Below are 56,137 nucleotides of genomic sequence, written 5' to 3'. Positions count from 1 at the left end.
CGAGACGACCATGAACGGCACGTTGTGCTGTGCGGCCACACCGGCCACCAGAGCCTGCGTGCCGTCGCCGCCGGCGACTCCCAGGAGATCGGCGCCGTCGGCCACGGCCTCGCGAGCCAGTACGGAGACATCCTGGTGATGAGCCGGATCGAGCACCACGACATCGGCCCCGAGCCGCCGGGCCTTGTCGACGAGGTCGAATCTGCCGACCTTCCCGCCGCCCGAGAGCGGGTTCATGATCAGGAAGGGCCGCTTCGGAGGCAGTGTGGAGTGCTCCACCGCACGGATCGGCCGGGCGTCCATGCCCAGCGTGGCTCTCGCGGCGACCGCCGCGCCCGCCCACAGCACCACGGACAGCGTCACGGGCCAGAGCAGACCGATCAGGGCGTAGTGCACCAGCAGGGCGACCGGAACCGCCGAGGCCAGCACGACGGCGAGCGCCCGCAGCAGGCCCCGGTGGGCCAGGGCCCACCACACCGCCGCCGCCGTGACGGCGAGCCCGGCCATCCCGAGAGCCAGCACGGCGATGCCCCTGAGCCCGGCGGCCACCAGCAGATTCAGCACCGCCGCGGCCGCGGTCACCAGGGCCAGACGAGCCGTCCAGTGCACGGAGCGGTCGGGATCCCGGGACGCCGACGTCGTGTTCTTCGCGCCTCGCATGGGTTCATCCCATCGCCGGGGCCCCGGCTCCGCATCACCTGTTCCAGGTGATGCCGCCCGGGTGGCGTCCGAGCCGTCCCTGCGCTCGTGGTGGAGCGTTCGCCGGGGCGGTGCGTCAGTCCTTCGGTCCCGCCGACGCCTTGGCGCAGAGGTAGGGACGCGCCAGCAGCAGCCCGGTGCCGGTCATGGCGATGCCGAAGTAGACCGGCGCGAGGTGGATGAAGTCCGTGTAGTGGATCACGCCGTGCACCACGACAGCCGGCAGAAACCCGGCGGCCGCCGCCGTGGCCAGGGTCCAGAACACCCAGGCCTCACCCCGCCGCCAGCCCCACGCGCTGAGCAGAGTGATCGCCACCGCGGCGGCCATCAGGGCACCGCCGAACCCCGCGCGATCGTGGGCGACGAACGGCACGAGCCGGGGGTTCGCGGCTTCCAGGGTCTGCGCGCCGGCGTCCAGGAAGGCCAGGTCGGCCGGCACGAACACACCGGTCAGGCCGACCACGGAGATCACGGCTCCACCGACGAACAGCCCCGCTCCCGTGACGATCAGCAGCAGCTGGCCGGTCAGAGCCCGTCGGCGCTCCCGCTCGGGTCCCTCGGGCGCCGGCTGCCACCTCGGCGTGTGCGGAGCCCGGCGGACCGCGGCCACGAACATCGGGAACAGCACGATGGCGGTGGCCGTGTGCAGGGGTTCCACAAAGCCGGTGACCAGGAAGTAGAACAAGGTGGGGAAGCCGATCGCCCCGGAGAGCAGATACACCTCGCGGGCCCAGGGCCGGCCGCGTCTGATCCCGCCCACGGCGAGGCCGGTGTAGAGGGCGCCGATCGCCACCATCGTGCCGGCCATGGTGATCCGGTCGTGCTGGAGGAAGTGCACGAGGTGGTGGTTGACAGCATGCAGCTTGTGCAGCGTCATGCCGAGGTAGTCGCGGTCGTACCAGAGCAGCACCGGCCCGAGCGTGATCGCCGCGGCGCCGAGTCCGGCGCCCGTCATACCGAGCCCGACGAGCAGGCCCCACCACCAGGCGGGCCAGCGGCGGGGGTCGCGGCCGACGTCCCGCAGCCCCGGAGCGGGCGCGGTGGGCGTGGCTGCCTCGGTGACCCGTGCGAACCAGCCGGGCCCGGCCTCGACGAGCACCCCGGGCCGGGCGAGCACGACGGTGCCCGGCTCCTCCAGCGCGTCGGCCGCTGCGATGACCGACGGCTCGGACAGATGGAGCACGTGCGGGTCGTCGGTGCTGGTGAACCCGTCGACGTACGGCTTGAGGGCGGACTCGGCCTCCGGGTCGCAGGCGCGGACAACCAGCGGGAGCGAGCGGCCGACAGCGGCCTCGCGCACGGTCTCCACGTCATCCGCCGACACCGGCGCCACCTCGACGACACCGGCCCCGAGCGGGGGCATGGCGCGTACCGCCTCGCGGGCGAGTGACGGCGGGACGGTTATGCCGAGGCGGACGGTCAAGGGCACGCCGGTGATCTCGCCGCCGAGCCGCTCGGGCGGATGGCGGTGGCCGAATCCCCGGGCGATCAGCCGGGCACCGGCGGGACGGGAGCCGATCGTGGCCAGCAGCCGCAGTGCGGTCAGCTGCGAACGGCGCCGGCCGAGGACGGCAGCGGCAGCCCCGCGCAGCGGGTGATATGTCCAGTCCGGCATCAGCGGCCCTCGCTCTCCGTCGCTGTCACCGGGACACCGGGCGCTGTCCAGCCGAGCACCGGCGTCATGGAACGCAGCGTCGCCCGCGTCGGCGTCAGCCGGGCGGTGATGTCGCGCATCAGCACCGCGGGCGGCCACGACAGCTGGCCGACTGCGCCGAGCCGGGCAGAGCGGCGCGTGATGGCCTGGGTCCTCGGGCGGCGCAGCAGGTCGTACGAGCGGAGCGCGGCGGCCACGTCCGGGGTGCCGTCGAGGCAGTGGGCGAGGGTGACCGCGTCCTCCAGCGCCTGGCACGCGCCCTGGCCCAGATTCGGGGTCATGGCATGGGCCGCGTCGCCGAGCAGCGCGACCCGGCCGCGGACGAACGAGGGCAGCGGCGGCAGGTCGTACAAGTCGTGTCTGAGCACCGCGTCCGCGGGGACGGCGGCCAGCAGGGCGGGGATGGGATCCGGCCAGGACCCGAACCGGCGCAGCAGTTGGGCGTACTCGGACGCGTCGGAGGCAGCTCCCGCCGGCAGCGACGCGGTCGCGAAACAGTACGTACGCCCGCCCGGCAGCGCCGTGTAGCCGAACCGCGATCCGCGGCCCCAGGTCGCCGCGCCCGCCGCGGGCGGCTCGGCGAGGGGCTCGGTGACCATGCGCCAGGCGGTGTAACCGGCGTACCGGGGGCCGGCCGCGCCGGGCCACAGGGCGCGGCGGACCGTACTGCGCAGCCCGTCGGCGCCGACGACGAGGTCGGGCCGGGACTCGCCCCCGCGGTGACCGACGACCAGACGGTCTCCGCCGTCGCGGACCGCGGACACCTCGCTGCCCGACCGCAGGCTCTCCGCGGGCAGCGCCTCGGTGAGCGCCCGCAACAGGTCCGCGCGGTGCAGGACCACCAGGGGGTGGCCGAAGCGGCGCGCCAACTCCGCATTGTCCGTACGGGACAGCCAGCGGCCCCGGCGGTCGCGTACGCCGCCTGTGGCCTCGACGGCGCCGAGTGCCCGGACGGCGCCGGCCAGGCCGAGCACCTCGAGCGCGTGCAGTGCGTTCGGCCACAGGGAGATGCCCGTGCCGATCTCGGTGAACTCGGGGGCCCGTTCCAGCACCTCGACGCGCCAGCCCCGGCGGTGCAGCGCGACGGCAGCCGCAAGGCCGCCGATCCCGCCGCCGACGACGGTCGCGGCGCGCTGCGGCATGGGACCTCGCTCTGGGTTTCGGGGGGCGCGGCGCAGGTCCGGCTGAACGGCGCCTCATACCAACATCTCGACAGATCCCTGTCAACGTGCCGAGGGGGCCTGATCAATCTCCGTGGACAGTCGCTCCATGGCTGGAATGTTCCACGAGCCAGGCCAGGGCGGCCGCGCCCCCGCTGAGGACGGAGATGTGCCCATCGGCCGGACTCAGTCGCAGTTCTGCCGACGCGGTGACCTGCCGTCGGGTTCATGCGCGCCGGTGTCGTAGACGTGCAGCCACCCGCGAGATCGTTTCGACCCGTGAGTACGGCAGCGCTCACCTGCCCAGCCGCACCGGAATCTCCTGCCAGCCGAAGGCGATGAACGACGGCACCTGTTGCAGCTTGTCCTCGTCAACGGCCAGTTCCAGCTCGGGGAAGCGGGCGAAGACCGCGGGCAGCGCGGTGAGGGACTCCATACGGGCGAGCGGGGCACCGATGCACCGGTGCACCCCGATCCCGAACGCCAGATGGTCGTCGGCTCCGCGCCCGGCATCGAAGGCGTCGGCGTCAGGACCGTAGTGCGCGGGATCGAGACCGGCGGCGGCGTACGTCGTGATGATGGCGTCCCCGGCCGGGATGGTGACGTCGCCGACGGTGAGGTCCGTGACGGCGAACCGCAGGGGCAGTGAGGCGATCGACGGATGGACCCGCAGTGTCTCCTCGACGACCGCCTCCCAGCCGAGCTTCCCGGACCGTACGTCGGCCAGCTGCTCGGGATGCGTCAGCAGGGCGACGACCGCGTTGCCGATGAGGTTGACGGTCGTCTCGAAGCCGGCGCCGATGACCAGCAGCAGCGTGTAGAGCAGTTCCTCGTCGCTGAGCCGGTCGCCGTCCTCGTCCCGGACCCGGATCAGTTCCGTGGTGAGGTCGTCCCCGGGGTGCCCGGTGCGGTGGGCGATCAGCGCGGGGAGCACCGTGCCGATCTGCCGCTGAACGAAGGCGGCATGTTCAGGGCTCGGGTCGGAGGTGTCCATGATGGCCGCGATCATCGTTGCGGTGTCGTCCCGCAACTCGTCCGGGACACCGAACAGTTCGCAGATCATCCGCATCGGCAGCGGATGCGCCAGCCCCGCCTTCAGATCGACCACGGAACCGTCCGCACCCGCCGCCGCAAGGCCGTCGAGCAGCTCCGCGGTGATCGCCTCCACCCGTGAGCGCATCGCCTCGGTGCGCCGGTGCGTGAAGCTCGGCGCCACCAGCTTGCGCAGCCGCGCGTGGTCGGGGCCGTACGTGGAGAGCATGTTGACCACGCCGACCCAGCCCAGGACCCAGCCCCAGGAGGGGTGTTCGCCGATCTCCGGCCACAACTTCCAGTGCAGCCGGGGATCCTTGCTGACCCGAGGGTCGAGGATCAACTCCTTGAGCGTGTCGTAACCGGTGGGCGCCCAGGCGGGAATGGCGCCCGGCAGCTCCACGGGCACGATCGGGCCGAGCGCGCGCAGCCGGGCGCTCTCGGCGGCGATGTCGGCGCCAAAGGGGTCGAGTGCGATGCGGTCGGTCACGGTCACGACGGGTCTCCTGGCTGGTCGGGGGAGCGGGGGCTGAAGCGGACGGGCAACGACGTCAGCGAGCGGTGGAAGGGACCGGGCCGCCAGCTCAGGCGTTCGCGCGGCAGTGCCGGCTCCAGATCGGGCAGCCACTGGGTGAGCCGCTCGATCGCCTCGGTGGCGATGAGCAGCGTGTGCTGCTTGACCGGGCAGGCGTGCGGGCCCGCCGACCAGGACAGGTGCGAGGCGTCCTTGGGGTGGCGGCCGCTGGGGACCTCCTCCTCGGCGAAGTACGCGAGCGCCCCGTACGAGATCACCACCGGCACCGCGGCCCTGATCCACACTCCGTGGAAGGTGACGGGCCTGCGGGCGTAGTGGATGCCGTAATTGGCCAGGGGCGTCTCGTGGTGCAGCACTTCCACCACCGCGTCCGTCACGGGGCGGGCGCCGCTGGTGAGGGTCGAGTAGTAGAGCGGGTTGCCGAGGATCCGGGACAGTGCGTTGGACACCAGGTTCGCCGTCGGTTCGTGTCCGGCGCCGAGGGTGAGGAACACCTGCCAGGTGACCTCCTCCGGGGTCAGCCCGGCGGGATGGTCGAGGAGCCTGCTCGGCAGGTCGTCGCCGCGCTGCTCGGCCTTGGTGGCGATCAGTTCGAGGACGTACCCGCCGAACTCCGCCTCGCCCTCGGCCGCCTCGGCGCCGCCCTCCATCATCTTGCCCAGCGCCGCGTTCAGCCGGTCGCTCTGGCTGTCCGGCAGTCCGAAGAGGCTGTTGAACACCAGCGCCATCAGCGGCCGCGCGAACTCGCCGACGAGATCGGCCTCGCCCTTCGGCCCGATCCGGCTCACCAGCACATGCACCGCGCGGTGCACCCGCGCCCGCAGGTCGTGCGGTTCGACACTGTCGAAGGTGTCGATCAGCGTGGTGCGGTAGCGGACATGCGCGGCACCGTCCGCGAACAGGGAGTTGGGCCGCCAGCGCATCATGCCGAGCACCGGCGAGTCGTCGGCGACGGTGGACTCCCACGGCCGCGGGTCGTGCGAGAAGGTGTCGGTGTCATGCAGCAGCGCCAGCGCGGCCCGCCGGTCCGTGACGACGTACGCCGGTACACCCGGGGCGAGTTCGGCCCAGCCGACCGGACCCTGGGCGCGCAGCGCGTCGTAGTAGCCGTACGGATCCAGCGCGAAGCCGTCCTCCCACAGCCGTACCGGCGCGGAGAGGGAGAAGGCCTGCCGGCCAAGGGGATAGGTGGTCACCTGTGCTCCGGGGGGTGGTCGATCAGGTGCTGGACCAGCGCGAGCAGCGCGTCGATCGAGGAGTTCGCGTCCCGTGCGTCGCACGTGATCATCGGAGTCGTCGGCTCCAGGTCGAGGGCGGCGCGCAGCTGTTCGTCGGTGTAGTGGCGGGGCCTGTCGGGGAAGGCGTTGAAGGCGACCGCGTACGGCAGTCCGCTCTCCTCGACCAGACCCAGCACGGCGAACGACGCGTCGATCCGGCGGCTGTCCACCAGGACGAGCGCGCCGAGCGCCCCGTACGCGATGTCGTCCCACAGCGAACGGAACCGCTCCTGCCCGGGCGTGCCGAACAGGTACAGCACGATGCCGTCCGGCAGGCTGATCCGCCCGAAGTCGACGGCGACGGTCGTGGTCGACTTCTCCCGCACCCCGGCGAGATCGTCCACCTGCGCGGACGCCTCGCTGAGCTGCTCCTCGGTGTGCAGCGACCGGATCTCGGAGACGGAGTCGATCAGGGTCGTCTTGCCCACCCCGAAGGGCCCGGCGACGAGGACCTTCACCAAGTCGCGGGCGGTGTCGGGCAGGTGGATGCGGCTAGTCGTGCTTGAGGGCGCGGAGGCCATCGGCCACTCTCCTCAGCAGGTCGGGGGCGAACCCTTCGGCGGGCGGGATCGGCGCGCGGGCCAGCACCAGGCCCCGGTCGACGAGATCGGCGGCCAGCACCCGCAGCGCGGACACCGGCAGTTCCAGCAGGGCCGCGGCCTCCACCACCGTCAGCGACCCGCCGTCCAGGGCGTCCAGCAGGGCCAGTTGAGCGGCAGGCAGTCCCACGGGCAGTGGCGCTCCGCTGCCGCTGAGCACCGACAGCCGCTCCAGTTGGGGGCGGCTCGGGCGGGCCACACCGCCGGTCGACAGGTACGCGGGTACGAGCGGACGGCCGGCGCGGCGGCCTCTCATGCCGGTGCGTTGCCGTTGGTTTCCCGGGGCGCGGTCGCCATCGCCTTCTCGCCCAGCCGCGCCACCTGCGAGTGGACGCGGTGCGCGAGCAGGTCCAGACGCACCTCGCCGTCCCCGTACGCGGCCACGCATGTGCCGTGGTCCGTCGGGACGATCAGGACGTAGCCGTGGTCGGACTCGATGACGACCTGCCGTACGTCCGCCTGCTCCCGGTCGGCGAACGCGGCCGCCGCCGTCCGGGACGCCCCCTGCACGGCGCTGGTGATGGCGGCCACCCGCTCGGCCGACGGCTGGGCCAGCGCGTCCGTGTACCCCTTCACCAGCCCGTCGCGCGTGAGCAGGACGGCGGCCACGACATGCGGTACCTGGAGGATCGGTTCCAGCACCCATGCCGTCTCGCCTGCGTCGCGGCTCGTCATCGCGCCGCTCCCCCCTCGTAGTCGGTCTGTTCGCTGTCGTGCGCCGCAGCGGGTACGGCGTCTTCGTCCCGCGCGCGTGCGGCGGCCGTGCCGGATTGCAGTGCGCCGAGCGCGGCGGCGGCCTCCTCCGGGCGGCGCGCGGGAGGCCGCGTCGCGGTTTCGGCCGGTGCGGTGGCCGGGGTGCGGCGTCTGCGCTGCGGCAGGCCCTTGGCGTCCCGCGGCCGGTGATGCCCGGATCCGGCAGGGGCGGCGCCCTCGACCTGTTCGCTCCCGTAGCTGTGGACCGCTGCGGGCACGCTCTTGCGCGTCGAGCGCGGGGCGCTGGCCGCCGGCGGCTGTTCGGCGGGGTCGATTCGGGTGAGCAGATGGCCGTCGACGAGCAGCACCGCCCGTACGCCGCCGTACGGGGAGGGCGAGGAGAGGTCCACGCTCAGATCGAACTGCCGGGTGAGCCTGCCGATCGCGGCGAGCCCCATGCGCGGCGGGTCACCGAGGTCGGTGAGCAGGATCGGCTCGGTACCGGCCACCATCCGCTGGGCGTGGGCCCGTTCGTCCTGGGTCATACCGAGGCCCGCGTCGTCGATGGTGACGCAGACGCCGTGGTGGACCTGCTCCAGGTTGACTGTGACGTCGGTGTCGGGCGAGGAGTGCCGCAGGGCGTTGTCGAGGAGTTCGGCGACGATGATGGCGACCGGCTCGACCGCGTGGGACACCAGGGCGGTGCCCGTTTCGAGGTGGTTGTGGACTCGGGCCCGGTGGTAGCCCGCCAGCCGGGCCTGGCCGCCGGTCACCGCATCCACCAGATGCGATTCCTTGCGGGCCAGCCCGACCCAGGCGCCGCACACGACCGCGGCGACCTGCGCGCGCCGCAGCGACTGCTCGTTCTCGTGGTCGAGTTGGAACAGTGTCTGCGCCAACTCCGGGTCGTCGTACTGTTCCTGAAGCCTCCGCAACGCGTCCTGGAGTCGGTACAGGGCGGCCTGGATCTCCCGCGTGGCGCCACGCATCCCGGCCTGCGCGGCCGCGTCGATCCGGGTGCGCTGCGCGGCCAGCTCCGTGCGCATCCCCTTCAGTACGTGGTCCAGCGCGACACCGAGGGGCGTACCGGCGTTCCGCGGATTCAGCGGACCCGGCACCATGACGTGGGGATGCGCCAGTTGCCGCGCGGCGGCGGGCACGCGGCGTGCCGCGAGATGCTCGACCTCGGTGGTGAACGCCAGGGGAGCGCCGTCGAGTTGGGCGCGCAATCGGGCGATCTCCTCACGCTGCACAGCCTGTTGGCGCCGGGACCGCAGTAGCCCGCCGCCGAGCGCGGCGAGCGCGGACAGTGCGCCGGCGGCGAGACCGCCGGCAACCAGGTCCGGAAATTCGATCATCGAATCGGTTCCCATGCGAAGTCGGGCAGGGCAGGGTCCGAGGCCCACGCGCGAGGGGCTCGCTGCACAGTACACACCGTCATCGACCGATCTCGCACGGTCGATAGAAACATCGATCCGAAACGGTCCGGTTTCTGTTCGTATCTGGGTCGACGTTCTGAATTGCCGTGTGCGGGACGTGAGTTGAGCCGACTTTCCGCGGCTGTGGTGCTGGTCGGATGAGCGGATGGCTCTACGCCGGCCTCGTCGCGGAGTGGCGGGCCGCGGGGCGTACGGTGCCCTCGCGTCCGGATGTGCAGTGGGCGTCGTTCGCCGACCTCACGGACCGGGGTCCGCGCTCCTGACGCGCTATTCGCCGCGCAGGGGCGCGAGCACGGCGAGCGTTCCGTTGGCCTGACGCAGCGCCATTTCGAGCGTCAAAGGCCCGTGCAGTGCGCCGGTGCCGTCGGGCGGGACGAGCCATTCCAGGAAGCGGGCGGCCCGGTACGGCGGGGGCGCGGCGACCCAGGAGCCCTTGCCCGCGTACCGCAGCCCGTCGCCGATCCACCTGCTTCCCGGGTCGGGCGGCAGGAGGAAACCGATCCGGTGAGCCGCGGTGTCCACGAGCGTCGGACCCGGGGCGGGCAGCGACGGCTGCCACAGCAGATCCAGGGTGAGCAGGCCGAGCCGGTCGGGAACGCTGAGAAGGTCCCAGAAACGGCCCGCCTCCAGGAGCGCGATGCCCTCGTCCCGGTCCCACGCCCGCTTGCAGGCCCGGGGGTCGGGAGAGGCGGCGGCGAGCCACTCCACACCGTGCGTCCACATCGTGTCGTTCATGTCGCGCTCCGGGAGCTGTCCGCTCGGCCCTGCGCTGCGCGGGGGCCGCGCCGGTCGGCAGCCGTCGGCGGCACACCAACCGGGCATATGCATGCTCGTAGATATTTCTATGCGGCGGAAGGGGTGGCGCGGTATGGCATTTCCCGAACTTTTCTGCGAACCGATCCAATCGTCCGGTCCTAAAGGCGTGGTGCTCCGGTCACCGACATCATCAGTGAGTACAGCGAGGTGGTGGCCGTGATGAACAGGCGGTTGTTCTTCGGGCCGCCGAAGGCGATGTTGGAGACGGGTTCGGGTACGCGCAGCCGGCCGATGAGGGTGCCGTCGGGGTCGTAGCAGTGGATCCCGTCGTCCAGGGCCGCGGCCCACAGGCGGCCCTCGTCGTCGAAGCGGATGTTGTCGAAGTGGACGTCGCCCCGGGCCTCGGTGAAGACCTTCCCGTCGGAGAGCGTGCCGTCCTCGCGGACGTCGAACCTGTGGATCCTGGCGGCCCGCGAGTCGGAGACGTACAGCCGCTTCTCGTCGGGGGACAGGATGACGCCGTTGGGTCCCTCGAACCCGTCGGCGGCGAGTTGTACGTCACCTGTCGTGGGGTCGATCCGGTACACGTTGCACGCGCCGATCTCGGACTCGGCGCGGTGGCCCTCGTAGTCGCTGGTGATGCCGAAGTCCGGGTCGGAGAACCAGATCGTGCCGTCGGAGCGTACGACGGAGTCGTTCGGGCTGTTGAGCCGCTGGCCGGCGTACTGGTCGGCGAGGACGGTCACCGTCCCGTCGGGCTCGGTGCGCGTGACACGGCGGTTGCCCTGCTCGCAGGTGACCAGACGGCCCTGCCGGTCGAGGGTGTTGCCGTTGCTGTGGCCGGCCGGGGTGCGGAAGACGCCGACCGCACCGGTGGCCTCGTCCCAGCGCAGGATGCGGTCGTTGGGGATGTCGCTCCAGATCAACTGGCGCCAGGCGGGAACGTACAGCGGGCCCTCGGCCCAGCGGCAGCCGTCGTGCAGGACCTCCAGCCTGCTGTCGCCGTTCGCGCAACGTCCGGTGCGGAAGCGGTCGTCCAGGATCTCGTACAGGCCGTCGACGGACATGGGAGCGTCCTCTCGCATGCGTTGATCAGAATGTGATTCACCGTAGCACCAGCATTGCCGAACTAGGTATGGTCATCATATGAAGCCAGTGGATGACATCGACCGGCGTCTGATCGCGCTGCTCCAGCAGGACGCCGGCCGCTCCTACGCCGAACTGGGCAAGGGCGTCGGCCTGTCGGCGGGTGCCGCGCACGAACGCGTGCGCAAGCTGCGCGAACAGGGGGTCATCCGGGCCACGACGGTCGACGTCGACCCCGCGGCGCTCGACCGCGGGGTCCTCGCCTTCGTGCTGGTCGACTCGACGGAGTGGATGGGCGACCGCGCGGAGGACTTCGCCGCCGTGCCGGAGATCCAGGAGGCGCACGTCATCGCGGGCAGCGCGGCCGTCCTGGTGAAGGTGCGCACCGCGACGACCGAGCGGCTCCAGGACGTGTTGCGCCGTCTGTACGAGATCGACGGGGTCAGCGGGACGCAGGCGACGGTGGTTCTGGAGACCTTCTTCGAACGGCCGTTGGACGCCGGATAGGTCCGGACCGGCCCAACTCCTCGCGAAATCGGGTGGCTTACGAGGAGAATCGGCTGGATGAGGACGAATCGAATCGGGCGCAGCGCGGTCGAGGTCACGGAGTTGGGTTTCGGCGGTGGGCCGCTCGGCGGGCTCTTCGCGCCGCTCGACGACGACACCGCGGCGCGGACACTGGCGGCGGCCTGGGACAGCGGCATCCGCTACTTCGACACCTCCCCGCACTACGGCATCGGCCACTCCGAGCGCCGCACCGGTGAGTTCCTCCGCCGGTTGCCGCGACGAGCGTTCACCCTCTCGACCAAGGTCGGCCGGCTCCTCGACGCGCAGGACCAGGCCGGGCGCAGGGACGAGAGTTTCGATGTGCCCGCGACACACCGCCGGGTGTGGGACTTCTCCCGCGACGGCGTACTGCGCAGTGTCGAGGACTCCCTCACCCGCATGGGCGTCGACCGCATCGACATGCTGTACCTCCACGACGCGGAGAACCATTTCGACGCCGCCCTGCGCGACGGCTACCCCGCGCTGGCCGAGTTGCGTTCCCAAGGGATGGTGGGCGCCATCGGGGCGGGCATGTACCACACCGGCATGCTCACCCAGCTGGTGCAGGACACCGATGTCGACGTGGTGATGCTCTCCGGCCGTTACACGCTGCTCGACCACAGCGCTCTGGACGACCTGCTGCCCGCCTGCGCCGCACGCGGCGTCTCCGTACTCGCCGCTTCGATCTTCAACTCCGGGCTGCTGGCCACGCCACGGCCCGCCGACGGAGCACACTTCGACTACGCACCCGCCTCACCGGACGTCCTGCGGCGGGCGCATGAGATCGCCGACATCTGCGAGGCGCACGGTGTGACCCTGCCGCAGGCGGCCATGGCCTTCCCGCTGCGGCATCCCTCGGTCGCGGGCATCGTGGTCGGCATGCGCTCCCCCGAAGAGGTGCGGCACAACATCGCGTCGTTCCAGGCGGAGATTCCCGACCAGGTCTGGGCCGATCTGCTCGGGGCCGGGCTCCTCGACGAGCGCGCGCCGGTATCTCAGATGGCGTCGCGAACGGCCCGTTCGAAGCGCTCGACATGACCGCGGGCGAGGTGTGCCGCCTTGTCGGGGTCACCGGCGACGATCGCCTCGATCAGCGGTCCGTGCTCTTCGACGTGGCCGGCCACGTCGGACAGTCGGTCGATGAACAGGCACCAGATGCGGGTGGCCAGGTTGTCGTGGCGGACGAGGGTGTCCTCCAGGTACGGGTTGTGCGTGGCGGCGTAGATGGCGCGGTGGACCTGTAGGTCCAGGCGCATGAGCTCGGCGGCGTCGCGCCGACGGGAGTCCACGCTCTCCAGCTCCCGCAGTACGGCCGTGAGGGTCGCGCGGTCCGCGGCCGTGGCGCGCCGCGCGGCCTGGGCGGCGGCCAGGGGCTCCAACTCCTGGCGCACCTCGGAGATATGGGCCAGGTCGGTGATGTTGACCTCGGTGGCGAAGGTGCCGCGCCGGGGGTAGGTCGTGATGAGGCGCTCGTACTGGAGCCGCTTGAGCGCCTCGCGCACCGGCGTCCGTCCGACGCCGAGAGACTGTCCCAACTGGTCCTCGTTGATCGGCGAGCCGGGACGGATCTCGAGCATGACGAGCCGGTCGCGGATGGCGCGGTACGCGCGTTCGGCGAGGGACAGCTCCTCGCCGCTGGGCTCGGTCGCCACGTGCTGCATGGGGCCCCCTTGACCTGTCCGGCGAACTCCCATACCTTACCGCAGAGGCTGATATATCAGTTGGTCATTAGTTGGCTCTCAGGATGGTGCACAGATGGCAAGGAATCCGTCGATCACCACGCTCACCTCCCACCTCTCCGTCCCGCTCGGCGACCTCGACCCGGATGTCGCCGTCGCGGTGGACGCGGAGCTGCACCGTCAGCAGTCGACCCTCGAAATGATCGCCTCGGAGAACTTCGCCCCGGCCGCGGTCATGGAAGCCCAGGGCTCGGTCCTCACCAACAAGTACGCCGAGGGCTACCCGGGCCGCCGCTACTACGGCGGCTGCGAACACGTCGACGTCATCGAGCAGTTGGCCATCACCCGGGTCAAGGAACTGTTCGGCGCCGAGGCCGCGAACGTGCAACCGCACTCGGGCGCCCAGGCCAACGCGGCCGCGATGTTCGCGCTGCTGAAGCCCGGCGACACGATCCTCGGCCTCGACCTGGCGCACGGCGGGCACCTGACCCACGGCATGCGCATCAACTTCTCCGGCAAGCTGTACAACGTCGTGCCGTACCACGTGCGCGAGTCCGACCTGCGCGTCGACATGGACGAGGTCGAGCAGCTCGCTCTGGCGCACCGGCCGAAGCTGATCGTCGCCGGCTGGTCGGCCTACCCCCGCCGGCTGGACTTCGCCGCGTTCCGGCGGATCGCCGACGCGGTGGGCGCGTATCTGATGGTGGACATGGCCCACTTCGCCGGGCTGGTGGCCGCGGGCCTCCACCCGAGCCCCGTGCCCTACGCCGATGTCGTCACGACCACCACGCACAAGACCCTCGGCGGTCCGCGCGGTGGTGTGATCCTCAGCCGCGCCGACCTGGCCAAGAAGATCAACTCGGCGGTCTTCCCGGGCCAGCAGGGCGGCCCGTTGGAGCACGTCATCGCGGCGAAAGCGGTGGCCTTCAAGCTGGCGGCGAGCGAGGAGTTCAAGGAGCGCCAGCAGCGCACCCTGAACGGCGCCCGCATCCTCGCCGGCCGGCTGCTGGCCGACGACGTCGCCGAGGCCGGGATCACGGTGCTGACCGGCGGCACCGAAGTCCACCTGGTCCTCGTCGACCTGCGCAACTCCGCGCTCGACGGGCAGCAGGCCGAGGACCGGCTGCACCGCATCGGCATCACCGTGAACCGCAACGCGGTGCCGTTCGACCCCCGGCCGCCGATGGTCTCCTCGGGCCTGCGGATCGGAACCCCGGCCCTGGCCACGCGAGGCTTCGGCGACACGGAGTTCCGGGAGGTGGCCGACATCATCGCCGAGACCCTGAAGGGCGAGCAGCCCGATGACGAACTGCGTGCCCGGGTCGCGAAACTCGCCGACGCCTTCCCTCTCTACCCCCACCTGAACGGAGAAGCGGCATGACCACCGAGCCGCTGCCGGAGCATCCGGACTTCCTCTGGCGCAACCCTGAGCCGCGCTCCTCGTACGACGTCGTCATCGTCGGCGCGGGCGGCCACGGTCTGGCCACCGCCTACTACCTCGCCAAGAACCACGGCATCACCAACGTCGCCGTCCTGGAGAAGGGCTGGCTGGCCGGTGGCAACATGGCCCGCAACACCACGATCATCCGCTCGAACTACCTGTGGGACGAGAGCGCGGCGATCTACGAGCACGCCCTCAAGCTGTGGGAGCGGCTCCCTGAGGAGCTGGACTACGACTTCCTGTTCAGCCAGCGCGGCGTCCTCAACCTCGCACACACCCTCCAGGACGTCCGCGAGGGCGTCCGCCGTGCCAACGCCAACCGCCTCAACGGAGTCGACGCCGAGTGGCTCGAACCGGACGAGGTCGCCAAGGTGTGCCCCATCCTCAACGTCTCGCCCCGCACCCGCTATCCGGTCCTCGGCGGCACCTTCCAGCCCCGGGCCGGCATCGCCAAGCACGACCACGTCGCCTGGGCACTTGCCCGCCGGGCCGACGAGATGGGCGTGGACCTGATCCAGGGCTGCGAGGTCACCGGCTTCCTCAAGGACGGCGACCGGGTCGTGGGCGTCGAGACCAACCGCGGCCGCATCCTCGCCGGCCGGGTCGGCCTCGCGGCGGCCGGGCACAGCAGCGTGCTGGCCGAGCGGGCGGGCGTACGACTGCCGGTGCAGTCACACCCCCTGCAAGCCCTGGTCTCCGAGCTGCACGAACCGGTGCACCCCACCGTCGTCATGTCGAACCACGTGCACGTCTACGTCTCCCAGGCCCACAAGGGCGAGCTGGTGATGGGCGCGGGCGTCGACTCCTACAACGGCTATGGGCAGCGCGGCTCCTTCCACGTCATCGAGCGGCAGATGGCCGCCGCCGTCGAGCTGTTCCCCGTCTTCGCCCGTGCCCACGTGCTGCGCACCTGGGGCGGCATCGTCGACGTCACCCCGGACGCCTCCCCGATCATCGGTACCACCCCCGTCGGGAATCTCTACGTCAACTGCGGCTGGGGCACCGGCGGATTCAAGGCCACTCCGGCCGCCGGCTGGACCTTCGCCCACACCATCGCCACCGGCGAGCCGCATCCGCTGAACGCCCCCTTCGCCCTCGAACGCTTCACGACGGGCGCCCTGATCGACGAGCACGGCGCCGCGGCCGTGGCCCACTGAGGAGGACACCGTGCTGCTGATCACCTGCCCATGGTGCGGGCCACGTGACGAGACCGAGTACCAGTACGGGGGACAGGCCCACGTCCCCCACCCCGAGGCCCCCGCGGACCTCACCGACGAGCAGTGGGCCGCGTATGTCTTCTACCGCGACAACCCCAGGGGCCCCTTCGCCGAGCGGTGGATGCACAGCACCGGCTGCCGCCGCTGGTTCAACGTCCTGCGCGACACCGCCAGTTACGAGGTGCTCGCCGCCTACCGGCTCGACGAGCCCCGACCCGAACTGCCCCAGGCCGGAGGGAACCGATGACCGACCAGCACTTCCGGCTCGGACAAGGCGGCCGTATCGACCGCGACACCGTGCTGCGGTTCACCGTCGACGGGCGGGAGCTGACCGGGCACCCCGGTGACACCGTCGCCTCGGCGATGCTGGCGAACGGCCTCGTCGAGGTCGCCCCGTCGCTCTACCGGGGCCGCCCGCGCGGGATCGTCGCCGCGGGTGTCGAGGAGCCCAACGCCCTGCTGCAGCTGGTTGGTCCGTGCTCGGAGGGCATGCTCCCGGCCACGACGGTGGAGCTGTACGACGGGCTGTCCGCCACGACCCTGTCCGGGATGGGGCGGCTCGACCCGACTCCCGACCCCGCCGTCTACGACAAGAAGTACGTGCACACCGACGTCCTGGTCGTCGGCGCCGGACCGGCCGGGCTCGCGGCCGCCGCCGCTGCCGCCGGCTCCGGTGCCCGGGTGATCCTCGTCGACGACCAGCCCGAGCCCGGGGGGTCACTGCTCTCCGGCGCGCAGGCCGACGGCAAGTGGCCGGCGGACGTCCGCGCGGCACTCGACTCCGCCCCCGAGGTCGTCGTACTGCGACGTACCACGGCCTTCGGGTCGTACGACGACAACTACGTGCTGGCCCTGCAACGACGCACCGACCACCTCGGGGCCGACGCTCGCGAAGGCGTCTCTCGCCAGCGGCTGTGGCACATCCGGGCCCGTCAGGTGGTCCTGGCGACGGGCGCGCACGAGCGTCCGCTGACCTTCGCCGGCAACGACCGGCCCGGGGTGATGCTCGCCGCGGCCGTGCGTACGTATCTCAACCGGTATGCCGTGGCGCCGGGTTCGCGAGCCGTCGTGAGCACGACCAACGACAGTGCCTACGACACGGTCGCCGACCTGCACGCCGTCGGCGTCGACATCGCCGCGGTCGTGGACGCGCGCCCCGAACTGTCCGAGCGGGCGGCCGAGGTCGCCGTGGCGACCGGCGTGCGCGTGCTGACGGGCAGCGCGGTGGTCGACACCGCGGGGGACGGCCGGCTCACCGGCGTCACCGTCCAGGGCCTCGACGAGAGCGGTCAACTCACTGGTGAATCCCGGTCGTTCGACTGCGATCTGCTCGCCGTCTCAGGCGGCTGGAGCCCCGTGGTGCATCTGCACAGCCAGCGCCAGGGACGGCTGCGCTGGGACGAGAACCTGGTCGCCTTCGTCCCCGACGGCACCGTACGGAATCAGCAGGTCGTCGGTGCGGCGGGCGGAACGTACGACCTCGACGGCTGTCTGGCCGAGGGGGCGCGAGCGGGTGCGCTGGCCGCGACGGAGGCCGGGTTCCCGGTTCCCGTGCCGTCGCCCGACGAGGGGCGGTCCGGCATCGGCCCGATCCATGCCCTGTGGCTGGTGCCCGCCCCCGAGGGCGAACCCGGCACCTGGGACAGTCACTTCGTCGACCTCCAGCGCGATGTCACCGTCGCCGACGTCTGGCGCTCCACCGGCGCCGGCATGCAGGGCGTCGAGCACGTCAAGCGCTACACCTCGCTGGGCACGGCGAACGACCAGGGCAAGACGTCCGGCGTCAACGCGATCGGTGTGATCGCCGAGGCCCTGGGAGCGGGCGCGTCGCCCGGGGAGATCGGCACCACGGCCTACCGGGCGCCGTACACGCCGGTGGCCTTCGCGGCCCTGGCCGGGCGGGAGCGCGGCGATCTGTTCGACCCGGAGCGGACCACATCCATCCACAGCTGGCATGTCGCCCACGGCGCGGAGTTCGAGGACGTCGGGCAGTGGAAGCGCCCCTGGTACTACCCCAAGGCCGGTGAGGACATGGACACGGCCGTGGCCCGCGAGTGCCGGGCGGCACGTGAGGGCGTGGGGTTCATGGACGCCTCCACCCTGGGCAAGATCGAGATCTGGGGAGCGGACGCGGGCGAGTTCCTCAACCGCATCTACACGAACGCCTTCAAGAAACTGAAGCCCGGGATGGCCCGCTACGGCGTCATGTGCAAGCCCGACGGAATGATCTTCGACGACGGTGTGACCCTGCGCCTCGACGACAACCGCTACTTCATGACCACCACCACCGGCGGCGCCGCCGGGGTCCTGGACTGGCTGGAGGAGTGGTCGCAGACCGAGTGGCCCGAACTCGACGTCCACTGCACCTCGGTGACCGAGCAGTGGGCGACGATCGCCGTCGTCGGCCCGCAGTCGCGCCAGGTCGTCGCGGACCTGGCGCCCGATGTCGACCTGTCCGCCGAGGCGTTCCCCTTCATGGCGTTCCGCGAGACCACCCTGGCCTCCGGCATCCCGGCCCGTATCTGCCGGATCTCCTTCTCCGGCGAACTCGCCTACGAGATCAACGTCTCCGCGTGGTACGGCCTGGCCGTCTGGGAGCAGGTCCACGAGGCCGGGCAGCCGTACGGCATCACCCCGTACGGCACCGAGACCATGCACGTGCTGCGGGCCGAGAAGGGCTACATCATCGTCGGCCAGGACACCGACGGCACCGTCACCCCGCAGGACGCCGGCATGTCCTGGGTGGTCTCGAAGCAGAAGGACTTTGTCGGAAAGCGGTCCTATTCCCGCGCCGACACCTCCCGCACCGACCGCAAGCAACTGGTCGGCCTGCTTCCGAGCGATCGCAGCACCCGGTTGCCCGAAGGCACCCAACTCGTCGCGCCGGATGTGCCCGTCACCCCTGAGGCCGGGCCGGTGCCGATGCTCGGGCACGTCACCTCCAGCTACCGCAGCCCGGCCCTCGGCCGTCCCTTCGCTCTCGCCCTCGTCGCCGACGGGCGGGCAAGGATCGGCGAGACCCTCCTCGCCCCGGTGGGCGAGGACCTGGTGCCCGTCGAGGTGACCGACTTCGTCCTCTACGACCCCGAAGGGACCAAGCGAGATGGCTGAGCCGACCGAGGCCGACCCGGTGCGCCTGCGCCACAGCCCCCTGTCACATCTGGAGGACCGGATACGCGCCGCCACGGTCACGGGCGCCCGTGCCGTCGCGCTGAGCGAGCGGCCCTTCAGCACCATGGTGAACCTGCGCGTCGACCCCGCCGGCGAAGCGGCCGACCGCGTCGAGAAGGCCCTGGGGACACCGCTCCCTCGGCAGTGCGGCCGGACCACCGCATCAGGACCCCACACCGCTGTCTGGCTCGGCCCGGACGAGTGGCTCGTGCTGTCCCGGTCCGATGGCACCGCTGTGGCCGCCGAGTTGACGGAGGCCCTCGGAGGAGATCCGGGCTCGGTGGTGGACGTCTCGGCGAACCGCACCACGCTGGAGCTGACCGGCCCGGCCGCCCGGCAGGTGCTGGAGAAGGGCTGCCCGCTGGACCTGCATCCGCGGGCCTTCGGCCCCGGCCGGGCGGTGTCGACGACGGTGGGGCCCGTTGCCGTGCTGCTCTGGCAGGTCGACGACGTACCGACGTACCGCCTGCTGCCACGGTCCTCGTTCGCCGACTACCTGGCGCGCTGGCTCATCGACGCGATGAGCGAGTACCGCGGCCCGGAGGTGTCGTGATGGGCACGTCGCCGAATGCCGAGCACGTACTCACCCTCGACTGCCCCGAGGCCCCCGGCATCGTCCATGCCGTCTCGCGGTTCCTTCTTGAGCACGGCAGCGACATCATCGACAACCAGCAGTTCGGCGAGCGTCGCGACGGCCACTTCTTCATGCGGGTGCACTTCGCGACGCTCGGAGGCGAGAACACCACGGAGTCCCTGCGCCGCGACTTCGACGCCGTGGCCGCCCCGTTCGCCATGCGGTGGCGCCTCGAACCGATCAGCACCCGGCGTCGCGTTCTGATCATGGTGTCCCGCTACGGGCACTGCCTCAACGACCTGCTCTACCGCGCCCGCAGCGGCGACCTGCCGATCGACGTGGTCGCGGTCGTCTCCAACCACCGCGACCACGAGGCGCTCGTCGCCTGGCACGGCATCCCGTTCTTCCACGTTCCGGTCACCGCCGCGAACAAACCCGAGGCCGAAGCCCGACTCCTGGAGGTCATCGACTCGTTCGACGTCGACCTGGTCGTATTGGCGCGCTACATGCAGGTGCTCTCCGACGGCCTGTGCACCCGACTCGCCGGCCGGATGATCAACATCCACCACTCGTTCCTGCCGAGCTTCAAGGGCGCCAAGCCCTACCACCAGGCGCACGACCGTGGCGTCAAACTCGTCGGTGCCACAGCCCACTACGTCACCGCCGACCTCGACGAAGGACCGATCATCGCCCAGGAGGTCATCGACGCCGACCACAGACACACCCCCGACGACCTGGCAGCCATCGGCCGCGACGCGGAGTCGGCAGCCCTGGCCCGAGCGGTCCGCTGGCACTGCGAAGGCAGGGTGTTCGTCCAGGGCAGGCGCACGGTGGTCCTCCGCTGAGGGGCGTACGCCTCGGCAGCGGGAGGGTCGCCCGTGCGGACGTCACCGACGAGGCCTCGTAGGCGGCCGTCGGTCAGCGGGTGTGACGGCGGACCGCGTCCAGGAGTTGGTCGATGTCGTCCGCGCTGTGGGAGAAGGCGGTGACGAACCGCACGATCCCCGGTTCCCACCGGTCGTGGTAGAAGGCGTAGCCCTCGGCGAGGAGGCCGTCGGTGACGTGCTGGGGCAGACGGCAGAAGAGGATGTTTGCCTGCGGGGCAGCCAGCAGTCCGGTGTCGGGGATGGCTTTGAGGCCGTCGCCGAGCCGGGCGGCCATCGCGTTGGCCTGGCGGGCGTTGTCCAGCCACAGGCCGTCGGTGAGGTAGGCGTCGATCTGGGTCGTCTGGAAGCGCATCTTGGAGGTGAGCTGGCCGGCGCGCTTGGCGCGGAAGGCGAGTTCGGTGGCGATCGCGGGGTCGAAGGAGACGATCGCGTCGGCCGTCATCGCACCGTTCTTCGTGGCGCCGAACGACAGGACGTCGATGCCGGCCTTCCAGGTCATCTCGGCCGGGGTGGCGCCGAGGTGGGCCAGGGCGTTGGCGAAGCGCGCTCCGTCCATGTGGACCCGTAGTCCCGCGTCCTTGGCGATGGCGGACAGGTGGCGGATCTCGTCCAGGGTGTAGACGCTGCCGCTCTCGGTGGCCTGGCTGATGCTGAGTACGGACGGCTGCACGCTGTGCACGTCACCGGCCCGTCGGTGTACGGCCTTCGTCAGCAAGTCAGGGTCGATCTTGGTGTCGTGGCCCGCGACGTCGACGAGCTTGGCGCCGCCCGTGAAGAACTCCGGGGCGCCGCATTCGTCGTGGTTGATGTGACTGTCGGGGTGGGTGAGCACGCTGCCCCATGGCGGGGTGAGGGCGGCCAGGCTCAGGCCGTTGGCGGCGGATCCGGTGGAGACGGGGAAGACATCGACGTCCCGCTCGAAGATCTCTCCGAGCTTGCGGCGGGCGCTGTCGCTGTAGGGGTCGTTGCCGTACGGCAGGACCTGCCCGGTGGCCGCGTCGGCGACGGCCTGGGCTATCTGCGAGGACGCCCCGGCCATGTTGTCGCTGATGAAGGCGCGACCCGAGGGAGTGGTGGCGAGGGTGATGCTCATGTGGGGGAACTCCTTGGTACTCAGGTACTGATGGGGGAGGCGAAGACGACGGTGATGTCCACCTCCTCGGCGCCGGTGCGGTAGAAGTGCGGGGCGTCGCCGGCGAAGGCGAGCATGTCGCCGGGTCCCAGGTCCTGCGGGGCGCCGACGGGGCCGGCGGTGACGTACCCGGTGGCGATGAGCAGGTGCTCGATCGTGCCGGTGGCGTGCGGGACACCGGGCAGCTCCGTCTCTGGCGGAATGCGCAACCGCCAGATCTCCAGACTGTTTCCGCTGCTGATGCGGCGCAGCAGCTCCCGGGACACCTCGCCGGGCTCGGCGTCGGTGCCCGCCCGGAAGACCGGACCGGTGTCTGCATCGCGCGCCAGCAGATCGGCGATCGGGATGCGCAGGGCGATCGCGATCGCATCCAGAGTGTCGATCGTCGGATTGCCGTTGCCGGCCTCCAGCTGCGACAGCGTGGCCTTGCTCAGTCCGGCCCGGCGGGCCATCTCCGCAGCGCTCATGCCGCGCTGCTGACGGCGCAGACGGATCTTCGTGCCGACCGCGGCTGCGGTACTGCTCACCGGCTGGCGGCCGGACGGCGAGGGCACCATCAGCGACTCCTGATTGAGTGAACCATTCGTTCACTATATCAAACGCTCGTCCCGGCGAACCCTACGTTCACTTTAATGAACGATCCGCCCTCCTCCGGAATCGGGCGATCCACTCCGCGGTGGCTCCGAGCCCGCCGAACGTGTAGAAGTGCACCTTCAGATCGCCGTGGCGGACGGGGTCATAGCCGTCGCCGAGGGCGCGCAGGAACCGCTCGGGGCCGGTCGTGCCCATGAGGTTGGTCAGGGAGAACCCGTACTTCTTGGCGATGGAGGCGCTGGTGCCGACGCCGAAGCGGGCGGCGTACGCCAGCAGGCGGCGGACTCCCGCGGGCCCGGGAACGCCGATCCGGATCGGCTGGTCGACGCCCCACTTGCGTGTCTCCTCCACCCAGGTGAGGACGGCGTCGGCGTCGAAGCCGAACTGTGTGATGACGTCACCGGTCAGCTGCTGTGCCTGGAGCACCGCGTATTTGTCGGTCAGCGCCGACCGCAGTGCGCCGTCCGGGATGGCGGGGTGGCCTTCCGGGTAGCCGCTGACGCCGACATGGCGTACGCCGTTGCGCCCCAGCAGCCCGGTGCGGATCACGGCGAGTGCGTCCTCGTAGGGGCCCTCGGGGCGGGCGGGATCGCCGCCGACGACGAACACGTTCTCGGCGGTGCCGTCGGCCCGCAGCCCGGCCAGGAATTGTTCGAGGTCGTCCCGTGAGCGCAGGCGACGGGCGGAGATGTGCGGTACGGGGGTGAAGCCGAGCCGTTTGACGGCCCTGGCTGCGTCCAGGCGCATCCGCAGGTCCTCGTTGCCGAGGAACGTGATGTTGATGCGGGTGCCTGGCGGGATCGTGGCGTGGGCTTCCTCGAGTTTCGGGATGTCCTTGCCCGTCATTTCGAGGGAGAAGTCCTCCAGTAGCGATGTGCGTACCGCTGCCGGGGCCATGGAACCGGGGTTCATCGTGCTCCTTCGGTACGTGGCTCAGGCGCCCTGGCGGTACAGCGTGCGCGCGTGCTGGTTGAACGGTGCGGGCTGGACGGTGGCGCGGATGCGCGGGAAGCCGAGGTCGGCGTCCGGGGGAGTGCCCGGCCCGGGGTGCTCGCCCCACACCACCTGGACCTCGGTGCCCGGTACGGCGTACTCCGTGTCGACCAGGGTCAGCGACAGGACGCTCCCCACGGGGTCGATCATCGCGCTCTGCATGGTGGTGCCGACCATGCCGGTGGCGTTCTCCACCCGGTGGCGCGCGTACGTGAGCACGAATCCGGGATCCCGGCCGTCACCGATGACGTCCCGCACGTCGTCGGCGTCGAGGAGGAGGGTCACCTTCGTGCGGCGGACAGTGTCCTTCGCCTTCAACAGGGCGTCCCGGCCCAGGAATTCGTGGTTGAAGGAGATCATCTTGCCGTAGCCGAGCTCGTACGGAGATACGTAGTAGTCCTCGATGTCCTCTGAGAAGTAGCTGCCGTTCAGGGGGCGTTGGCCCTCGATACCGAACAGGGGGAGCTGCTTGCGGTATTCCGCCAGCTCCGGATCGGTGTAGATGCCGGGCACCGGCGAGGGGATCCAGCCGCTCTCCACACTCGGCGTCGTGTACGCCAGGGCGCCGACCTGGACCAGGCCGAGCGGTGCCCCGACCTCGAGGAACGTCTCATGGACGTACGCCGCGTGCTCCCAGGGGCCGATGAACTCGAAACCGGCCTGGCCCGCCATACCGTGGCGCAGCGCGCGGAAGCTCCGGCCGTTCAGTGTCACGGGCGTGGAGTGGAAGAACTTCGTCCGCGGCGGCGGCCCGCCGAAGACCCGCTCCACCACCTCCGCGGCGAGCGGGCCCTGGATCTGATAGCGGAACAGCTTCGGGTCGCGGCCGCCGGGGCGGAACGCGGAAGACGGGTCGGTGACGAAGGCGACGTCGTAGCCGCCCTTCTCCCCGTGGTACTGAACCCAGTGCTGAGCGGCCGGGACGCCGCTGAGCAGGTACCTGTGCTCGTCCTCGCGGGCGAGGATTCCGTCGGTGACGATGTCGCCGCCGGCCGTCACCGGGACGTACTGCTTCGCCTGGCCGATCGCGAAGTTCTCGAAGTTGTTGGCGCCGTGGTCGGCGAGCAGCCGGGTCGCGTCCGGGCCCTCGATCCACATGTCGTACATGTGGTGCGAGAGGTTGAGGAGGGCGACGCCTTCGTGCCAGGCGGCCTGTTCCTGCCGCCAGCCGGCGTACTCGCGCTCCACCACCTCGGGAGTCCAGGGCGCGGCACCCGGCTTCCACAGCAGCTTGATGGTCGATCCGGCCTTGTCGATGCCGTCCTGGAGGCTCGGGGTGGTCATGCGGCTCCCCTTCGTCAGCAGTTCACACGCCACTAGATCGATCTAGTGATGAAGCTAGCGGGACGGATTCGGTGTTGGCGAGAGCCGTACGGCGCATTCATTGGTTTCGTTCCGCGGGGCGCCGGTCCGCCGGAGGCTCATCGAAGAGACCGAGTTCGTCATCACCGGGGACCTCGAAGAGCTGTGCGTAGTCCTCGATCATCCCGCGGGTGATCGGGACTGTCCCTCTCCCACCCGCCGCGCTGCGGGCTTCGACACGGCGGCACAGTTCATCGATCGACGCCGAGAGGTAGTGCAGCTCCACGGGAACGCCGAGGCCACGCGCACCGAGACGCTTCTCTTCCCGCTCAGTGCGCGCCCAGAAGCCGAACTCCAGGATCACGGCCTGTCCCAGCCGCAACAGTTCCTGAGCGTGAGCCCAGAATCGCCTCTCGAGGCGATCACGCATCTCTACGTCGAACAAGCTGACGCCGAGATCCGCCATCCACTCGTCCGGGCACAAGCGCACTGCCGGCATCGCATGCGCGAGACGCTTGGCCAGCGTCGTCTTCCCGGAGCCAGGAAGCCCGCACAGCAGGATCAGCCTCGGTTCGGGCCTCGTATCCACCAACTGCCTCCAAGGCGCCGCACGATCATCACTCCCGCACATGCTGGCGCAGCCGAGCCGGCTCGCGGAAACGGTTTTCGCCGAGCCGGGCTGCCTACACTGGGCGTGCGGCACGGCGGGCGCAGCCTGGCGCATCGAGTGGTATCGGGGCAGGGTGATGGGCGGTTCCGGGAGAGTCACGCTGAACGACGTGGCTGCCGCCAGCGGCGTGTCACGCGCCACCGTGAGCTTCGTCCTCAACGACGACCCCAACCAGACGATCTCGGCGGCCACCCGCGAACGGGTACGTCAGGCCGCCCATGACCTCGGTTACGTACCTCACGGGCTTGCACGGGCACTGCGCGAGGGCGCCTCCCGGGTCGTCGTCCTCAACATCGACTGGGGCCTGGAGGGCAACTACTCCCGCAGCTACGTCCGCGGCCTCGACGACGAACTGGCCGCGCACGGCCATGTCCTGCTCGTCCGCCACGGACACCAGACCCCCCAGGAGACGCGGCGGGTGCTCGACGCGATCAGGCCTCGCGCCGTCATCCGCTTCGCCGAGCCGTACCTGACGGGCCACGAGCTGGAGGACCGTGGCGGCGGCTGGAAGGACGGCCTGGCCGCCCACTCCGCCCTACAGGTCCGCCACCTGGCCGAACGCGGCCACACGCACATCGCGCAGGCCCTGCCGGACGGTGAGAACCCGGTGGCCGAGGCCCGCCTGCGGTTCGCCGCACAGACCGCGGACCGTCTCGGCCTCGCCCCTGTCGTGTCCTTCATCGCACCCCGGCCGAGGACGGCGTGTGCCCGGGCCGTGGAGGAGTTCCGGGCCGCCCGTCCCGAGGTGACGGCGGTCGCGGCCTTCACCGACGACGTCGCCCTGCGCGCCCTCACCGCCCTCCACGATCTCGGCCTCACCGCCCCCGACGACCTGGCCGTCATGGGATACGACGACACCGAGTACGGAGCCTTGGTGACACCGGCGCTCACCACCATCCACATCGACGCCGAGGCCCACGGACGCCTCGCCGCCCGCACCGCTCTCGGCCTCGACACCTCGGGCCTCGAACCGGCGCCGGCCAGGGTCATCGTCCGTGACTCGGCCTGACCACGTTTTCGTGAGGCCGATGCATCCAGCCGCTGGTGCGCTCATCGGATGCTCGGGCTTGCAACCCGTACCCAGGTACGGGTTTACCGTCGAAGGTGTCCCCGGTTGCGGAGATGTCGAGGACGGGAGTGGGTGTGATGACCGATCTGGCGTGGGTGCCGCAGTCCTGCACGCTTCCCACCAGGGAGCGGCCCCTGAGGGTCGCGGAGTGGGATGCGCTGTTCGCGGAGCAGCTGACCTCGGTGTCCCGGCCCGAGCCGCTGCGTCTGCGTCTTGACCTGGCCGGCGGTCCGGGCGTCGTCGAGTGGGTTCGTGACCTGGTGGGGCGGGAGGGCGGCTGCTGCTCGTTCTTCACCTTTGCGGTCACCCCACGCGAGGACCTGGTCCACCTGGACATCTCGGTGGACCAGGCGCACGGGGAGGTCCTGGAGGCCATCGCCGTGCGGACGGACATCGCAGGGGAGTTGCGGTGAGCGCGGCCATGCGCAGCGGGCAGGTCGCCGAGGCGGCCGGCGTGAACATCCAGACGCTGCGTTACTACGAGCGGCGCGGTCTGCTGGCCGAGCCGAACCGCAGCAGCGGCGGGCACCGCCTGTACGGCGCGGAGGCGGTGACCGCGCTGCGGGTCATCAAGGCCGCTCAGCGCCTGGGCTTCACATTGGACGAGGTCGCCGAACTGCTGGAGGCCGGCCGCCACCGCCACGGTCGCCCGGCGGCCGGGTTGCAGGAGCGGGCGACGGCCAAGCTCGCAGAGGTCGACGCGAAGATCACGGACCTGACCACCATCCGCACCGCGCTGACCGCGGCCGTCGAGGCGGGCTGCGACGACCTGACCGTCTGCGCCTCGACGGAAGGCTGCCCCATCCCCTTCACCGGTCTCGCAGAACCGCTGTGCGTTCCTTGAGTGCCGTGAGCAGCGCGCGAGTTGCCAGGTTCGCTGCCGTGCCGGGAGCCGTGTAGGCGCCGATGTACCTCTTTGCCGTGGGGACCACGGTCAGCGCACGGGTGCCTTCGCCTTCCTCGACGGCGAGGGCGGGAATGAACGCGATCCCGACGCCCGCCGCGACAAGCGCCTGCATGAAACGGAAGTCACTGGACCGGCACACCACTTTGGGCCTGAGCCCCTGCGCGGAGGCCAGCGCGTCCAGGGCGTTCCCCGGCAGATCCCAGCCGTGGATCCACGGATCGTCGGCCACCGCATCGAGCCGTGCCGTGGAACGCCGGGCGAGTGCATGACCGATGGGCACGACCAGTCGCAACTCGTCCCGCAGCAGCGGGTGGTACTCGCACCGTCCGGCGACATGATCCCAACCCGCCGGCGGCTGCTCACTGTTGAAGTGATACACCAGCGCCACATCGGCGCTGCCGTCCATGAGCGCGGCGAGTGCCTGCGCGGGCTCGGACTCGATCACGGTCGTATCGACGTGCAGGTCCTGATTGAGCGCCGCAAGCGCGGGCGCGAGCAGGAATGCGCCCGCACTGGAGAACGTGGCGACGGTGAGCGAGGGCGGCCCCTCTTCCCGTAGCCGGGCGAGTGCCCGTTCGGCCCGGTGCAGTTCGCCGTGGACAGCGTCCGCCGTACGGAGCAGCGCCCGGCCGGCCACGGTGAGCGTGACACCCCGGGTGCTGCGCTCGAACAGCCGGGTCCGAGCGGCCCGTTCGAGCGCCGCCATCTGCTGCGAGACCGCCGAGGGAGTCAGGCGCAGAGCCTGTGCCGCCTGGGCGAAACTCCCCCGATGAGCGACCTCGCGGAACAGGGCCAGCCGATGCGCTTCGATCATCAGCTCTCCTTACGACGCGTTCAGCAATACCTTACTTCTGCTTACGGCACCGCGCTGTCAGCCTGGCTGAATGACCATGACCACGCGAGAGCGCTCCGGGGCCGGACTGGCTCTGGGAGCCGTGTGCCTCGTCGGAGGGTCCGTCGCAGCCGCGGGCCGGCTCCACGACTTCCCGCTCATCGGCGGGCAGGCCGTGCGTTACACCCTGGCCACGGTGTTCCTGCTCGTCTGGGCGCGCATACGTGGGCACACCTTCGTCCGTCCGACGCGCACCCAGTTGGTGTGGATCGTTCTGCTCGCCGCCATGGGCATGGCCGGCTACGGCGTTGTCCTCGTGTACGCCACATCACTGACGGCGCCGGGCAACGTCGGCATCGCCATAGGCGCGGCACCGCTGGTCATCGTCCTGGTCCGGTCCCTGCTCACCCGGACACGTCCATCGCGGACGCTGATCGGCGGTGCGCTGTGCGTGGCCGCCGGTTCCGCACTGGCCCAACTGTCCGCTCAGAGCGGAGTGCAGTGGAGCGGGCAGGGGTTCGTGTGGTCGTTTCTCGCCCTCGCCGGAGTCGCCTCGGTGACGCTGCTCGGCGCACCGCCCACCCAGGAGCTGGGGTCGCTGACCGTCACCACGTACGCCTGCGGGCTCGCGTCGGTGACGCTGTTCGCCGTCGCCTTGATCACGCGGGCCGTGAACGGGACGCCCGTACTGCGCCTCCCGACGGCCGTCGAGTTCTCGGCACTTGCCTTCCTCGCCCTCGGCGTGACCACCGTCGTCTTCCTCATGTGGTACGGAGCCATCGAACGCCTCGGCGCCGGCCGGACCGGACTGTTCAACGGGCTCGTCCCCTTCGCCTCCCTGGTCGCGCTGTACGTCACCGGATCGGGCACCGCCACCGTGAACCAGCTCGGGGGAGCCGCACTGGTCCTCTTCGGAGTCGCCTTCAGCCTCACCGAGCCGCGCCGGCGATCCCGGGGTCGGACGGCGTGCACTTCGGCTGCCCGCTCCTGTGTCGCCCGTGCACGAGTGAAGAGGGACCATGGGGGTAGCGAGCCAAGGAGGCGCGTCATGCAATCCAAAGCCTCTGAGTACGACCCCGGGATGTACGCTCGCACCCCCTCGCAGGCCGAAGGCGAACGCGACGACGCGGGTGAGCGCACCACGGAGCAGCACCCGGACGTGGCCAGGACCGAGCCGTCCCAGGCGGAGGGCGAGCGGATGGACGACGTCTAGGCGAGAAGGCCCCGCTCGTCGACACGCAGCCCCGGGCAGCGGGACTGCGGCACGCGTGCGCCTCCATGCCGGATTCCTCGCTCCGGTCGCCCGCGATCTGACTCTCCGTCAGTTCCCCGTATCTTCCCCCAGTGCCCACAGGTGAAGCGGCAACAGTGGTGCCGCAGCCCGCGATCAGGGCTTCGGAGCCGCAGCCTGCCGTCCCCTCTTCCCTGAGGACACCATGACTCCCACCCCCCACATCACCTCCCTCGACGTCGGTACGGGATATCTCGCCCCTTTCCAGCCCGCGTATCGTTCCGCACTCGAAGGATCCGGCACCGCGACGGTGGACATCGTCGTCCCGGTCTACAACGAGGAACGCGCTCTCCCAGGGTGCCTGCGCACTCTGCATGCGCACCTCTCCGACGGCTTCCCCTTTCCCTGGCGGATCACGGTCGCCGACAACGCCAGCACCGACGACACGCTCAAGGCTGCGTACCGGTTGGCGGACGAGCTGCCGGGCGTGGGTGTCGTACACCTGGAACGCAAGGGCCGGGGCCTGGCGTTGCGTACCGTGTGGGGCGCGAGTGAGGCGGACATCGTCGCGTACATGGATGTGGACCTGTCCACCGGCCTGGACGGTCTGCTCCCGCTGGTGGCCCCGCTGGCCAGCCGTCATTCGGACCTCGCGATCGGCAGCCGGCTGGCGCCGGGTGCGCGCACGGTGCGCGGGCCGCGGCGCGAACTCATCTCCCGCTGCTACAACGGGATCATCCGGCTCACCCAGGGGGTCCGCTTCACCGACGCCCAGTGCGGTTTCAAAGCGGCCCGCACGGAGGTGCTCCGGCCGCTGCTGCACGTGACACGTGACGACGCGTGGTTCTTCGACACCGAACTGCTGCTGCTGGCCGAGCACAACGGACTGCGTGTCCATGAGGTGCCGGTCGACTGGGTCGAGGACATCGACACCCGGGTGGACGTGGTGAGCACGGCGGCCGAGGATCTGCGGGGCCTGTGGCGTATGGCGCGGCTCAAGGCGTCCGGTGACGCCCGGGTCGATCTGCCGCGCCGCCCGGCACCGGCGGCCGAGCATCCGGACGCGGTGCTCGCGCCTTCCTCCCGGCGTTCGGTGCTGACCTGGGAGGTCGCGTGTTTCGCCGCGATCGGCGTTGCCTCGACCGCGGGACAGGCCCTGCTGTACTGGCTGCTGCGCGGCTGGTGGTCGCCGGCCGTCGCGAACCTGATCTCGCTGCTCGTCCTCACGGTGCTGAACACCGAGGCGAACCGGCGACTGACTTTCCGGCACTCCTCCGCTCGGCCCACGCTCGTCCACCTCGGGGCCGGGGGCCTGTTCCTCCTCGGATACCTGGTCACCTCCGGTGCCGTGCTCTGGTTCAAGCACCTCGATCCGGGCGCATCACCGGCTGCGGAGACTGTCGTCCTGGCGGCGGCCTCCGTCCTGGTCACCGTCGTGCGGTTCACCGTGCTGCGGTCCGCCGTCTTCCGCAGTCCCGCCCGACACAGTTCCTGACGAGAGTGAAATCCCCCTCCTCATGAGCAACTCCGCGCACCCGCTGTCCGTCGTGACCTCGGGACCTGACCGGCCCACGGATCGGTCCAGCCGCCCCCTGCCCGCCTGGTGGCCGCTCGCCGCCCTCGGCCTGATCCTCGTCCTGGCCGCCCTGCTCTACGGCTGGGCCCTCGGCTCGCTCGGCTGGGCCAACACCTACTACTCCGCCGCCGTGAAATCGATGGGGCAGAGCTGGAGCAACTTCCTCTTCGGCTCCTACGACCCCGCCGGCGTGATCACGGTCGACAAGCCGCCGGCAGCGCTGTGGCCGCAGGTGATCAGCACGAAGGTCTTCGGGCTGCACGGCTGGGCGATGGTCCTGCCGCAGTTGATCGAGGGCGTGGCCGCGGTCTTCGTCCTGCACCGCACGGTGCGGCGCTGGGCGGGGGAGAGCGCGGCACTGATCGCCGCGCTGGCATTCACCCTCACGCCCATCACCGTGGCGATCAACCGGGACAACAACCCCGACACCCTGCTCATCCTGCTTCTGGTGGCCGCGGCGTATGCCCTCACCCGCGCGCTCCAGGCCGAGGGCCGGGCCGCGGCCTGGTGGCTGTGTGCGAGCGGCTTCCTGATCGGGTGCGGGTTCCTCACCAAGATGCTCGCCGCCTGGATGGTCATCCCCGCGTTCGCCGTCGCCTGGCTCGTGGGAGGAAGCGGCGCCTGGATACCGCGAGTGCGGCGGCTGCTGGGCGCGGGAGCCGTCCTGGCGGCGTCCTCCCTGTGGTGGGTCGCGATGGTGGCCCTGTGGCCGGGGGACCGGCCCTACATCGGGGGCAGCGAGGACGGCTCGGCCTGGGATCTCGTGATCGGCTACAACGGGCTCGGCCGTGTCTTCGGCTCCGACAGCGGAGGCCAAGGCCGGGGCGGCGGCGGGGGATTCGGTGGCGGAGCGTTCGGCGGAGCCGCCGGCCCCGGGCGCCTCTTCAACGATCAGGTCGCAGGCCAGATCAGCTGGCTGCTGCCCGTCAGCGCCGTCGCCTTGGCGGTCGCGGTGGCCTGCGCGGTGCTGCGGCGGCGCGGCAGGCTGCCCGGCTCCGCCGTGCTGCCCGCCCAGGGGTGGCTGCTGTGGGGGACCTGGCTGGTGGTCTGCGCGGCCGTGTTCTCTACCCAGGAGGGAATCTTCCACCCGTACTACACCACTCAACTGGCCCCGGCGATCGCCGCTCTGTGCGGTGGCCTGACGGTTGCCCTGGTCCGGGCCCATCGGGCAGGACACCGCTGGCCGGCGTGGGTGGGGGCCGGCGCGGTGGCGGCAAGCGCCGCATGGGCCGGGGTGCTCATCCGGCGCACCCCGGACTGGAACGGCTGGCTGGTGTGGCCCGTGCTGCTGGCCGGTTGTGCCGCGATCGCTCTCCTGCTGCTCGCCCGAGGGCGGGGCCGCCTGCTGACGGTGGCCGCCGGGGCCGCGGTGGCCGCGGTGCTGGTGGCCCCGGGAGCGTGGGCGGTGAGTGTGCCCGGATCGACCAGTGCGATGGGCGGCTCGAATCCGACGGCCGGGCCGACGGTCCTCGCCTTCGGTGGGGGAGGGGGGATGCCGCAGCCCGGCTCCGGCGGCGGGAACCTGCCGTCGGGCCTGCCCTCAGGGATGCCCTCGGGAATGCCCAGTGGCGGGTCGGACGGCTTCGGGTCCGGCTCGGGCTCGGGCGGCCGCGGAGCCGGTGGGTTCGGCGGCGGTGCGGAGCTGACCGGCGACCAGCGCAAGATCCTGAACTACGTGGTCGAGCACGCCCCCGATGCACGGATCAAGCTCGCCGTCGAGGGCGGCGCCATGTCCACGAGCGCGTTCGTCCTCGGCAGTGACGAGACCGTCATCGGCATGGGCGGCTTCAGCGGCGGAGACGACGCGCCGTCCGTCGCGCAGCTGGAGAAGTGGACCAAGAACGGCGAACTGCGCTACATCTTGGGTTCGGACGCCGGCGGAGGTTTCCCCGCCGTGTCCGGCAGCCCTTCGCAGCAGCGTTCCGACTGGATCTCCGACAACTGCACCAAGGTGTCCGCTTCCGAGTACGGCGTTTCCTCGTCACAGCAGAGCGGTGGTGGGAGGGGATTCGGCGCCAACGTGCTGTACGACTGTGCCGCCGAGTGAGCCGAGGCGGCCGAACGCAGGACACCCATCACAGAACGGACAGACCGGCGTCATGACCGAGCGGGCCGCGGACCAGCCCCGGCGCAGGCTTCTCGTGGTGGAGGACGAACCCAGCATCCGCACGCTGCTGGAGTCCACCCTCCGCCTCACCGGGTACGACGTGCACAGCGCCGACACCGGCCGGGCGGCCCTGGTGGAGGCCGAGCGCGTCGCACCGGACCTGGTGCTGCTCGACGTGACGCTGCCGGACCTGGACGGATTCGAGGTGACCCGGAAACTGCGGGCGGCGGGAAACGACGTACCCGTGCTGTTCCTGACCGCCCGCACCGGCCTCGACGACCGGCTCACCGGCCTGACCGTCGGCGGAGACGACTACGTACCCAAGCCCTTCAGCATCGAGGAGGTGCTGCTGCGCATCGAGGCCATCCTGCGCCGCACCGGCGCTGCCCTCCCGCCGTCCACCGAGGAACGCGTGCTGAGCTACGCCGACCTGGAACTGGACGAGAACGCCCATGAAGTGCATCGCGCCGGCGAGTACATCCCGCTGTCGCCGACCGAGTTCAAGCTGCTCGGCTACCTCATGGAGAACGCCACGCGGGTCGTGAACAAGGTCCAGATCCTCAACCACGTATGGAGCTACGACTTCGCGGGCGACGCACGCATCGTCGAGACGTACATCAAATACCTGCGCAAGAAGATCGACCACATCGACCCGCCGCTCATCCACACCGTGCGCGGTGTCGGCTACTGCCTGCGGCTGCCCCGCGACCGGCCCGGAACGGGCGGCCAGTGAGAAGGCCTCGCCCGCGCCCGCCGAGGTCGCTGCGACGACGGCTCGTCCTGGGTGTGACGGCGCTGGCCACCGCGGCGGTGCTGGCCACGCAGGTGATCGGCTTCGTCGTACTGCGCTCGTGGCTCCTGGACCGGGTCGACCAGCAGCTCGCCGACTTCCATCCACCGGCGCGCGCCTACGCCGACGTACTCCGCAGCGACCTTCCCGACTCGGCGAGACTCCCGAACACGCTGCCCTCGGACTTCCGCGTGTACTTCTACGACCCCTCGGGCCGGCAGTCGAACCGCTCCATGGGCACGGGGAAGGACCCGGGGCCCCGGCTGCCCGTTTCCGCCGCCGACCTCGCAATGGACTACGAGCGGCCCATGACCGTTCCCGCCGCGGCCGGTGACGACAACTGGCGGGTGATCCGGTATGCCGGGCCGGACGGCATGAACGCCGTGGTCGCGTTGCCCCTGGACACCGTCGAGGGTGCCATGTCGCGACTCCTGTGGCTCGATGCCGTCGTGCTGGCGCTCGTGGTCGCCGCACTGATCGCGGTGGGGCGCTGGGTGGTCCGCCTGGGGTTGCTGCCGTTCACCCGTATGGAGCGCACGGCCGAGGACATCACCGCCGGCGCCCTCGACCTGCGGTTGCCCGACACCGACGCGCGCACCGAGATCGGACGGCTCGGCCGGGTGCTCAACACCATGCTCGACCGACTGCAACGCGCTCTGAAGGAACGGGAGGCGTCGGAGGCACGGATGCGGCGATTCGTCGCCGACGCGGGACACGAACTGCGCACCCCGCTCACCGCCATCCAGGGCTACGCGGAGCTCGCGCTACGCCCCGAACCGCGCTCAGCAGGTCAGCTCCAGGAAGCCAACCGGTACATCGCCCAGAGCGCGGAGCGCATGAGCCTGCTCGTCAACGACCTGCAACTGCTCGCTTCCCTGGACAGGGAGCCCTCCTACCGGCAGGAACCGGTGGATCTGCTGTCGCTCGCGGCGGACGCCGTCAGCACCGCGGCCCTGCACGCCACCACCCACCCCGTCGACCTCGGCCCGCTGCGTCCCCCGGACGGTTCCACCGGCACGGACGAGCTTGAACTCGTGGAAACCAGGGGCGACCCGCATCGCCTCCGGCAGATCGTCGAGAACCTGCTGTCCAACGCGCAGACCCATACTCCGCCGGGTACGGCCGTACACGTGCGGGTCGGTACCGCTCGCGCCGGCGCGGCCGGAGGAGCCTGCCAACCTGGCCGTACCGGTGTCTCACCGCCCCTGGCCGAGGGCACCGCGGTCAGCATCGTCGAAGTGGCCGACGAAGGGCCGGGACTGGCCGAGTACGACGCGGCCCACGTGTTCGACCGGTTCTACCGGGCGGACGTGTCCCGCTCGCGCGCGCACGGCGGCAGCGGACTCGGACTGGCCATCGCGGCCACCATCGCCGAGGGCCATGGCGGCCGCCTCGAACTCGACACCGCACCCGGTGAGGGCTGCACCTTCCGCGTGGTACTGCCCGGCGAGCCGCAGGCGTGACGTGACGCGGTGCGGTGGCCGAGGGCTCACACGGTCCGGGCCACGAGCAGGGCGACGTCGTCGTGGTCGTCGGGGTGGCGCAGCCCGTACAGCAGGAGGTCGCATGTCTCCTCGAGCGGCCGGTGCGCTTCGTCGAGGAAGCTGAGGAGGACGTTCAGGCGTTCGTCGATGGGGTGGAGCCTGGTCTCGACGAGGCCGTCGGTGTACAGGACCAGCAGGTCGCCGGGGCCCAGCTCGACCGTGGTCGTCTCGAAGGGGATACCGCCTACCCCGAGCGGGGCTCCGGGCGGCAGGTCGAGGAGTTCGGGGGCTTGTCCGGAGCGGACCAGCGCAGGCGGCATGTGCCCTGCGTTGGCCATGCGGCACTGTCGCGTCCGGGGGTCGTACACGGCGTAGAGGCAGGTGACGATGTAGTGCTCCAGATCGCAGGTGATCTTGTCGAGGTGCTGGAGTACGGAGCCGGGGGCCATGTCGAGGTCCGCGTAGGCACAGGTGGCCGTCCGTAGCCGGCCCATGGTGGCGGCGGCGTCGATGCCGTTGCCCATGACGTCGCCCACGACCAGGGCGGTCTTGTCGTCGGTCAGGGGGATGACGTCGTACCAGTCGCCGCCGACCTCGCTGGTGGCCTGGGCCGGCTGGTAGCGGGAGGCGAGTTCCAGACCCGTCTGGTGCGGCGGGTGGTCGGGCAGCAGGCTGCGCTGGAGGGTCAGGGCGGTGTTGCGCACACTCTGGAACCAGCGCGCGTTGTCGATGGCCACGGCTGCGCGGCCGGCCAGCTCACAGGCGAGGACGACGTCGTCCTCGTCGAAGGGGAGCGGGTTGCGGGTGCGCTTGAGGTCGAGAGCGCCGAGCACCTCGCCGTGGGCGATCAACGGCACGGCGAGATAGGAGTGCACGCCCGCCTGGGACAGGAGCACGGTGGCCTCGGCGTCGCGGGCGATGCGCGGCAGATCGTGGTCGCCGACATGGCGCACCAGGACCGGCCGCGCGGTGTGGACGCACAGGGTGACCAGGCGGTCACCGTCGTACGCGGCGAGGTCGCCGGGAGGGTCGGCGGCGCGCAGAGCCACCGAGGGGTGGGTCGCTTTGAGGGCGAGCGCGCGGAAGAACTCCGGGCTGTTGTCCGGTCTGCGCATACGGCGGCAGGCCAGGGCGGAGTCCAGGACGTCCACGGCGACCACGTCGGCGAGCGCTCCGGTGGCGACCTCGGCCAGTTCGCGGGCGGTCTGCTCCACCTCCAGACTGGTGCCGACGCGCGTCGAGGCGTCGGCGATCAGGGCCAGGCGTCGCCGGGCCCGGTCCGCCTCGGCGGCAGCGCGGTGCCGTTCGGTGACGTCGACGACCGAGGTGGCTGCGCCCAGGATCCGGCCACCGGGGTCCTCCAGCCGGTAGAAGGAGAGCGACCAGGCGTGCTCGTGGTCGGGGTCGGCCGGGGGGCGGCCCACGTGGTACTGGTCGAGCAGCGGGGTGCCGGTCGTGAGCACCTGACGCAGCGCGGACTCGATGGTGTCGATGTCGGGGAGGGGCAGGGTCTCCCGCATGGGACGGCCGATGTGGTCTTCTGCGGGTATGCCGTCGATACGTTCCAGCGCGGGGTTGACCAGGAGATACCGCAGATCCGGGTCCATCAGGGCCAGACCGATCGGGGACTGGTTGATCAGCCTCTCGCACAGCGCCAGGTCGGTCTCCACGCGCTGGAGCAGGGTGTGGTCGGCCGCTATGCCCAGCGCGTAGACATCTCCGAGATCGTCCAGCAGCCGCATGTTGCGGAACTCCGTCATGCGGGTGCTGCCGTCCTTGTGCCGGATGGGGAACGTGCCTGCCCAGCTCCGGCCGGTCTCCAGGACGTCCGCGAACAGCTTCGCCACGGCCTGAAGGTGCTCGGGGTGGATGAACAGTCGCGCCGCGTACATGCCGAGAACCTCTTCGGAGGTGTAACCGAAGAGCTCCTCGGCCTGCGGGGTCCAGAACACGATGCGCCCGTCGGCGTCGACGACCACCGCGGCCACGCTCAGGACATCCAGCAGGCCGGTCGGCCGGGGTGTCTCGGTGCGGTACTCATCACCCTCGGACGGGAAGGATTCGGCTGTCATCCCTGATCCCTCCTCCACCGGCCGGCAGGACGTGCCGGCCTCTGTCTGCCATCCCCGGGTTCCGCCTACCGGCCCTTCCATGCTCCCTCCGGCCCTCGGCCTTGGCGAGCAGTGCCTACCGCCGGGCCGTGCGCATCGGGCGGACGCGCAGGAACATAGTCGTGTAGAGGGATGAGACCCATGGATTCTGCGCGAAGTGGTTCCGATGAACCGACGCCGGCAGGGCCGCGTGACCTGTTCGACGCGTCCACTGACGCTGCGGCGGTGCTGGCGGCCGACGGCGTCGTGGTCGGCTGGACCCGGGGTGCCGAAGAACTCCTCGGCTACCCGGCAGGAGAGGTGGTCGGCGGGTCCGCCATGCGGCTGCTGGCAATGCCCGGCGATCCGGCACGTGTCGTCGGCGTCGCGGATCGATGCCGCGCCGGCATGGGGTGGAGCGGCCTCATTCCCGTACGGCACCGCGACGGCCGCTCGCTCGACATCGACCTGCGGGTCTCCGCGTCCTTCCGCATCGGCGAGGACGAGTGCTTCTTGCTCTCGGCCCGGGAGCGGCGACCGCAATGGGCGGTCGGCCAGTCAGTCCTCGACGGATTCCTCACCCGCTCGCCGGTCGGCATGGCGGTGATGGACACACAGCTGCGCTACGTATGGCTGAACGACACGCTGGAGCGCTTCGGCGGTGTGCCGCGTGAGCAGCGACTGGGGCGTCGGCTGAGCGAGCTGCTGCCCGGTCTTCAGGCGGAGGCCATCGAGGGACTGATGCGCAAGGTGCTCGGGACCGGAGTCCCGGTGACCGAGTACGAGTACGTGGGATGGAGCTGGGCCGATCCACACCGCCAGCATGCCTATTCGACGTCCTTCTTCCCCCTGGTGGACGCCGACAGCTCCATCACCGGAGTCTGCTACATGGTCTCGGACGTCACCGAGCGGTGGAACGCCCGCCAGCTCCTGTCGATGGTCAACGAGGCCGGAACCCGCATCGGCACGACCCTTGACGTGATGCGGACGGCGCAGGAACTTGCCGACTTCGTCGTTCCCCGCTTCGCGGACTTCGTCGTCGTCGACCTCCTGGAGCCCGTCCTCAGCACCGAGGGACACGGAGCGTGGCTGACCGACGCGGGACCGGCACCCGCCCGGCCGGAGATGCGGCGCGCCGGACTGCGCTCGGTGCGAGAGGGCTGCCCGGAGGCCGTGGCCCGGGTCGGGGACAGAGTGAACTTCCTGCCCCCGCCGCACGACGTGCATCTCTTCATCGACGGCGAGCCGGTCCTCATCCCGGTCCTCGATCCGTCCGACGAGCTGTGGGTCTCCGAGCAACCTGAGCGAGCGGCGAGCATCCGCGAGTTCGGGATGCATTCCCTCATCTCCGTGCCGATGAGGGCGCGGAACACCGCCCTGGGCCTGACCACGTTCGTACGGTCGCTCAATCCCGTCTCCTTCCAGCCCGACGACGTCCTGCTGGCCCGCGAGCTGGTGGCACGAGCCGCGCTGTGCGTCGACAACGCCCGCCGCTACACCCGGGAGCACACGGCAGCGGTCACGCTTCAACGCAGTCTGCTGCCCCGGGCCCTGACGGGCGGTACGGCATTGGAGGTGGCCTCCTCCTATCGGCCGGCGGACCCGACCGGTGGGGTCGGTGGCGACTGGTTCGATGTGATCCCGCTGTCCGGCGCCCGCGTGGGCCTCGTCGTCGGCGATGTGGTCGGCCACGGAATCACCGCGGCGGCGACGATGGGCCGTCTGCGCACCGCGGTTCAGACTCTCGCCGACATGGAGATGCCGCCCGACGAACTGCTGGCGCACCTCGACGATCTCGTGCTCCGGCTGAGCGAGGAGAGGACCGGCGACGAGAGGGCCGACCAGAGCGCCACGGCCTTCCTCGGCGCCACCTGTCTGTACGCCGTCTACGACCCGGTGACCAGGCGCTGCACGATGGCCAGGGCCGGGCATCCACCGCCTGTCGTGGTCGCCCCCGACGGGCGTGTGTCCTTCCCGGTGCTCCCCGCCGGACCTCCGCTCGGGCTGGGAGGGATGGCCTTCGAGACCGCCGAGATGGAGCTCGCCGAGAACAGCCTGATCGGTCTCTACACCGATGGTCTCGTCGAGGGAACCGACCGCGACATGGAGCTGGGCATGTCCCGGCTCGGCGCCCTGCTGGCCCGGCAGGCCCCCGACCTCGACACACTCTGCTCCTCGGCCGTGCAGGAGCTCGTGCCCGTGCCCCAACCCGACGACATCGCCCTGCTCCTGGCGCGCACCCACGCCCTGGGCGCCGACCATGTCGCCTCCTGGGACGTGCCCGCGGACCCGGCCGCCGTCGCCGACGTCCGGGCGCGGGCGACGCGCCGGGTGGAAGCCTGGGGGCTGGAGGAACTCGCCATGACGACGGAGCTCGTCGTGAGCGAACTGGTCACCAACGCGATCCGCCACGCCGCACCGCCCATCCGGCTGCGGCTGCTCCGCGACTCCCGACTGACGTGCGAGGTCTCCGACGCCAGCAGCACCGCCCCGAGGCTGAGACATGCCCGGAGTACGGACGAAGGAGGCCGGGGTCTCTTCCTGGTCGCCCAGCTCGCCCATCGCTGGGGTGCCCGGTACACGGCCGACGGGAAGATCATCTGGGCGGAGCAGGAGCTTCCGTGAACTCAGTCGAACGGCGTCAGGAAGTCCCCTGTGGACAGAGCCCTGTTGACGATGCGGGTGTCGCCGAGCCATCCGTAGAAGCCCTGCCCGAACCGCTCGTCGAACTGCGTCGCGCCGATGACGAAGGGTTTGCCGAGTGTGGCGATGCCGGTCGACCGCTGCGCCGGATTGCGGGCGATCTTCGAGCCGTCCACGTACATCACCGTCCTGCGGCCGTCGTTGACGAGGGCGATGTGCATCCAGCGGCCGACCGGCACGGCGTGGCTCCAGGACGTCGGGTCGGCGTCCTGCCCGGCGGGGTAGACGACGAACTGGAGGAACCTCTCCGGAGACAGGTTGAGGCTGCAGGTGGGCTCCAGCGGGGACCAGCCCGTGGTCTTGCCCGCGTCGCCGTTGCGGCCCTCCCAGCTCAGGATGCCCATCCAGCTGTGATCGCCCTCGAAGGGCTCGGGCAGTCTGATGTGCGTCTCGATGGTGTAGCCGTCGGTGAACTTCGCGCGGTTCACCGCGGCGCCCGCGGCGGTCGTCAGGATGGCACCGCGGTCCGGGCTCTTGCCGCCGTCGAACCGGAGGCTGGCGTGCGCCGGCTGGCCGGGGTGGTGGTCGGCGGACCAGGTGAGCGCGTCCGATCCGCTGGAGTGCAGACGGCTGACGGTCAGATCGTTGCCGTTGCCCGTGAGGTCGCGCACGACCGCTCCGTCGGCCACGGGGGCGCCCGGCGTGCCGGCGGCGGACGTCCCGGAGGCGTCGAAGCGCCAGTAGGCGACCGTGCCGCGGGGCATGACGGCGGACGCCGGACGTGGCTTCGGCGCCGGGACCGGTGCGAAGCCCTTGAAGCGCTCGGCGAAGTCGATGTCCAGGCTGAACCGGTCGGTGGGGCCGGTCAGTTCGATCGTCTCCGCCTCCAGCGGTGACCGCTTCTCCGGGTCCCGGGCGAGGAACCACGGCGAGAAGGTCTCGACGTCGATGGCACCGCGGGCGAGGTCGAAGGCGTACGTGCGGATCATGCCGGCGCCGCCGTAGTAGCGGTCCTGGTAGTTGGTGATGTGGAGGTGGACATCGTTGTCAGAGTCGTTGGCCAGGACCGTCCGCCCCGGCGGCCAGTAGTGGCCGCCCAACGCGAGGAAGATCTGGTCGTTGCCGCGGATGAGGCCGTCCCACAGGCGCTTGCCGTTGTCCGACAGCTGGGCCTGGCCGTCGTCGTCCGACCAGACGATGTCATGCGTGGTCAGGATGGCGGGGAGGGTGGGGTGCGCGTCGAGGACGCCCTGGGCCCAGCCCAGGCCCTTGTCCGAGACCCGCCAGTCCAGGGCGAGGACGAGCCACTGCCGGCCCGCCGCGCGCAGCACGTGGTAGCTGTTGTAGCCGTCGGGTGAGGCTCCGCGGAAGGTCGGCATCGACGCGTAGCGCTGCGGACCGAAGGCCGCGAGGTAGGCGGAGTCGCCACGCTGGTCGTCCGTGGAGGAGCGGATGTCGTGGTTCCCCGCGAGGACGCTGTAGGGCACCTTGCCGTGGATCGCCCCGAAGGTGTCGGCGGCGAGCGCGATCTCCTGCTCGGTGCCGTGCTCCGTCACGTCACCGAGGTGCGTCATGAACGCGATGTTCGCCTGCTCCCGCTCTGCGGCGAGGTAGCGGAACGTGGCGCGCAGGGGTGCCGGGTCGGAGCTGTCGGCGTCGAACAGGTACTGCGTGTCGGGAAGCACGGCCAGCGCGAAACGCGGGCTCTCGGTGTCGAAGCGGGACCGGCCGCCGTTCACGGCAGCAGAGGCGGCCTGCGCCTCGGCTGCCGTGACCACGGCACCGGCCGCGGGTATGACGACCGCGGCCTGTAGCAGTGTGCGTCTGTCCAGCCGGTGTTGGTGCCCCTCGGTGCTCATGTGCCCTCCAGATGACGACCGTTGGTCAGGAAGGCACAGTGCTGCTCGGCCGTGGCCGTGTGATGGCAGGAAGCTGAACGTCGAATTCTCTTCGCCGCACGAATGTGATGGCGTCAGTAGACGGTCAGTCCGTAGGCGCTCAGCACTTCCTGGATCGGCTGGTAGTAAGTGGTCCCTCCGGTCGCGCAGTTCCCGGAGCCGCCGGAGAGGATGCCGATGACCTTGTCGCCGGCGTAGAGCGGGCCTCCGCTGTCGCCCGGCTCGGCGCAGATGTTGGTCTGGATCAACCCGGTGACGACGGAGCCGCCACCGTAGTTGACGCTCGCGTTCAGGGCGGTGACCACACCGCACCGGACGCCGGTGGTTGATCCCCGGGTGCAGACGCGCTGGCCGACGTAGGCGGTCGCCGTCCCGGTGATGTCGACGGTTCCGATGGTGCCGGGGTGCGGCACGGCCGGGTTGGAGTACCGGACGACCCCGAAGTCGTTGCCGGGGAAGCTGGTGCCGGTGGTGGGGCCGACGGCCGTGTCCATGGCGGGACTGGTGTACCAGGTGGACAGGCCGTCGGTGCAGTGGCCGGCCGTGACGAAGTAGTACGTGGAGCCGCTCTGTACGTTGACCCCCGCCGAGCAGCGTCGGCCGGAGGCGTAGATGCCGTCGCCGCCCGACAGGAGGGTACGGAGCCGGCCGTCGACCTGTTCGAGGGTCATGGCACCGGCGAAATGCCCGGCGGTCCTGCGGAGTTGGGCGAGGCCGGTGTCCGTGACCGTGGAGTCGGCGAGGACCCTCAGTTTTCCTGTGCGCTGGTCCACGGCCCAGGCCGTCCCGTCGACTCCCAGGGATTCGACGGCCGAGGTCACGCCGGCCACCGACGCGGTGGACGGCGCCGTGTCGGCCGAGGGCGCTGCCGCCGCGCTGGTGCCGGATGCCGCGAGGGCGGCCACACCGAGCAGGCTGAACACCGCGGCGATCAGCCGTGAACGTCTGATGGTCGTACGCCGTGCTCTCATGAACCACATCTCCCCGAAGACGGTCGGACAGGCTTGTGCTGGAGGCGAGGCAGCGCCCATCCTGCCCGGCTGTGCCCGGCCGAGGTAGGCCGTCTTCGGGCCAGGACACCGGCGCAACCCGGTCCCTCGTTCGGAGGCACTCGGCGGCGCGGGCCTGCCTCGCCCGGGCCGACATCACACCAATGGGGTAAATGGGTATCAATGCCCAGAGGAACGCTGAGTCTCCGGAGTGGTCGATGTCCCGCAAGCGCTCAACCGACGACGCGGACGAACTGCTGGCCAGGCTCAGGACGCTGACCGCTCAGGTGCGTGAGCAAGCCGAGCTTCAGCGTTCCCTGGTCGAGCTGGCCGTCGCCCTCCAGCGCGGCATGCTGCCCGGAGACATGCCGGACGCCCCCGGGTTCGACCTGGCCGTCCAGTACTCACCTGCCTTTCATGGACTGAACGTAGGGGGCGACTGGTACGACGCCTTCTGGATGCCCGACGGGCGTATCGGACTGTCCATCGGCGACGTGCAGGGCCACAACATCGAGGCCGCCGCTTTCATGGGCCAGGTCCGGGTGGGACTGCGCGCACTGGCCTCCGTCACGAGCGAGCCGGGGGAACTCCTCTCCAGAACGAACGACCTGCTCCTGTCGCTAGGCGCCGACCTCTTCGCGACCTGCACTTTCATGCGGCTCGACCCGTCCACCGGAGTCCTGGAGAGCGCCAGGGCCGGGCACATCCCGTGTGTGTGGGCCACTGCGGACGGGAAGTCCGGGATCGCCGAGGACGAAGGAGGACCGCCTCTGGGCATCGACGACGGGCAGGACTACCCGGTGACCCGGTACCGGCTCAGCACGGGCGGAGTGTTCGTCCTGCTGACGGACGGTGTGGTGGAGGGGCCCTCGCTGAGCCTCGACGAAGGGCTCGACCAGGTGGTGAGGCTCGCGGGAGTCGCCGCCGTCGCGGGCATGGACGCCGGCTCGCTCGCCGCCGCCGTGATCAAGGGCGCCGAGCGGGTGGGACACGAGGACGACGCGGCCGTACTGGTCGTCGGCCACGCCGAGACCGACGTGCGGTTGTAGGGAACCACCACGTGCTTCGGCTCGCCGACAGGGCGGCGTCGTTATCTGATGGCTCCTGTGGTGGGTATCCAGGATCTGCGTGGACCGGCCCTCTACGCTCTCCAGACGCTGGCCATCGCCGCCTGCTACTTCGCTGCGGGGCGGCTGGGCCTGATGAGGCAGCTCGTCGTCCAGGGCGCTGTCGTCACACCCATCTGGCCGCCCACGGGCGTCGCGGTCGCGTGTCTGTTGATCTTCGGGATCCGTGCCCTGCCCGGCATCACCCTGGGCATCCTGTTCGTGATCATGTCCATCACCTCACTCCAGCCCACGGTGATCGGGACGCTGGCCGGTAACACCGCGGCTCCCCTCTGCGCGTACCTCCTGCTGCGCAGGGTGGGGTTCCGGACCGACATCGGCCGATTGCGGGACGGCGTCGCGCTGGTGTTCCTCGGAGCGCTGACCAGCATGCTGATCAGCGCGAGCGCCGGCGTCGGTCTGCTCGTCCTCACCGGCAAACTCGACGCGTCCGGCGTCTGGCCGGTCTGGCTCGCCTGGTGGGTGGGCGACGCGATGGGGGTCCTGATCGTCACCCCCATCCTGCTCCTGCTCTACGAGGTGCGGCGGCCTCCCGGCCTGGCCCGCTGGAAGGAGGCCGCTGGGCTGGCTCTGATTGCCTGTGGCCTCATTCCGCTGGCCTCGTACAGCCGGCTCAGCCTGCTGTTCCTCGTCTATCCACTGCTGATCTTCGCCGCCCTGCGGTTCCAGCTGGCCGGCAGCATCCTGTGCGCCCTCTTCGCCTCCACCATGGCCACCATCGCCGCGACGGACGAGACCGGTCCCTTCGAACAGCTCACCCATGTCGAAGTGATGATCAAACTGCAGGCATTCAACGGCTCCATGGCCCTGACGGCCCTGCTTCTGTCAGCCGTCGTCACCGAGCAGCACAACACCAGACGCTCGGTGGAACGGGCCTGTCAGGAGCTGGTGGAGGTCCTGGAACACCTCACGGCAGGCGATGCTCCCCGCGGCCGGACACCACGAGAGATCGACCGCCTACGGTCTCAGCAGAGAGGCCGGTGAGCGACTCCGAGGCGTCCTCAGCAACCAGGAGAGACGGGGGCATGGCGCGGATTCGGCACTGTCGAAGGGGATGACGCGAGCGGTGGCACTGGCCGTCGCGATCAGCGCTCCGTCGGTGTCGGTCAGTGAGGCTTCCAGGTACGCGATGTCACCCACTCGGTGCACTACCCGTCCCCTTCCCAGGATCCGGCCCGGTCGGACCGGTCGCATGAAGGACGCCTTGAGCTCGTGGCCGCGGCACGAGGCAACGGCGCTCGCCCCAACGCGCCATCCCAAAACGGCCCGGATCGTTCTGTCATCACGTCTCCCAAGGCGACTGTCGGCGGGTGTCCACACCTCGTGTCCGGACCCCACAAATCATTGGCGAGCTTCTGCCCTCACGGACGAACATGGCCCGCATGAGCGACGAACCCGCACGATGGAGCCAGGCAACCATCTACCCCGACATGTGGGTCGACCCGGACGACGACCCCCGCGACAGCGAAGGAGCCAGTCCGGACGGTGAGCTCGCGACGCTGCTGGACTTTCTGACCGGCTACCGCATGACCCTGCGGATGAAGTGCGAGGGCCTGGACGCGGAGCAACTGGCCCGTCGGTCGGTTCCGCCGTCGACGATGTCGCTGCTCGGCCTGGTGCGGCACCTCGCCGAGGTCGAACGGGACTGGCGCAACTGGATCAGCGACGCTGAGCCGCTGCCGAAGCTGTACGGCGAGCGTGACGCGGACTTCAACGGAGTTGTCGCCGAACAGGCCGAGGTCGACGCCGCGTACTCCGATCTGGCGCGAGAGCAGGCCGCGACCGACGCCGCGCTGGCCGGGCACCCGGACCTGAGTGAGCGTCTGGGGAAGGACAGGACCTCGGTTCGGGAGCTGATGGTGCACCGGATCGAGGAGTATGCCCGTCACTGCGGGCACGCCGACCTGTTGCGCGAGTGCGTCGACGGAAGGGTGGGCCAGTGACCAGGCGCTCTGCGGGAAGTTCGGTTCGCCGGCTGCGGGCCGGTGGGGGCTGGTCGCGCGGTTCCCCGCGCCCCTTACGGGGCGCGGTACCGCACTGTAGCCGCACTGCGGAACGTCCTGTCCGGCAAGCCGTCGCCCGGGACCGGGTTCAGGCGGCCGGGTTGTCCAGGGGGCGCAGTTCGTCCGCGTAGGAGACGGAGATTCGGCGCATCACACCGTCCTCGGTGATGTCGTACTGGCCGAGGCGCCACAACGGGGGTGAGTACGCGTGGATCGACACCGTGTCGTTGGTGGCGCCGGTGAGGCGGTGGATGTGTTCGGGGCCGAAGCAGAACGATCCGCCGGCGCCGACGGTGGCGGACAGATGGCTGCCGCCTATGCGCGGGTTGGACTCGTTGAGCACGCCCTGGACGACGCGGACCGCGCCGGAGGAGATGTCGTGGTCGTGCCAGCCGGTGTCGTTCTGCCGGGTCCAGCACAGCAGCCATACGTCGACGTACTCGTCGCGGTACAGGGAGGCGTAGTGCCGCTGCTCGTCCGAGAAGGCGATCTGTTCGCGCCAGAGATCGGGACGGGCGGCGAGTTCGTCGACGAGTGCCCGGAGTTCGCGCTTGTCCAGGGTGCGGTCCGGCAGGGCCTCGTATGTCACGGGTGGCTCCCTTCTGGCTGTCCGCCGGCGTGGCTCGGGTGCGGGCCGTGCAGCAGGCGGGCCGGGTTGGTGGTGCGCAGGGCGTGGACGGCGGCGTCCGCGCCGATGTCGGGGATGACGGGGGTCGCGTACGGCCGGTCGCTGCCGCTGACGATCACGTCGATGCCGGCGGCCCGGACGAGCGCGTCCACGGCGCGTGTCCCGTAGGAGGACGTTTCGTAGAAGACGTCGAAGTCGATCTCGCCGCGCCCTCCGCCCCGGGCCGCCAGCCGTTCGCCGTGCAGCGGGGCCAGGCCGGCGAGCGCGGCGAAGCAGACCCGCAGTTGGGGATGGCGGGCGCGGCCGAAGGCGCGGAACGCGAACCACGACGCGTGCATCTGCTGGAGGTAGGGGACCAGCGCGGGCCACCAGGGCGGTGTGTCCTGGGCGGCCGGGGCGGCTCCGGGGTGGACGAACAGGGGTTTGCCCAGGCGGGTGAGGACGTCCAGGAGAGGAGCGCACTCGTTCCAGCCCGCGGCGTCGAGCAGTGCCGTGGCGGGGAGTTGGAGGCCCGCGCAGCCGCGACGCAGTTCGCGTTCGACCGCCTCGGGGTCCGGCCCGGACAGACAGGGCGAGGCCCAGACGCCGAAGGGAGCCGGGAGCGCGAGGGCGCCGTCGTGGAACGCGGTCAGGAGCGGGGTGGCCTCGGCGGGCGGCAGGTACTCGATGCCCAGCGGGCTGGAGAGCGAGACCAGGGCCAGGTCGAGACCGTCCGTGGCGGCGAGGCGGACACGCGCGGCGATGTCGTGATCGGCAGGGTCGATCACGAAGGGTGGCTCGCCCGTCATGTGCAGGGTCCAGCCGTCGAGATACGGCGACGTGGTGCGGGCGCGGAGCAACTCGATGAAGGCGGGCGGCCAGATGTGCTGGTGGACGTCGATGGGCACGCTGAGGTCCTCGGGAAGACCAGGCTGACAGGGCAGGGGACTGGTGTTGTTAAGCGCTTCAGTGATGCGCTTAACTTAAACGGTTAACAAGATGGCGTGTCAAGCGTGCGCCCACAGTCCGGACAGGGCCCGGTAGGCTTCCCGCCATGGCCAGGCCCAATAAGCGCACCACCCTCCGTGAGGTGGCCGAGGCCACGGGCCTTTCCACCGCAGCCGTCTCTTACGCCCTGCGCGGCAAGCAGGTCTCGAAGGAGACCGAGGAGCGGGTACGCAAGGCGGCGGCCGAGCTGGGTTACGAGGCCGATCCCATCGCCCGCGCCCTGGCCAGCGGCCGCACCAGCATGGTCGGAGTCCTCGCCGGCGACCTCCAGGACCTCTGGCAGCAGCAACTGATGGCGGCCATCGGCCGGGAGCTGCTGGTCAGCGACCACTATGCGCTGATCCTGGACGCGGGCGGCGACCCCGACCGGGAACTGGCCCTCGCCAAGCAGCTGCGCGACCAGCGGGTCGACGCCCTGCTCGTGTCTCCCGTGAACCCCTCGGCGGAGGGCTGGGCCGCGATCGCCGACGCCCTGCCGGTCGTGGCCGTCGGGGACTCGCTGAGCCGGGCCCGCACGGCCGGGCAGGTCATCTTCGACAACCGGGCCGGTATCGACGCCGTACTGGAGTATCTGCACGGCCTCGGCCACCGCCGGGTGACCGTGCTGACCCCGACGCAGCCGAGTACACCCGGCAGGCCCGCCGATGTGTACGTCCGCGAGGCGGCCGACCGGCTCGGGCTGTCGGTCGAGTTGGTGCCGTGCCCGCAGGAGTTGGGTGAGGCGACGGCGGTGGCCCGGCGCGTCCTGGACAGCGCGTGGTCCGCGACCGCCGTGTTCTGCTTCTCCGACTCCTTGGCGTACGGGGTCTACGGGGCGGCGGCCGAGGCCTCGCTCGAAGTGGGCCGGGACGTGTCCGTGGTCGGCTTCGACGACCACCCGGTGTCGCGGGTGCTCACGCCGCCACTGACCACGGTGGACTGGGGACTGGCCGAGATCGCCGTGGAGGCGGCCCGGCTGACCGTCGCGGCGATCGAGGGAAAGCGGGTACGCAGGAAGCGGATCCTCTGTGCGCCGCGGATGAGCGAGCGGGGGTCGGCGGTGCGGGTGTGACGGAGCGTCCCGTCCACCGATGCACCCCTGATGCGGCCCGACTTCGCGCATGATTCACGGACAGAACCTAGGCTGGCCGCCATGAGCGCACACTTTGACGTGGTGGTCCTGGGCGCCGGCCCCGGGGGATATGTCGCAGCGATCAGGGCTGCCCAGCTCGGCCTGAGCGCGGCGGTCGTCGAGGAGAAGTACTGGGGCGGAGTCTGCCTCAACGTGGGGTGCATCCCGTCGAAGGCGCTGCTGCGCAACGCGGAGCTGGCCCACATCTTCACCCAGGAGGCCAAGACCTTCGGCATCCAGGTGAACGGCGAGGTGAGCTTCGACTACGGCGCGGCCTTCACCCGCAGCCGCAAGGTGGCGGACGGGCGCGTCAAGGGCGTCCACTACCTGATGAAGAAGAACAAGATCACCCAGTACACCGGCCGCGGCACCTTCAGCGACGACCACACCCTCCAGGTCGCTCTGACCGACGGCGGCTCGGAGACCGTCACCTTCGGCCACTGCATCATCGCCGCCGGCGCCACCACAAAGCTGCTGCCCGGCACCTCGCTCAGCGAGCGCGTGGTGACGTACGAGGAGCAGATCCTGTCCGACACGCTCCCGGAGAGCATCGTCATCGCGGGCGCGGGTGCCATCGGCGTCGAGTTCGCGTACGTGCTGCACAACTACGGCGTCCAGGTCACCCTCGTCGAGTTCCTCGACCGCATCGTCCCCCTGGAGGACGAAGAGGTCTCCGCGGAACTGGCCCGCCGCTACAAGCGGCTCGGCGTCAATGTGCTGACCTCCACCCGGGTCGAGGCCATCAACGACTCGGGCGATTCGGTCAAGGTCATGGTGACCACGGGCGGCCAGCGGCAGACACTACAGGCCGGCAAGGTGCTTCAGGCGATCGGCTTCCAGCCGCGTGTGCAGGGCTACGGCCTGGAGAACACCGGCGTGAAGCTCACCGATCGCGGGGCGATCGACATCGACGCCCGCTGCCGCACGAGCGTCCCGCACATCTTCGCCATCGGCGATGTGACGGCGAAGCTGATGCTCGCTCACGCCGCCGAGTCGATGGGCATCGTGGCGGCCGAGACGATCGCCGACGCGGAGACCATGGAGCTCGACTACGTCATGATCCCGCGGGCGACGTACTGCCAGCCGCAGATCGCCAGCTTCGGCTGGACCGAGGCGCAGGCCCGTGAGAAGGGCTTCGACGTCAAGGTGGCGAAGTTCCCGTTCACGGCCAACGGCAAGTCGCACGGCCTGGGCGACACCGCGGGCTTCGTCAAGATCCTCAGCGACGCCCGGTACGGCGAACTCCTCGGCGCTCACCTGATCGGCCCCGAAGTCACCGAACTCCTCCCGGAACTGACCCTCGCTCAGCAGTGGGACCTGACCGTCAACGAAGTCGCCCGCAATGTGCACGGCCACCCGACGCTGGGCGAGGCCGTCAAGGAGGCCATCCACGGGCTGGCCGGACACATGATCAACATGTGACGGCGGACGCGGGCCGAGACGCACCTCACCGCTGTCGCAGCACTAGCCGCTCAGCAGCGCTGCCACGTCCTTCGCGCCGGCTGTCCGTGCGAACGCAATCAGTTCCGCTCGCGTCGGCGCCGTCGCGGGGCCGCGCCGCGTGACCGCGTACGCCGCCGCCGCGTTGGCCGTCCGCACCGCGGCCACCGGGGCCACGCCCTCGCTCAACAGGGCGAGGAACGCGCCCACATGGGCGTCGCCTGCCCCGTTGCTGTCCACGGCGTCCACCGGAAACCCCGGCACGTGCACGGGGGCGGAGCCGTCGGGCGGGGCCAGCCAGCAGCCGTCCTTGTCCGCGCGCACCAGCACCCCGGCGCCCGGCGCCAGCCGCTCGCGCAGCACCGACGCAGCCGTGCCGGGGTCGTCGTGGCCCGACATCAGCCGCGCCTCGCGCGCGTTCGCGCTGAGCCAGTTCGTCCGCGCGAGGACCGGTTTCAGCACCGCCGCCGGGATGTCCGCCACCAGCGGCGCGGGATCCAAAGAGAGCGTGACGTCCGGCGGCAGGCCCGTCGCGAAGGAGGACAGCAGGGGGCCGTTCACCGGCATCACCAGACCGTAGCCGGACAGCTGCACCAGGTCCCGGGCGCGCACCTCCGCCGCGATGGCCGCCACGTCCGCGGCGGTCATCCCGGCTTCGACGCCGAAGCTCGTCACGAACGTCCGCTCACCGCCCGCGTCCACCAGGGCCACGGTGAAGCCGGTGTCGCCGTCCGTACGGGCCGGCAGCAGGGCCCGTACGCCCTCGGAGGCGAGCGCCGCACGGACCAGGTCGCCGTACGGGCCGGTGCCGTGCAGCCCCGCGAACACGGTGCGCGCGCCGAGCCGTCCGGCCGCGACGAGCGTGTTGAAACCGCCGCCCGCCGTCACCTCCGTCCGCGTGCCGATGACGTCGCCGCCGCGCTCGGGCAGCGCGGGCACCTCGATCACCAGGTCGGCGATGACGTTGCCCGCCAGGATCACCCGTCCGCTCACCGGTTCGCGCCTTCCACCTCGGACACGGGCGCGGGACGGCCGCCGAACACGGTGTACAGCAGTGCGCCCACGGCCAGGGAGATCGCCCAGCCGAGCCCGTTCGTGCCGAGCCAGGTGTGGGCCCACGGGCCCGCGAACCACACGTCGTCCGCGCTCGTCGACGCCTCCGTGAACAGCAGCCCCATCACGATGGCCACGGTCCAGGCCAGCACCGCGGGGATACGGAAACCGCCGGTGTACCAGTAGCGGCTCGTACGGGACGTGTCCATCAGAGCGGCGGAGTCGTACCTGCGGCCCCGTGCGGAGTCGACCAGGGAGACGCCGACCCAGGCCGAGATCGGCACCGCGAGCAGGGTGAGGAACGTCGAGAACGGTCCGTAGAAGTCCTCCGCGATCAGCATGAAGTAGATGCCGCCGAGGAACATCAGCACGACGTCGAGGGTCACCGCCCAGTGCCTGGGAACCCGCAGCCCCAGCGTGAGCATCGTCAGGCCCGCCGAGTACGTCGACAGGTGGTTCGACATCAGCAGCCCTCCGAAGGCCGCGATGAGATAGGGCACGGCCATCCACGACGGCAGCATGCCGTTGATCGCGGCGACCGGGTCGCTCGCACTCGCCAGTGTCTCGTCGCCCGCGGAGAGCAGCGAGCCCAGCGAGATCAGCAGCACCAGCGGGATGCCGGCGCCGAACGCTGAGGCCGTCACCAGCCGGCCCGCGGGGATCTTCCGGGGCAGGTAGCGGGCGTAGTCCGCGCCCGCGTTCGCCCAGCCGATGCCCGTACCCGCGGCGATGAAGCCGATACCGGCGACGACGCTGCTCACGGGGCCCGCGTCCACGCCGAGAACCTTGTCCCAGTCGACGGTGGCGACGAGGAAGCCCATCACGATCAGGTTCAGCACACCGAACACGATCGTGGCCCACTTGTTGATCCACATGATCGTGGCGTGGCCGAGGCCGCTGATCAGCAGGGTGCACCCGATGAAGATCAGCAGGGAGATGACCGCCAGCACCGTGTTCTGGTGCCAGCCGAAGATCCACTGGAAGAGCGCGAGCAGCGCGTACGCCGCGGTGGTCGTCGAGATCGTCTCCCAGCCGATCCGGCTCAGCCAGCTGATCAGCGTCGGCCCGGCGTTGCCCCGCTGCCCGAACACCGCGCGGGACAGGGTCAGCGCGGGCGCGCCGCCCTTCTTGCCCGCCAGGCTGAGGACGCCCACCAGCGCGAACGAACCCACCGAGCCGATCACGGCGACAAGGATCGCCTGCCAGATGTTCAGGCCGCGGAACGCGACGAGGGTCGCGCCGAGCGGGAGTCCCAGAATGGAGATGTTGGCGGCGAACCAGGTCCAGAACATCTGGATGGCCTGGCCGTGCCTCTCCTCGTCGGGGACCGGCTCGATGCCACGGGCCTCGATCGCTCCGACCTGGTCGTTGACGCCTTCTGCCGTGTTGGTGCCGACTTGATCGTTCGTCGCCGAAGCGGTCATGACGGAACCTCCTTGCCTCATACGGAGGGGACGAGTGCTGCGCCGGCGGCGCAGGGGTGCGCGCGGTCAGCGCAGCGCGAGCAGGCGCTCCGTAAGGGGCTCGAGCTCAAGTTCGTTGACGGTGCGGAGTGTGTCGACGGCGTCTGCGGGCAGCGCCGTGAGCCCGGCCACGGACCCTGCCACCGCACCGGCGATCGCGGCGATCGTGTCGCTGTCGCCACCGAGGTTCGCCGCGAGCAGACAGCTGCGCCACGGGTCGCCGCCGGCGACGGAGAGGACCGCGAACGCCGCCGGTACGGACTCCTGGCTGGCCACGCTCGTACCGACGAGCGAGCTCACCAGTTCCAGTGCCTCCGCCTCGGGGACCCCCTTGACCAGCGCGGACGCCCACGCGATCCGCGACGCGATGTCCGCGCCCGCGATCCAGTGGCCCCGTTCCGCGCCGGCCCTCGCCGCCTCGATCGCGGCGGCCACGGCGTCCTCCAGGGTGCCACCATCGACACCGGTGCTGACGGCGGCCGCGACGGCCGCCGCCCCCGCGATGCCGACGGTGGTGTCGTGCGTCACTTGGCACGACTCCACGACCCGGTCGAGGAACGCGTCGGCGGGCTCGGTACGGAAGGCGATTCCGACGGGCGTGACCCGCATGGCCGCCCCGTTGGTGGTGCCGTACTTTCCGGCCTCTTCGGGCGGCACGCCGCGCGCCACCGCGTCCAGGGCGGCCTTCGTCGAGGGACCGAGGAGGTCGAAGGAACCCTTCGCCTTCATCTCCTTCTCCCAGTCGAGCAGTTCGTGCGCGAGCCGCAGCGGGTCGATGTGCCCGCCGCCCTCCGCGATGAGCCGACCGACGATCACGGCCTGTTCGGTGTCGTCGGTGACGGACCCCGCGGGCATCCCGCCGCTGACCGGATTGCCGGGCCCGGCCGGCGCGAAGCCGGTGAGGGTGCCGTACGCCCGTACGACGTCGCGGCGGGACATGACCTGGGTGGGCATGCCGAGCGCGTCGCCCATGGCGAGGCCGTAGAACGCGCCGAGGGCGCGGTCGAGGGTGGTGTTGTCGATGGTCACCGGCGATCTCCTCGCCCCGAGTGGACGTGCAGTTGGAACCTGGAGGGGTCGAGAAGGCTCGTCACCTGTTCGACGACGGATTCGTCGGCGGCCCGGTACACCTGGGCCAGATGCAGGAAGGACTCGCCGGGGGAGCGGTGCAGGGTTGCCGCCTGGGCCTCGTCGAGGCCGCGGACGGAGACCTGGCCGTCACCGGACTCGGTGATCCGGCCCGCGGCCAGCAGGGTCTTGTTGAGCGATCCGTCGGTGAGCCCGGTCCGAGGCAGGTCGGCGAGCGCCCCCACGGCGGGGACGCGGCTGAGCTCCAGCGAGACACCCCGGCCGTCCGGTAGCCGCCGCACCCGGTCGAGCGCGACGAACCTGTCCGACTCCGTCCCGAGCTCCGCCGCCAGCGCGGGGTCGCCGACGGTCTCGAACCGCAGCACCTCGGTGACCAGCTCGGCCGCGCCTCCCGCAAGGGAACGCGTCCAGCCGAGCCGGTTGTCCAGGGGCATACCGTCGAAGGTGACGAACGAACCGATGCCGGGGTGCGTCGCGATGAGTCCCTCGTCACCGAGCACCTGGAGCGCCTGCCGAAGTGTCGTACGGCTGACCCCGAACCGCTTGGTGAGCGCGTGCTCTCCGGGCAACCGCTCGCCGGTGCTGTGCAAGCCGGCTCTGATCTCGTCGGCCAGAACGCGGGCGATGCGATGGTGCTTGTGAACCTGTCCAGGCATGTCCAGGAGGGTAGTGGACATGCCTGGACAGGTCTATAGCTCGGGGGAAACTGTTCCGGCGGTGACGTTGCCCCTCTGCTGTCAGCGCAGGTCGAGTCGCATCAGTACCCGGGGATGACCCGCCAGCACCGAGGTGGTGTCGGCAGCGTGGCTGAACCCGGCGCGTTCGAAGTTCTTCCGGATACCGGCGTACGCCATCGTGATGTCGACCTTGGCGTCACCGTTGTCGAGGGGGTACGCCTCGATGGCCGGGGCGCCGTGGTCGCGGGCGAAGTCCACCGCGCCGGCGATGAGGGCGTGCGAGACCCCTTGCTTCCGGTGACCGGGGCGCACGCGAATGCACCACAGCGACCAGACCGGCAGGTCGTCCACGTGCGGGATCTTCCGGTTGCGCGCGAAGGAAGTGGCCGACCGGGGTGCCACGGCGGCCCAGCCGACCGGCTCGTCACCGTCGTAGGCGATCACTCCCGGAGCGGGTTCGCCACGGCACAGCTCGGCGACGTACTCGCCGCGGTCCGGCCCGCGAAGCTCGTTGTTGAGCTTGGACGGGATCCGGTAACTCAGGCACCAGCAGACGTTGGCCCCAGGAGACTTCGGGCCGACCACAGCACGGACATCCTCGAAGACCGAAGCCGGGCGAACGTCGATGGGCATGGCTCCACGATGTCACGGCCCCTGTGACCTGGTTGAACTCCAGGGTGCCGTCCAAGTCGATCCCGACGCGGACCCTGCTGTCCTCGTACATGCTCTGAGCGGCCGTGAACCCGCCGCCCGACTGACCGGCCATGCCGACCCTGCGCAGATCGAGTACGTCCGACAGCTGGTGCCTCCTGGTAGGCATGCGTGTATGTGCCCGACCAGTCCACCGTGCCCGACGGGATGCGGATCAGCTCGCGGTACGGCAGCGACGGCATCCATGGATCGGGCCGGGTACGGTCCACCAGCCGCAGCGGAACCTGGCCGATGGTGAACGGTCCGGTCGGCTCCGGCAGGCGCAGGCGCTTGGCGGAGCGCCCGGCCGATCGGGCCCGTGCGGCGGCAGGCGTACCCGCAAGCGGCAACATCGCCAGGGCAGTTGCTGTCACGAACTCACGCCGGCGGAGAGAAAAGGAAGGCATACCGCCCATCCTGGCCAGGCCTCGTCGCGGCGTCACTCGTGACATCCCCAGCAGCCGTGGTTCGGATCTCCCCATCCTGATGGTCATGGGTGTTCACGCTCGCTGGGGTGATCGGAACGTCTCGGATTCGGCCGGAAAGGGGATGGGCGCGAACGGGCCGTCGCCCTGCCCTACGGGTGCGGGGTCGCCCTGGAGGCGGGACAGCTCGCCCGCGCAGCGTTGCAGGGCCACTTCCAGAATCTCGGGCATGGTCAGGGTGCCGGTGCCGTCCGGCGGGACGAGCCAGCGCAGCGCACCCCAGCGGCAGTGCGGCGCGGGAGCGGCGATCCACGTTCCCCTGCCGAGAAGGCGCAGGCCGGTGCCGATCCACACTGCATGCGGCTCCGGCGGCAGGAGGAAGCCCACGTGACGGCGTCGGGCGTCCAGCAGACAGGGGCCGGGATTGAGCAGCGGCAACTCGTCCAGGAGGTCGGCGACGCGCAGTCCGAGTTCTTCCGGCACGACCAGCACGTCCCAGAACCGTCCGGCGGCAAGCAGCGTGACCCCGGTACTGCCGTTCTGCCACTCCTCCTTGCATGCGCGGGGGTCCTCCGACGCCGCGGCCAGCCACTCCATTGACCTCGTCCACTGCGCGAATGCCATCAATGCCTCCTTGTAGTGCGCCGATGTCCGAGACGGGCCATTGCATGGCCCGTCCGGTTCCTCACAGG

The 56,137-nt window shown here is 70.6% G+C and carries 53 protein-coding genes (1 of these 53 cut by a window edge); 23 read left to right on the top strand and 30 right to left on the bottom strand.

Going from position 1 to position 56,137, the window contains the following annotated elements; translation table 11 throughout:
- The 9 genes from KCH87_RS02980 to KCH87_RS02940 form a co-directional block, all read right to left on the bottom strand.
- Positions 1-660 carry the start of a diacylglycerol kinase family protein gene (locus KCH87_RS02980; protein WP_210583805.1) on the bottom strand. 687 nt of this gene lie to the left of the window's left edge, so 660 of the gene's 1,347 nt are visible here — the first part of the coding sequence; the start codon lies at positions 658-660; its stop codon lies off the left edge, out of view.
- Positions 661-775: 115 nt separating this feature from the next.
- A complete protein-coding gene (locus KCH87_RS02975) occupies positions 776-2,314 on the bottom strand; it encodes a hypothetical protein (protein WP_210583803.1) in 1,539 nt (512 codons plus the stop codon).
- Positions 2,314-3,495, bottom strand: a complete 1,182-nt coding sequence (locus KCH87_RS02970) for an FAD-dependent monooxygenase (protein WP_210583801.1) — start codon at positions 3,493-3,495, stop codon at positions 2,314-2,316. Before KCH87_RS02970 ends, KCH87_RS02975 begins: the two co-directional genes overlap by 1 nt.
- A 313-nt stretch (positions 3,496-3,808) precedes the next feature.
- On the bottom strand, positions 3,809-5,041 hold the full coding sequence (locus tag KCH87_RS02965; protein WP_210583799.1) for a cytochrome P450: 1,233 nt from the start codon (positions 5,039-5,041) through the stop codon (positions 3,809-3,811).
- The gene (locus KCH87_RS02960; protein ID WP_210583797.1) at positions 5,038-6,276 is read right to left on the bottom strand and encodes a cytochrome P450; all 1,239 of its coding nucleotides are present in this window, start codon (positions 6,274-6,276) and stop codon (positions 5,038-5,040) included. Before KCH87_RS02960 ends, KCH87_RS02965 begins: the two co-directional genes overlap by 4 nt.
- Positions 6,273-6,878, bottom strand: a complete 606-nt coding sequence (locus KCH87_RS02955) for an ATP/GTP-binding protein (RefSeq protein ID WP_210583795.1) — start codon at positions 6,876-6,878, stop codon at positions 6,273-6,275. The genes KCH87_RS02960 and KCH87_RS02955 overlap by 4 nt, the downstream gene beginning before the upstream one ends.
- Complete coding sequence (locus tag KCH87_RS02950; protein ID WP_210583793.1) at positions 6,850-7,212, bottom strand: DUF742 domain-containing protein; 363 nt, start codon at positions 7,210-7,212, stop codon at positions 6,850-6,852. Before KCH87_RS02950 ends, KCH87_RS02955 begins: the two co-directional genes overlap by 29 nt.
- A complete protein-coding gene (locus KCH87_RS02945) occupies positions 7,209-7,631 on the bottom strand; it encodes a roadblock/LC7 domain-containing protein (RefSeq protein WP_210583792.1) in 423 nt (140 codons plus the stop codon). Before KCH87_RS02945 ends, KCH87_RS02950 begins: the two co-directional genes overlap by 4 nt.
- Entirely contained in the window at positions 7,628-9,007 is a 1,380-nt protein-coding gene (locus KCH87_RS02940; protein ID WP_210583789.1) for a sensor histidine kinase, read from the bottom strand. Before KCH87_RS02940 ends, KCH87_RS02945 begins: the two co-directional genes overlap by 4 nt.
- 218 nt (positions 9,008-9,225) lie before the next feature.
- On the opposite strand from KCH87_RS02940, the gene KCH87_RS50010 reads away from it, so the two are divergent.
- Positions 9,226-9,351, top strand: a complete 126-nt coding sequence (locus tag KCH87_RS50010; RefSeq protein WP_282612896.1) for a hypothetical protein — start codon at positions 9,226-9,228, stop codon at positions 9,349-9,351.
- A gap of 4 nt (positions 9,352-9,355) precedes the next feature.
- Here the strand turns inward: KCH87_RS50010 and KCH87_RS02935 are convergent, their stop codons facing one another.
- On the bottom strand, positions 9,356-9,823 hold the full coding sequence (locus KCH87_RS02935; RefSeq protein ID WP_210583787.1) for a hypothetical protein: 468 nt from the start codon (positions 9,821-9,823) through the stop codon (positions 9,356-9,358).
- A gap of 179 nt (positions 9,824-10,002) precedes the next feature.
- Entirely contained in the window at positions 10,003-10,911 is a 909-nt protein-coding gene (locus tag KCH87_RS02930) for an SMP-30/gluconolactonase/LRE family protein (RefSeq protein WP_210583786.1), read from the bottom strand.
- An 88-nt stretch (positions 10,912-10,999) separates the two neighbouring features.
- Between KCH87_RS02930 and KCH87_RS02925 the strand changes: the two genes are divergently transcribed.
- On the top strand, positions 11,000-11,437 hold the full coding sequence (locus tag KCH87_RS02925) for an Lrp/AsnC family transcriptional regulator (RefSeq protein ID WP_210584047.1): 438 nt from the start codon (positions 11,000-11,002) through the stop codon (positions 11,435-11,437).
- Positions 11,438-11,494: 57 nt separating this feature from the next.
- Positions 11,495-12,514, top strand: coding sequence for an aldo/keto reductase (locus KCH87_RS02920; protein WP_210583785.1), 1,020 nt, complete (start codon positions 11,495-11,497; stop codon positions 12,512-12,514).
- Here the strand turns inward: KCH87_RS02920 and KCH87_RS02915 are convergent.
- Complete coding sequence (locus KCH87_RS02915) at positions 12,472-13,137, bottom strand: GntR family transcriptional regulator (RefSeq protein WP_210583784.1); 666 nt, start codon at positions 13,135-13,137, stop codon at positions 12,472-12,474. The two genes, KCH87_RS02920 and KCH87_RS02915, sit on opposite strands and share 43 nt — an antisense overlap.
- A 94-nt stretch (positions 13,138-13,231) precedes the next feature.
- On the opposite strand from KCH87_RS02915, the gene glyA reads away from it, so the two are divergent.
- Genes glyA through purU form a run of 6 tightly spaced genes read left to right on the top strand, consistent with a single transcriptional unit; the run spans position 13,232 to position 20,403 of the window.
- Positions 13,232-14,536 carry a serine hydroxymethyltransferase gene (gene glyA / locus KCH87_RS02910; RefSeq protein WP_210583783.1) on the top strand — a complete coding sequence of 435 codons (1,305 nt, stop codon included), beginning with the start codon at positions 13,232-13,234 and terminating at the stop codon, positions 14,534-14,536.
- Entirely contained in the window at positions 14,533-15,753 is a 1,221-nt protein-coding gene (locus tag KCH87_RS02905; protein ID WP_210583782.1) for a sarcosine oxidase subunit beta family protein, read from the top strand. Before glyA ends, KCH87_RS02905 begins: the two co-directional genes overlap by 4 nt.
- Before the next feature lie 10 nt (positions 15,754-15,763).
- Positions 15,764-16,060, top strand: a complete 297-nt coding sequence (locus KCH87_RS02900; RefSeq protein ID WP_210583781.1) for a sarcosine oxidase subunit delta — start codon at positions 15,764-15,766, stop codon at positions 16,058-16,060.
- Positions 16,057-18,924, top strand: coding sequence for a sarcosine oxidase subunit alpha family protein (locus tag KCH87_RS02895; protein ID WP_210583780.1), 2,868 nt, complete (start codon positions 16,057-16,059; stop codon positions 18,922-18,924). Before KCH87_RS02900 ends, KCH87_RS02895 begins: the two co-directional genes overlap by 4 nt.
- A complete protein-coding gene (locus KCH87_RS02890) occupies positions 18,917-19,537 on the top strand; it encodes a sarcosine oxidase subunit gamma (RefSeq protein ID WP_210583778.1) in 621 nt (206 codons plus the stop codon). The genes KCH87_RS02895 and KCH87_RS02890 overlap by 8 nt, the downstream gene beginning before the upstream one ends.
- A complete protein-coding gene (gene purU, locus KCH87_RS02885) occupies positions 19,537-20,403 on the top strand; it encodes a formyltetrahydrofolate deformylase (RefSeq protein ID WP_210583776.1) in 867 nt (288 codons plus the stop codon). Before KCH87_RS02890 ends, purU begins: the two co-directional genes overlap by 1 nt.
- Positions 20,404-20,476: 73 nt before the next feature.
- Here purU and KCH87_RS02880 read toward each other — a convergent pair whose 3' ends face one another.
- From KCH87_RS02880 to KCH87_RS02860, 5 genes are all read right to left on the bottom strand, one after another.
- Positions 20,477-21,538 carry a low specificity L-threonine aldolase gene (locus KCH87_RS02880; protein ID WP_210583775.1) on the bottom strand — a complete coding sequence of 354 codons (1,062 nt, stop codon included), beginning with the start codon at positions 21,536-21,538 and terminating at the stop codon, positions 20,477-20,479.
- A 20-nt stretch (positions 21,539-21,558) separates the two neighbouring features.
- Complete coding sequence (locus KCH87_RS02875; RefSeq protein ID WP_210583773.1) at positions 21,559-22,134, bottom strand: helix-turn-helix domain-containing protein; 576 nt, start codon at positions 22,132-22,134, stop codon at positions 21,559-21,561.
- A 67-nt stretch (positions 22,135-22,201) separates the two neighbouring features.
- Positions 22,202-23,083: a methylenetetrahydrofolate reductase gene (locus KCH87_RS02870; RefSeq protein WP_210583771.1), complete on the bottom strand. Its 882-nt coding sequence runs from the start codon at positions 23,081-23,083 to the stop codon at positions 22,202-22,204.
- Positions 23,084-23,104: 21 nt separating this feature from the next.
- The gene (locus KCH87_RS02865) at positions 23,105-24,448 is read right to left on the bottom strand and encodes an aminomethyltransferase family protein (protein ID WP_210583769.1); all 1,344 of its coding nucleotides are present in this window, start codon (positions 24,446-24,448) and stop codon (positions 23,105-23,107) included.
- Positions 24,449-24,545: 97 nt separating this feature from the next.
- Positions 24,546-25,277, bottom strand: a complete 732-nt coding sequence (locus KCH87_RS02860; RefSeq protein ID WP_308298734.1) for an ATP-binding protein — start codon at positions 25,275-25,277, stop codon at positions 24,546-24,548.
- On the opposite strand from KCH87_RS02860, the gene KCH87_RS02855 reads away from it, so the two are divergent.
- The 3 genes from KCH87_RS02855 to KCH87_RS02845 all read left to right on the top strand — a co-directional run bounded on the left by KCH87_RS02855 (position 25,246) and on the right by KCH87_RS02845 (position 27,049).
- Positions 25,246-26,145 (top strand): LacI family DNA-binding transcriptional regulator, encoded by a 900-nt coding sequence (locus KCH87_RS02855; protein ID WP_308298733.1) that lies wholly within the window; start codon positions 25,246-25,248, stop codon positions 26,143-26,145. The two genes, KCH87_RS02860 and KCH87_RS02855, sit on opposite strands and share 32 nt — an antisense overlap.
- 137 nt (positions 26,146-26,282) lie before the next feature.
- Entirely contained in the window at positions 26,283-26,618 is a 336-nt protein-coding gene (locus KCH87_RS02850) for a hypothetical protein (protein ID WP_210583765.1), read from the top strand.
- Complete coding sequence (locus KCH87_RS02845) at positions 26,615-27,049, top strand: MerR family transcriptional regulator (RefSeq protein ID WP_210583764.1); 435 nt, start codon at positions 26,615-26,617, stop codon at positions 27,047-27,049. The genes KCH87_RS02850 and KCH87_RS02845 overlap by 4 nt, the downstream gene beginning before the upstream one ends.
- Here the strand turns inward: KCH87_RS02845 and KCH87_RS02840 are convergent.
- The gene (locus KCH87_RS02840) at positions 27,015-27,926 is read right to left on the bottom strand and encodes a LysR family transcriptional regulator (protein ID WP_210583762.1); all 912 of its coding nucleotides are present in this window, start codon (positions 27,924-27,926) and stop codon (positions 27,015-27,017) included. The two genes, KCH87_RS02845 and KCH87_RS02840, sit on opposite strands and share 35 nt — an antisense overlap.
- Before the next feature lie 70 nt (positions 27,927-27,996).
- Between KCH87_RS02840 and KCH87_RS02835 the strand changes: the two genes are divergently transcribed.
- The 5 genes from KCH87_RS02835 to KCH87_RS02815 all read left to right on the top strand — a co-directional run bounded on the left by KCH87_RS02835 (position 27,997) and on the right by KCH87_RS02815 (position 35,111).
- Complete coding sequence (locus tag KCH87_RS02835; RefSeq protein ID WP_210583760.1) at positions 27,997-29,157, top strand: DMT family transporter; 1,161 nt, start codon at positions 27,997-27,999, stop codon at positions 29,155-29,157.
- A gap of 223 nt (positions 29,158-29,380) precedes the next feature.
- Positions 29,381-30,670, top strand: coding sequence for a glycosyltransferase (locus KCH87_RS02830; protein ID WP_210583758.1), 1,290 nt, complete (start codon positions 29,381-29,383; stop codon positions 30,668-30,670).
- A 22-nt stretch (positions 30,671-30,692) separates the two neighbouring features.
- Positions 30,693-32,798, top strand: a complete 2,106-nt coding sequence (locus KCH87_RS02825) for a glycosyltransferase family 39 protein (protein WP_210583756.1) — start codon at positions 30,693-30,695, stop codon at positions 32,796-32,798.
- A gap of 52 nt (positions 32,799-32,850) precedes the next feature.
- On the top strand, positions 32,851-33,591 hold the full coding sequence (locus tag KCH87_RS02820) for a response regulator transcription factor (RefSeq protein ID WP_210583754.1): 741 nt from the start codon (positions 32,851-32,853) through the stop codon (positions 33,589-33,591).
- Complete coding sequence (locus KCH87_RS02815) at positions 33,588-35,111, top strand: cell wall metabolism sensor histidine kinase WalK (protein ID WP_210583751.1); 1,524 nt, start codon at positions 33,588-33,590, stop codon at positions 35,109-35,111. Before KCH87_RS02820 ends, KCH87_RS02815 begins: the two co-directional genes overlap by 4 nt.
- 26 nt (positions 35,112-35,137) lie before the next feature.
- Here the strand turns inward: KCH87_RS02815 and KCH87_RS02810 are convergent, their stop codons facing one another.
- Positions 35,138-37,204 carry a SpoIIE family protein phosphatase gene (locus KCH87_RS02810; RefSeq protein ID WP_210583749.1) on the bottom strand — a complete coding sequence of 689 codons (2,067 nt, stop codon included), beginning with the start codon at positions 37,202-37,204 and terminating at the stop codon, positions 35,138-35,140.
- Between the two features lie 171 nt (positions 37,205-37,375).
- On the opposite strand from KCH87_RS02810, the gene KCH87_RS02805 reads away from it, so the two are divergent.
- On the top strand, positions 37,376-39,847 hold the full coding sequence (locus tag KCH87_RS02805; RefSeq protein ID WP_374198941.1) for a SpoIIE family protein phosphatase: 2,472 nt from the start codon (positions 37,376-37,378) through the stop codon (positions 39,845-39,847).
- 2 nt (positions 39,848-39,849) lie between these two features.
- On the opposite strand, the gene KCH87_RS02800 is transcribed toward KCH87_RS02805, so the two are convergent.
- Positions 39,850-41,724 (bottom strand): LamG-like jellyroll fold domain-containing protein, encoded by a 1,875-nt coding sequence (locus KCH87_RS02800; protein ID WP_210583745.1) that lies wholly within the window; start codon positions 41,722-41,724, stop codon positions 39,850-39,852.
- A 113-nt stretch (positions 41,725-41,837) separates the two neighbouring features.
- A complete protein-coding gene (locus KCH87_RS02795) occupies positions 41,838-42,734 on the bottom strand; it encodes a S1 family peptidase (RefSeq protein ID WP_210583743.1) in 897 nt (298 codons plus the stop codon).
- Between the two features lie 236 nt (positions 42,735-42,970).
- Here KCH87_RS02795 and KCH87_RS02790 point away from each other — a divergent pair, with 236 nt between their 5' ends.
- Entirely contained in the window at positions 42,971-43,801 is an 831-nt protein-coding gene (locus KCH87_RS02790) for a PP2C family protein-serine/threonine phosphatase (RefSeq protein WP_210583742.1), read from the top strand.
- Positions 43,802-43,849: 48 nt separating this feature from the next.
- The gene (locus KCH87_RS02785; protein ID WP_210583740.1) at positions 43,850-44,863 is read left to right on the top strand and encodes an MASE1 domain-containing protein; all 1,014 of its coding nucleotides are present in this window, start codon (positions 43,850-43,852) and stop codon (positions 44,861-44,863) included.
- On the opposite strand, the gene KCH87_RS50680 is transcribed toward KCH87_RS02785, so the two are convergent.
- A complete protein-coding gene (locus tag KCH87_RS50680; RefSeq protein ID WP_374198940.1) occupies positions 44,837-45,199 on the bottom strand; it encodes a PaaI family thioesterase in 363 nt (120 codons plus the stop codon). The two genes, KCH87_RS02785 and KCH87_RS50680, sit on opposite strands and share 27 nt — an antisense overlap.
- 53 nt (positions 45,200-45,252) lie before the next feature.
- Here KCH87_RS50680 and KCH87_RS02775 point away from each other — a divergent pair, with 53 nt between their 5' ends.
- Positions 45,253-45,822 carry a DinB family protein gene (locus tag KCH87_RS02775; RefSeq protein ID WP_210583736.1) on the top strand — a complete coding sequence of 190 codons (570 nt, stop codon included), beginning with the start codon at positions 45,253-45,255 and terminating at the stop codon, positions 45,820-45,822.
- 148 nt (positions 45,823-45,970) lie between these two features.
- Here the strand turns inward: KCH87_RS02775 and KCH87_RS02770 are convergent, their stop codons facing one another.
- Positions 45,971-46,471 carry a cysteine dioxygenase family protein gene (locus tag KCH87_RS02770; RefSeq protein WP_210583735.1) on the bottom strand — a complete coding sequence of 167 codons (501 nt, stop codon included), beginning with the start codon at positions 46,469-46,471 and terminating at the stop codon, positions 45,971-45,973.
- Positions 46,468-47,397: an amidohydrolase family protein gene (locus tag KCH87_RS02765; protein WP_210583733.1), complete on the bottom strand. Its 930-nt coding sequence runs from the start codon at positions 47,395-47,397 to the stop codon at positions 46,468-46,470. Before KCH87_RS02765 ends, KCH87_RS02770 begins: the two co-directional genes overlap by 4 nt.
- A gap of 146 nt (positions 47,398-47,543) precedes the next feature.
- Between KCH87_RS02765 and KCH87_RS02760 the strand changes: the two genes are divergently transcribed.
- Both KCH87_RS02760 and lpdA read left to right on the top strand, forming a co-directional pair.
- Positions 47,544-48,548: a LacI family DNA-binding transcriptional regulator gene (locus KCH87_RS02760; protein WP_210583731.1), complete on the top strand. Its 1,005-nt coding sequence runs from the start codon at positions 47,544-47,546 to the stop codon at positions 48,546-48,548.
- 81 nt (positions 48,549-48,629) lie between these two features.
- Positions 48,630-50,030 (top strand): dihydrolipoyl dehydrogenase, encoded by a 1,401-nt coding sequence (lpdA, locus tag KCH87_RS02755; RefSeq protein ID WP_210583729.1) that lies wholly within the window; start codon positions 48,630-48,632, stop codon positions 50,028-50,030.
- A 42-nt stretch (positions 50,031-50,072) separates the two neighbouring features.
- Here lpdA and KCH87_RS02750 read toward each other — a convergent pair whose 3' ends face one another.
- From KCH87_RS02750 to KCH87_RS02725, 6 genes are all read right to left on the bottom strand, one after another.
- Complete coding sequence (locus KCH87_RS02750) at positions 50,073-51,041, bottom strand: PfkB family carbohydrate kinase (RefSeq protein WP_210583727.1); 969 nt, start codon at positions 51,039-51,041, stop codon at positions 50,073-50,075.
- Positions 51,038-52,525 (bottom strand): cytosine permease, encoded by a 1,488-nt coding sequence (locus tag KCH87_RS02745; protein ID WP_210583725.1) that lies wholly within the window; start codon positions 52,523-52,525, stop codon positions 51,038-51,040. Before KCH87_RS02745 ends, KCH87_RS02750 begins: the two co-directional genes overlap by 4 nt.
- Positions 52,526-52,591: 66 nt before the next feature.
- Complete coding sequence (locus KCH87_RS02740) at positions 52,592-53,593, bottom strand: ADP-ribosylglycohydrolase family protein (protein ID WP_210583723.1); 1,002 nt, start codon at positions 53,591-53,593, stop codon at positions 52,592-52,594.
- Entirely contained in the window at positions 53,590-54,309 is a 720-nt protein-coding gene (locus KCH87_RS02735; RefSeq protein ID WP_210583721.1) for a GntR family transcriptional regulator, read from the bottom strand. The genes KCH87_RS02740 and KCH87_RS02735 overlap by 4 nt, the downstream gene beginning before the upstream one ends.
- A gap of 81 nt (positions 54,310-54,390) precedes the next feature.
- On the bottom strand, positions 54,391-54,963 hold the full coding sequence (locus KCH87_RS02730) for a GNAT family N-acetyltransferase (protein WP_210583719.1): 573 nt from the start codon (positions 54,961-54,963) through the stop codon (positions 54,391-54,393).
- A gap of 557 nt (positions 54,964-55,520) precedes the next feature.
- The gene (locus KCH87_RS02725) at positions 55,521-56,069 is read right to left on the bottom strand and encodes a hypothetical protein (protein ID WP_247195562.1); all 549 of its coding nucleotides are present in this window, start codon (positions 56,067-56,069) and stop codon (positions 55,521-55,523) included.
- Positions 56,070-56,137: the final 68 nt, after the last annotated feature.

The organism is Streptomyces sp. GESEQ-35, from assembly GCF_017948485.1.
Taxonomy (GTDB): domain Bacteria; phylum Actinomycetota; class Actinomycetes; order Streptomycetales; family Streptomycetaceae; genus Streptomyces.
Note: the sequence above shows the minus strand (reverse complement) of the source record. Positions and strands in the feature narration are given on the sequence as shown.

What these genes read in the sequence shown, in the direction of transcription:
- KCH87_RS02880 (WP_210583775.1), bottom strand. Translation starts at nt 21,538, where the DNA reads ATGAGCATCACCCTCGCCACCACTCCCTCGGGTCGCGCCTTCATCAGC.
- KCH87_RS02760 (WP_210583731.1), top strand. Translation starts at nt 47,544, where the DNA reads ATGGCCAGGCCCAATAAGCGCACCACCCTCCGTGAGGTGGCCGAGGCC.
- lpdA (WP_210583729.1), top strand. Translation starts at nt 48,630, where the DNA reads ATGAGCGCACACTTTGACGTGGTGGTCCTGGGCGCCGGCCCCGGGGGA.
- KCH87_RS02930 (WP_210583786.1), bottom strand. Translation starts at nt 10,911, where the DNA reads ATGTCCGTCGACGGCCTGTACGAGATCCTGGACGACCGCTTCCGCACC.
- KCH87_RS02920 (WP_210583785.1), top strand. Translation starts at nt 11,495, where the DNA reads ATGAGGACGAATCGAATCGGGCGCAGCGCGGTCGAGGTCACGGAGTTG.
- KCH87_RS02850 (WP_210583765.1), top strand. Translation starts at nt 26,283, where the DNA reads ATGACCGATCTGGCGTGGGTGCCGCAGTCCTGCACGCTTCCCACCAGG.
- KCH87_RS02870 (WP_210583771.1), bottom strand. Translation starts at nt 23,083, where the DNA reads ATGAACCCCGGTTCCATGGCCCCGGCAGCGGTACGCACATCGCTACTG.
- purU (WP_210583776.1), top strand. Translation starts at nt 19,537, where the DNA reads ATGGGCACGTCGCCGAATGCCGAGCACGTACTCACCCTCGACTGCCCC.
- KCH87_RS02785 (WP_210583740.1), top strand. Translation starts at nt 43,850, where the DNA reads ATGGCTCCTGTGGTGGGTATCCAGGATCTGCGTGGACCGGCCCTCTAC.
- glyA (WP_210583783.1), top strand. Translation starts at nt 13,232, where the DNA reads ATGGCAAGGAATCCGTCGATCACCACGCTCACCTCCCACCTCTCCGTC.
- KCH87_RS02950 (WP_210583793.1), bottom strand. Translation starts at nt 7,212, where the DNA reads ATGAGAGGCCGCCGCGCCGGCCGTCCGCTCGTACCCGCGTACCTGTCG.
- KCH87_RS02745 (WP_210583725.1), bottom strand. Translation starts at nt 52,525, where the DNA reads ATGACCGCTTCGGCGACGAACGATCAAGTCGGCACCAACACGGCAGAA.
- KCH87_RS02945 (WP_210583792.1), bottom strand. Translation starts at nt 7,631, where the DNA reads ATGACGAGCCGCGACGCAGGCGAGACGGCATGGGTGCTGGAACCGATC.
- KCH87_RS02840 (WP_210583762.1), bottom strand. Translation starts at nt 27,926, where the DNA reads ATGATCGAAGCGCATCGGCTGGCCCTGTTCCGCGAGGTCGCTCATCGG.
- KCH87_RS02935 (WP_210583787.1), bottom strand. Translation starts at nt 9,823, where the DNA reads ATGAACGACACGATGTGGACGCACGGTGTGGAGTGGCTCGCCGCCGCC.
- KCH87_RS02865 (WP_210583769.1), bottom strand. Translation starts at nt 24,448, where the DNA reads ATGACCACCCCGAGCCTCCAGGACGGCATCGACAAGGCCGGATCGACC.
- KCH87_RS02830 (WP_210583758.1), top strand. Translation starts at nt 29,381, where the DNA reads ATGACTCCCACCCCCCACATCACCTCCCTCGACGTCGGTACGGGATAT.
- KCH87_RS02955 (WP_210583795.1), bottom strand. Translation starts at nt 6,878, where the DNA reads ATGGCCTCCGCGCCCTCAAGCACGACTAGCCGCATCCACCTGCCCGAC.
- KCH87_RS02730 (WP_210583719.1), bottom strand. Translation starts at nt 54,963, where the DNA reads ATGCCCATCGACGTTCGCCCGGCTTCGGTCTTCGAGGATGTCCGTGCT.
- KCH87_RS02805 (WP_374198941.1), top strand. Translation starts at nt 37,376, where the DNA reads ATGAGACCCATGGATTCTGCGCGAAGTGGTTCCGATGAACCGACGCCG.
- KCH87_RS02940 (WP_210583789.1), bottom strand. Translation starts at nt 9,007, where the DNA reads ATGATCGAATTTCCGGACCTGGTTGCCGGCGGTCTCGCCGCCGGCGCA.
- KCH87_RS02970 (WP_210583801.1), bottom strand. Translation starts at nt 3,495, where the DNA reads ATGCCGCAGCGCGCCGCGACCGTCGTCGGCGGCGGGATCGGCGGCCTT.
- KCH87_RS02905 (WP_210583782.1), top strand. Translation starts at nt 14,533, where the DNA reads ATGACCACCGAGCCGCTGCCGGAGCATCCGGACTTCCTCTGGCGCAAC.
- KCH87_RS02875 (WP_210583773.1), bottom strand. Translation starts at nt 22,134, where the DNA reads ATGGTGCCCTCGCCGTCCGGCCGCCAGCCGGTGAGCAGTACCGCAGCC.
- KCH87_RS02835 (WP_210583760.1), top strand. Translation starts at nt 27,997, where the DNA reads ATGACCATGACCACGCGAGAGCGCTCCGGGGCCGGACTGGCTCTGGGA.
- KCH87_RS02800 (WP_210583745.1), bottom strand. Translation starts at nt 41,724, where the DNA reads ATGAGCACCGAGGGGCACCAACACCGGCTGGACAGACGCACACTGCTA.
- KCH87_RS50010 (WP_282612896.1), top strand. Translation starts at nt 9,226, where the DNA reads ATGAGCGGATGGCTCTACGCCGGCCTCGTCGCGGAGTGGCGGGCCGCG.
- KCH87_RS02775 (WP_210583736.1), top strand. Translation starts at nt 45,253, where the DNA reads ATGGCCCGCATGAGCGACGAACCCGCACGATGGAGCCAGGCAACCATC.
- KCH87_RS02810 (WP_210583749.1), bottom strand. Translation starts at nt 37,204, where the DNA reads ATGACAGCCGAATCCTTCCCGTCCGAGGGTGATGAGTACCGCACCGAG.
- KCH87_RS02735 (WP_210583721.1), bottom strand. Translation starts at nt 54,309, where the DNA reads ATGCCTGGACAGGTTCACAAGCACCATCGCATCGCCCGCGTTCTGGCC.
- KCH87_RS02975 (WP_210583803.1), bottom strand. Translation starts at nt 2,314, where the DNA reads ATGCCGGACTGGACATATCACCCGCTGCGCGGGGCTGCCGCTGCCGTC.
- KCH87_RS02915 (WP_210583784.1), bottom strand. Translation starts at nt 13,137, where the DNA reads ATGCAGCACGTGGCGACCGAGCCCAGCGGCGAGGAGCTGTCCCTCGCC.
- KCH87_RS02795 (WP_210583743.1), bottom strand. Translation starts at nt 42,734, where the DNA reads ATGAGAGCACGGCGTACGACCATCAGACGTTCACGGCTGATCGCCGCG.
- KCH87_RS02820 (WP_210583754.1), top strand. Translation starts at nt 32,851, where the DNA reads ATGACCGAGCGGGCCGCGGACCAGCCCCGGCGCAGGCTTCTCGTGGTG.
- KCH87_RS02790 (WP_210583742.1), top strand. Translation starts at nt 42,971, where the DNA reads ATGTCCCGCAAGCGCTCAACCGACGACGCGGACGAACTGCTGGCCAGG.
- KCH87_RS02725 (WP_247195562.1), bottom strand. Translation starts at nt 56,069, where the DNA reads ATGGCATTCGCGCAGTGGACGAGGTCAATGGAGTGGCTGGCCGCGGCG.
- KCH87_RS02890 (WP_210583778.1), top strand. Translation starts at nt 18,917, where the DNA reads ATGGCTGAGCCGACCGAGGCCGACCCGGTGCGCCTGCGCCACAGCCCC.
- KCH87_RS02895 (WP_210583780.1), top strand. Translation starts at nt 16,057, where the DNA reads ATGACCGACCAGCACTTCCGGCTCGGACAAGGCGGCCGTATCGACCGC.
- KCH87_RS02825 (WP_210583756.1), top strand. Translation starts at nt 30,693, where the DNA reads ATGAGCAACTCCGCGCACCCGCTGTCCGTCGTGACCTCGGGACCTGAC.